Raw genomic sequence first — 57,671 nt, 5'->3', positions numbered from 1 at the left:
AGAGACCATTGGTTACGTTTCTATTAGATTGGTCAAACAGCCCTAAAAGTTTTTAAAACCTGTTAGGGCTGACTTGACTAGTTGCTTTCACCGACTCGTTTGATTTCACCATAGAGCGTTTTGAAGCAATTTGAAGGGGTGTTTTCACCGGCTTCTGAATTTACTTTTACGCCATAAAATTCGTCCAGAAACGGGCCCGCCCCCGACCATACGGTTTGCATCATGCCCTGAAACCGTTCTTTCATCTGTGGGGTAGCCGATTTTCGGAATTTTACCATGTCCTGCGTTTGCAGCACCGCAAAGCCTGGTTTCCGCCAGGGGCAGGTGACAACCTGGAAGCCTTTCATGGCAAAATAAACGGCTGTTTGATCGGGTCGTTCATAATGCCAGTCGCAGATCATAACATCTTTCGGAATCAGGTCAATGGCCCGGTGCGTATTGTTGTAACTGCCTTCCCACATGCCGATGCCCGTTGTTTTGCCATCGATGAGCCGGTCGCCCCAGATCCAGAGCTTACGGTTCTTTTCGGCCAGATGATTGCGGATCGCGGTAACTTCTCCGGCAAACAGTTCGGCTTTGTCGCGACCCGAACAGCGCGGACATTTGTCGTCGCCGATATAAAACACTTCGTCCATACCCGCATGGAACGCATCAGCCTCGAAGGCATCGCAAAGTTCGTCTACAAGGTCGAACACGATCTTGTGTACATCGGGGTGGAGAGGACAATAACTCTTGCAATATAACCCGTCGGAGTTAGGCCAGCTATATTTTTCGGGCATCTTCACGTGGGGTGTTTCGTCGAATTGAGGATATACCCGCAGCAGATTGTAGGTGGTGCTGGCCCACGACTGATGGCCTAGCAGATTAATTTGCGGAATCAGTCGTATATTATGTTTCTGGCAGGCTTTTACCAGTTTCTTAACATCGCGTTTCGACAGGGCAAGACTATCACGAAGCTCGCGATGGCTATCGTATTCATAAGTGAAATCGACCCGAAGAATCAACGTATTGACCTGGCGGGGGGCTAGTTCCTCATTGATAAACGTAAGAAACATGTCGAGCTGTTTGGGTTGCGGAGCCGCAATGCAAAAACCACGAATGGGCAGCAGACTGTCGATTTTTGCCTGAGCAACGACCGATTGGGTCAGGAAATAGAACGAAATAGTGAAGAGAGGAAGTAAAAACCGACTCATTCGGAACGATTTTAGGTGTCAGAACTGTAAAGTAAAGAATACAGCCAGGCTATTCTATTCAATTTTACGGAGAAATATTTCCCATATAGCAGCGATTTCGGGTAAACGATTATGACGTTCGACGAACTGAATCTTAATAAACCACTCCAGAATGCCCTCACAGAACTGGGCTATACAACCCCGACGCCCATTCAGCAGAAGGTATTTTCGGTTGTTATGTCTGGGAAGGATGTATGCGGCATTGCCCAGACCGGAACGGGCAAAACGTTTGCGTATCTGTTGCCGTGCCTGCGTCAATACCAGTTTTCGAAAGAGCACCAGCCGCAGGTAATCATTCTGGTACCCACGCGTGAGCTGGTTGTGCAGGTGGTAGAATCAGTACAGAAGCTGGCAACGTATATGAACCTGATGGTAGTTGGAGTATATGGTGGAGTTAATTTCAAAACGCATCTGGCCGACGTGCAGCAGGGAGCCGATATTCTGGTAGCAACACCCGGTCGGCTGGTCGACTTTCTTTCGACAGGTGCGCTCAAAACAAAATCGCTCAAAAAACTGGTCATCGATGAGGTCGATGAGATGCTGAACCTTGGTTTTCGGGCTCAGTTGAACGTTATTCTGGATTTACTACCGCCGAAACGCCAGAATCTGTTGTTTTCGGCTACGTTGACCGATGACGTTGAGCAACTGATCGATACGTATTTTTCCAGTCCGGTACGGGTAGAAGCGGCTCCCGCCGGAACCCCGCTGGATAATATTGAGCAGGTTGCTTACAGAGTGCCTAATTTTTATACGAAGGTTAATTTGCTGAATCTGTTGCTGGGGCAGGATTCGTCGATGACTAAAGTGCTGGTGTTTGCAGCAACAAAACAACTGGCCGATGACCTATACGATCAGTTGGAAGCCGATTGCCCGGAAAAAATAGGCGTCATTCACTCCAATAAATCGCAGAATTATCGCTTCAACTCGGTAGAGCAGTTCAAGCAGGGTACCTACCGGATTTTGATTGCTACCGACATCATTGCCCGCGGAATCGACGTGGCCGATGTATCGCATGTCATTAATTTCGATCTGCCCGAAGAACCCGAAAGTTATATACACCGCATTGGGCGGACGGGACGCGCCGATCGGAAAGGCATAGCTATCTCGTTTGTAACGGAACCCGACGAGAAACAGCTCATCGCTATTGAGCACCTGATGAACTATCAGGTGCCTGTTATGCCCTTACCCGAAAAACTTGTTATCTCCGACGAACTGACCGATGCCGAAAAACCACAGATTCGGATGAAGACTGTTCCGCTGAAAATACCAGTTGTAGAAGAAGGGGGCGGAGCTTTTCACGAAAAAATCGACAAAAACAAAAAAGTGAATGTTCGGCGGGATTATGCTGCCGAAAAAAGACTGAAATATGGCCGTCCTATTAAGCGGGGCGGTAAAAAATAAAAAACCGGTCCCTTATTATTGGCAGGAGACCGGGTTTGCGCCAGTCGCTATTTCAGCTCGCGCAGGCTATAACGTTCGCCTTTTAGTTTGATCGTCAAAATAAAGTTGACTGTCTGTTTTGGGTGTTTAATCTGGAGTCGATAACTGCCGATCGGTAGTTGATTGATGTCGAAATAGCGCGTATAGTCCATGTCTTTACTACGCTCGTGGTAGTAATCCATCAGCTGCATGTCGTCGGTAAGCGAAACATAGAGCGGTACTCTGGTCGGATTTGTGCAATAAATAACCATCTTCCCGAGGTCCGTTACTGCCGAATTGGCCGTAAATACCAGCTTGTCCGGATTGTGGGGAGCGTTTTCGAGCGAGGTACTGGTTTCCTCCCGAATAGACGATTGTTTGAAACCCATCGTGTTACTGGCCATCAGACTACGGGATTCGATTCGGGTATCGAGCAATCGTCGGTTTGCTAATGCATCCAGCAATTCATCAAATAGCCGGACATTTCGCCGGGTTAGGCGAACATAGCGACCGGGTAATTTTTCTTCGTAAATGAGCTGGTGTTGTGCCGTGAAAAACTGGACGCTGGTTAATCGGGTTTTGTAGTCGGTTCGCAGTTTCCAGTAGGCGCCGGTAGAATCGGGGCGGCCGGAGTCGGCTGTTGAAACAAAAGGCTCATGCTCAGCATGAGCGGGTACATAAATGGTTAGTGTACTTAGAGCCAGTACTGTCAAAAGCCAGAAATTTGTCAGGTTGCATTTCATAGTCGTTGTTGTTAACTGATCTATACAGGTTCATGATAGAGTAGTCAAACGGCTTGCCAAGTCTGAAAAAGGCCTAAATCAGTATGTAGGGGCATATAGTAAAGAAAAGGCCTTGTCCACAAACGGACAGGGTTGTACGTGTCTGGACAGTATACCCATGGTTAAAATAGGTTTAAAACAACTGGTTATACTAAACCAATTAGTTCTATCGTAGTCTTAGAGTAAAACAAGAAAGCTGGAAGCTGGTTGATTTGTAAGAATTATTCAAACAACGTGCTAACCAACTATTCACGGTTATGAAAACGATTCATAAAAAGAGTTCACTCTTATTGATGGTCTTTTTTCTGGGCCATTCTATACATACTCAGGCTCAATCGGGATGGGGGCCTAAAACTACAGGTACTGTGGTTGGGGCTGGTGCCGGTGCAGTTGCCGGAGCTGCTATCAACAAACGTAATCCGGCCGTAGGTGCTGTTATTGGTGGAGTGCTGGGCGGTGGTGCGGGCTATGCCATTGGCAGCAAACAGCAAAAACAGCGGAAACGCTGGAGTCCGCAGGCTAAAGGAACAGCCATTGGAGCGGGCGTTGGTGGTGCCGCCGGGGCTGTTATCAACAAGCGAAATCGGGTGGTTGGCGGAGTTATTGGTGGTGTAGTGGGCGGTGCCGCTGGCTATGCTGTGGGGAAACACATCGATACTAAAAACAAACGCGAAGCCGCTGCCCGCGCGGCTGCCGAACGCGAAGCCATGGCTCGGGCCGAAGCAGAACGGCAGGCTGCCGAGCGAGTAGCCGCCAATTCGGATTTGAAACCGTATGTAGCTACAAACCGAAGTGCAACCGCCAAACCAGCTTCAGCCGCGCGGCCCGCTGCGTTGTATAGTCCGGAGCCTGTGCCATCGTCGTATATTTTACGCGAAGGCTTCCTGCCAAACCAGTCTTATGGTGACCCTAATACGCCCTACGGCGATTCTGAATACCGTCGTAAAAGCTGGTAATACCAATAACCCAAAGAATAAAGTCAATAATCGTTTCGTCTGGCTATTGCTATCAGCGGCTACCAACCCGGATTGGTCGTTAGAAGCAGGTATGGCCGTTGGAAATGCTATAAATTCATAGAACCATGAAAGCGTATATAGGACTATTAATCGCATCGGTTATGCTGGGGGCCTGTTCCCGGTCGAACGATATAGCGGTTGTTCAGGATCTTGACCGTCAGTTTATTGATGCCTGGAATACTAAAAATGCCGATAAACTGGTTGGCTATCTGGCCGAAGATGTCCAGTTTGTGCAGGGCAATACGCATTTCTCCGGAAAATCGGACGTGTCGAAAAAATGGGTGCAGGCAACGCTACCTACGCTGGCCGACCTCAAAACGAATGTGGTTAGTTCGGGCTCGGACTCGAAAACGGCTTACGAAGCGGGCACTTTCTCGGTTGATGTGCTTCCCGATGAACCAACGTTGCCGCGTGGCTATGGTGAAGGGAATTTTATACTGCTCTGGAAAAAAGGCGACGATGGCCTCTGGAAACTGAGCTACGCGCAACTGGAAGATTTACCCGTGCGGGCTAAAAACTAATTTCATCAGGACTATTGCAACAACCCTAAAAGGTCTCGAAGACCGTTTAGGGTTGATTTTTACTATTTTTTTACCGAAGATGCTGGCTTTTTGCTGCCGGTTCGCGGGCCGTTATAGGCAATGCGAAACAAAGTTCCGTTCAGGTCGTCGGTGACGTAGAGCGAACCATCGGGACTCTGAGCCAGTCCGCAGGGGCGGTGCTGAATGGGGCCGGTCGGTTTTTCGAGGTCGGTTCCGGCAAAGTTATCGGCAAAGATCTCCCAGTTGCCCGATGGCTTTCCATTCTTAAAGGGCACAAAAGCCACCAGATATCCTTTATGAATAGGCGTCGACTGACCGTGAAAGGCGATGAAGGCTCCATTGCGGTATTTTTCCGGGAAAGCCGTACCTGTATAAAATAATAGTCCATTAGGGCCCAGGTGAGCCGGGAAAGCGGCTACTGGATTGATGGTATTTTCGCCCCCCGTTTTTTTGCCATCACCGCCATACTCGGGGGCCAGAATTTTCTTTTTCTGAACAGGGTCGTAATAAATATAGGGCCAGCCCGCGTCGTCGCCCTTATGAAGTTCATACATGGTTTCGGCGGGTAGTTCGGCGCTTTGTTTGGGCGTGTAATATTGCGGGTAAAAGTCGTGAAACTGACCCCGACCGTGCTGCATAACGAACAGGGTGTTGGTTTTTGAATTCCAGTCGAGACCTACAACATTTTTAAGTCCGGTAGCATAGCGTGTACCCGTGGCATACGTCTGATTCGGCTGATTGGCTTTAAATTGCCAGATAGCAGCGGCTGAGTCGAGCAGGGGGCAGGGCATCATGCCTTTACCAGTGCCCGGTTCGCGACAGGCGTCGTTGTAGGAAGCAATATTGACGTAGAGATTATCCTTATTGTCGACAACAATGGATTTCGACTGGTCGCGATCGGTTACTAAAAGCCCCCGAACGAGTTGCTCGGGCTGATCAGGATCAATAACTTCTTCCTTTTCATTCAGCTTATATCGGTAAACACCCGTGTTCGACGATGCATACAGATAGCCATTCTTGATATAGATACCGGTTCCTGGGTAATCGCCGAAGCCAAATCGCTCGTCGATAGTGCCATCTTTGTCGGTATCGCGTAACCGGTAAATACCTTTGCCATCTTTGAGCTTCGACAGTTTAACATAAATGTCGCCGGTTTTGCTAATGGCAATGTGCCGCGTTGGGCCTAATTCTTCGGCAACAATTGTGGCCGAAAAGCCTGCCGGTACTTTTATGTTTGCGGCCGAAACCGCTTTTTTGGGCGACTTAGTCGGAGTTACAGATGGATTTTCGCCAGTAGGAGGAGCACTTAGCGGAAGGGCGCTCAGGAAACAGGCAACGAGAAACTGATACATAGAAGAGTAAAACAGAGCCGAAAAAAGAGTTGACTATAACTGTAAGGGCATAATCATGAAAAAATACTACTCATGTCGATTCTTTTCCCCGAAAGTTGCTGATGCTGTTTCTGTTGACGTATGCCTGATGTATTGGGAATTAGCCCTTTAGGTAGTGTAGCTCGACCAGGCCGTTCTCATACGATTTACTGGCTACGAAAGTCCAGTTATGGCGCGTTTGGGTAGGCTGAACCATTGGGATTCCGTTGCCCAGAACGATAGGGTGAATAAAAACCTGTAACTCATCGATCAGACCTGCTTCGAGCAAAACGGCATTGATGTGGCTGCCCCCGATCAGGAAAATATCCTTGCCATCCTGTGCTTTCAGTGACTCGACAAATGCGGCAATGTCGCCCGAAATAAACTCCACATAGGGCTCCGGCGGATGTTCCGTATTTCGGGTGAAAACGTAATTTCGAAGACCTTTATAGGGAAACTCGCCGAAGGTTTTGGTAAGCTTGTAGGTTTCGTTACCCATCAGGGTTGTATCGACGGTTTCCATAAAGGCCGTGTAGCCATACTCGCCTTCGGTAAATAACCAGTCAATTTCACCCTTGGGGCCCGCAATGTAGCCATCCAGGCTGGTGGCAATAAATAATTTTACGTTTCCCATAAAAGTAGCCTTACTGAATTGTCAACAACGGTATTCGGGCTTAAGTTTACGTACACTCATAGGAAAATTCGCGTTCTGGTTCGATGCCGCAACAACCCCTAATTACCCACGATGCCATTATACTTGGCCTTCTGCTGGTATTGCTGGCTCTGATTTTTCAAACCGCCCGCTTGCCGCACAAGGGGTGGCAGCGATTTTACAACTGGGTTCCGGCGTTGTTACTGTGTTATATTTTTCCGGGCGCAATGAATAGTCTGGGTATTATTTCCGGCGAGCAGTCGAGTCTCTATACTGTTGCGTCGCAGTATCTACTGCCTGCCGCGCTGGTTTTATTGACCTCTACTGCCGATTTGCGATCTATTCTTCGGTTGGGAAATAAAGCCTTACTGGTATTTCTGGCCGGAACCTTCGGAATTATTATTGGCGGACCACTGGCGCTGGCTTTGGTGAGTTCGGTATCGCCCGAGTTTCATCGGCAGGCCGTCGACCAGCAACTCTGGAAAGGTTTGGTAACTATTTCGGGAAGCTGGATCGGCGGCAGCAGTAGCCAGATTGCCCTGAAAGAAATTTATGGTTGCAGCGAAGCGCTGTTTGTAATTATTCTGGTCGTTGATGCGGTGGTGTCGAATACCTGGACGGCCTGTCTGATCTACGGTGCCGCCTATTCAGATCGGATCGACAACTTCCTGAAGGCCGATAATGCGAGTATCGAAGAGGTGAAACAGCGTATTTTAAACTACCGCGAAGAACGTGATAAACCAGCCGACCTAACCGATTTGTCGACTATTCTGGCGGTGGGTTTTGGTGGGGCGGCAGTGGCTCACCTGCTGGCATCGGTGTTAACGAACGCATTTTCTCCTCATGCCGACTGGATGCGTGCGCATGGGCTGGAACCATTTCTGTCGAACTTTCTATGGGTTGTGATTAGTGCTACCTCGCTGGGTGTCGGACTGTCGTTTACCCGTATCCGAAAACTGGAAAAACTGGGCACCACCGACATCTCAACCTTATTTATTTACTTTCTGATCATGACCATTGGCATGCGGCTCGACCTGTCGAACATCAGCGGCAACTGGGGGCTGTTTGCCGTAGCAATCGTCTGGATGCTGATTCATGTTGTGGTCATGTTTGCGGCCGCCCGCTTGTTGAAAGCGCCCTATTTTTTCGTGGCAGTGGGGAGCCAGGCCAATATTGGTGGCGTTGCCACGGCCCCTGCCGTAGCCTCGGTTTTTCATCCGGCGCTGGCTCCGGTTGGTGTGCTGCTGGCCGTGCTTAGCCATGTGCTCGGCACTTATGGCGGCATCGCCTGCGCCTGGCTCATGCAACTGGTTCGGTGAGGGTTATCTGTTATTGGGTGCTGGTCATGTGTTGTTAGCCATATACGAATGAACCGTAACAAATGTTGATTTATACAAAATCTGGCTGTATCAGAACGGTTTATAGTTCTTTACATTTTCCTGAAGAGCGGCCAATCGTGCTTTCAACTGCTGGTCGAGGGCTGTATAAATGAGCTGTAAATCTTTTTCGCTGCGTTGGGTGTAGGCTTCGATAGGGGTCAATTTTTCGGCGCTTCCATCTTCTATACCAATGTTGGTGAGCGTTGCCCGGTATTTACGGTTACTGCATTCGACCACAATGCTGTATCGAAACGAAAAAACGCCACCCGAAAAGCTTTCTGAACGGGGGATAGTTAGGGTCAGTTTACCACGACTAACCAGGTCGCCGGTTTCTTTATCGCTTACTAAGAAAAGTTCACTACCTGAGGTCGACGATTGAGCCAACTCTATGCGAGCGCGCCGGAAAAGGTCGGTTTGAGAAACACTACCACAGTCAACAACGTCGGTATAGGTTACTTTTTGGTTAACAATGGGCAGAACATCAAGTAGTTTGGTGTTCATTGCAGATATTTGGTTGGAATTTGTTGTTACTGAGCCTAACAGGCTGGCTGACACGAGGAGGGCGGCAGAAAAGAAGGTCATCGTTACGAATTGAATTTTGATTTTACATTGGTGGTTCTGATTGGTTCAAAACGACTCAAATGTAGACTAGTTGAGTAGCACGAGGCCAGCCCTAGTTAATAGCTGGCTCGTATTAATAAACAGATGACGCGAAAAACCGAATGGTGAGTTAAGTATATCTTACTAATTTGCGTAACTTTTATTCCACTAAACATCAATCACAACTATTTACCTTCGTTGTAAAATTTACTCATTCACTGTGAAATGCTTTTTTCTGCAGAGTCTTTTTCTGCTGTTTGTCTGTTCGTGGGCAACTGGTCAGGCCATTACCCGAGCACCTTACCTGCAAACAGTTACGCCTGCCGGAATAACCATTCGATGGCGTACCGATCAGCCAACCGACAGCCGCGTTCGATTTGGTCTTAGTGCCGATCAGTTGAATCAACAGGTTATCGAGGCTACCTCAACTACCGAACACATTGTTACGCTGACGGGGCTGCAGTCGGCTACCCGCTATTTTTATTCGGTTGGGTCATCGGCGGGCGATCTGATGGCATCCGGCGAACAATATTTTCAGACATCACCGCCAACTGGCTCGGCGGTGCCGGTGCGGATATGGGCTCTGGGCGATTTTGGTAGTGGAACCGACAACCAGTTTGCCGTCGTCGATAAATATCGGCAGGTAGCCCAAACGCATCCGGCCGACATCTGGCTCTGGCTGGGCGACAATGCCTACAATCAGGGCTACGACGCACAGTATCAGCAGATGCTTTTTAATGTATATTCCGATCTGCTCAAACACCTGCCCGTTTGGTCGATACCCGGCAACCACGAATATGCCGATATTCCGACGGCACCGAATATTGATTATTACAAAATTATCAGCGTGCCACAACAGGCCGAAGCGGGTGGGCTGGCCTCGGGTTCAAAAATGAATTATTCGTTCAATTATGCGAATATTCATTTTGTAGCACTCGACTCCGAAGGCGACGATGGTTCCCGGCTGTATGATCCGACGGGCAGGCAGGCACAATGGCTCGATAAGGATTTAGCCGCCAACACATTGCCTTGGACGATCGTCTTTTTCCATCACCCACCCTACACGAAAGGCTCTCATAATTCGGATACCGAACCCGATTTAAGTCTGATTCGTCAGCAACTAGTGCCAATTCTGGATAAGTACCAGGTCGATCTGGTGCTATCGGGGCATAGTCATCTATACGAACGGAGTTATCTCCTGAAAGGACATTATGGTCAATCCAATACGTTCGACCTCAATCAGCATGCTGTTTCAACCAGCAGTGCCCGCTATGATGGCTCGCCAAACTCCTGCCCAATCATTAACAAACAGGCCGGGACGATTTATGTGGTTAGTGGGAGCGGAGGGCAGCTAGGACTCCTGTCGGCTGGCTACCCGCATCCGGCTATGGTGTACTCGACAAATCAGTTGGGTGGGTCAATGCTCATCGATGTAAACGACAATCGACTGGATGCGCAGTGGCTGGCTGCCGATGGGACCGTGAAGGATCAGTTTACGATTTTTAAAAAAGTAAGCCAGCGACGCTATTTTCTAACCTTTCCGGGAAAGCCCGTAACACTGAATGCGTCGTGGCCGGGGGCCTATACATGGAGTTCGGGTCAGAATACGCGCTCCATTAGTGTGTCGCCTGCTACATCGACTACCTACACCGTTGCCGATCAGCAAGGTTGCCTGACCGATGTATTCACCGTCGACGTCGATACGTCGACCGATACAAATCTGTCGTTTGCCGGACAGCTTACCATTAATCCAAACTCTGCTACCGGAACCACGACTATTAAAGTCGCCATTCCCACTCCGCAGACGATCAATTTATATGTTACCGATCCGCAGGGACTGGTTATGTTCGAAAAACAATACGATAACACGGCCGATATAAATGAACAGTTCACCCTGGCCGTTCCCGGCGATTACCTGTTTATTGCCCGAGTTGGCGATAAGATACTGGCCCGAATGAATTTCAGGCTTTAATTGGTTTAGGCATCCATTTTATTCACTTCAAACCACCCGTTTGGCGCTTCATCCTGAAATGGCAGTCAACTATCACCTTCCCTGGTTAGTTTTGGCCAGCTTGCAAAACGAATGGTATGAAATTTCTGTGGAGTGTTTTGAGTCTGATCAGTATAACGCTTTGCCAGGGGCAATATAATCCGGTTGGTGCCATTACGATGTGGACAGATGGCTATGTCGTTACGCTGAAAAATGATACCATACGTGGCAGGATACGGGTGGGTATGCTCGTCAACGATTCCCCCGCCACCGTGATTATCCGTCATACCGACCAAACCAAAACCAAACTAAAAAGCGACGATTTACGGTTAATTGCCCAGCGAATTCCTGATTTTGCTTACTCAACCGGCAGCATTCCCCAAACGCGTACGTTCGTTGTGTTCGAGCGAGTGCCAAATCCCCGACGTAACAACAAGCTGACGCTGCTGGAACGTCTGACACCCTTTGGCGGGAAGATTGCCCTATATTTCGATGCGTCGGGCTGGAAGAAGACCACCGAGTACACCTTTGGGAACTTTGTGTTTGAAACCAATCACGAAGAGATGAGCTACATTGCCCTCAAGAATGGGACCGAGGTGCTAATAGCCAAACGAGGTAATCTGGAAGTCATTCATGATCAGGTTTTCGGCGATTGTCCGGCTTTTATCCATAATTATCCTACCGCGACCCGGCGCGACTGGAAACAGTTTGGCGACATGGTATATGCCTATAACCAGCTTTGCGAGGCTGAGCAGTAGAAAACGGGGCGATAAGGAATACCTACGGATTGGTGTAGGGGCTGATGTCGACAATCCGTAGGTCATTGGTTGGGAGCTTTCGCTTTTTTTAAATAGTCACCGAATCGATTGCATATAATTTCAGATCAATAATCTCGACCGGAATTGGTTGAGTATTCCAGTGATGATGAATAGCCAGTGCGGCTCCCAATGCCGAAGCCTGAGCTACCGAAGCCGCATAGACTTCAGACTGCGGGAAAGCCGCTGCCAGCAGCGACATATAGATTGGGTTTTTGCTGAATCCACCATCCACAAACAGTCGCTTCACCGGCGAGTTTTCCAAAACCAAATCGGTCGATATTAACTGTTGGGCTACCACATCGAGAATCAATTGATGATAAGCTTCCTCGTAGGTCTGAAAATGGTCCAGGTTTCGGTGTCCGAACAACGATTCCTGCATGGGTGGATTTTTTACCTGCTCAAAATTACTACCCGAGTCGGGTCGGCGGGTGCGCAGCGAATGAATTGTTGCCGGATCGTATGATACCGTCTTGTAATAGTCAACAGGTTTATTGAAATGCTCGGCCAGCCGTTTGGTTTGCTGTTCGTGCTCGTAACCGGCAAACAGCCGCGATGCCTTAACCGGTTTTCCCTTAAATTGCAGAAAGCACAGGCAGTCGTATTGTAGTTCTTCGGGGGTGAGCGGACTGGCATTGAACGGATTCATGCTAATCGACCAGGTGCCCGTCGAAATGAGAATAAATGGCTCCTGAAAAGAGGCTAAATAGGGAATCAGGGCGGCCGAACTATCATGGAAACCTACTCCCACGGCATACGATTTATTCTGAATCTGAACATCCAGAACGGCATCAGAGGGGAAAAGTGGAGCCAGAATTTGGTCAATACCTTCGGCTTTCACCCAATGATGGTATTGGTTTTTCTGAAAGTCCCACAGTAGTGTATGGCAACCAATGCTGGTTATGTCGGAAAAGCACTGTCTGGTGACCAGGAAGCTCAGGTACTGGGGCAGGTGGAGAGAATAGGCAATACGCCCGAATAACGCTGGCTTATCGTACTTGATCCGATATAGCATCAGGCCCGAGTTCAGACTGTCGAGAGCAGGTGAGGCTGTCTGGACCGACAGATCGCTTACCGTTCCATAGGTGTCGTAGAACTGACGGCGAATTTCGTCGGGAAAGGGTTTCAGGTAGTTGTAGAGATAGCCCACGGGTTTTCTGTCGGCATCCAGATGAACAAAACTGGCACCGTAGCCCGAAAAATTTATTGCCTTCACCGAAAAATCGGGTATGGCCAATGCTTCGTCCAGCGACAACTGTACCCAATCGGTCAACCGGTTCAACTCCTCGCAGGGGTCGCCATCATCATCGACTGTTTCCGGAAACTGTGCGGTCTTTTCCCAAACAATCGCATACTGCTCATTAAAGAGAAACAGCTTCTTGTTGGTTTTTCCAACATCGAAAATGGCAATAACATCCATAGTGCATTACCGGGTAATTATAAATGATAAATTATAAATGATGAATTATAAATGATGAATAGTCATGAGCTGTTCATCATTTATAATTCATCATTAAATTACAGACCTGTAGCGATGGTTCTGGTGCCGCGTTCGCCGATGAGTTTCTGGCGGACGTTAAGATGGCGGAATAGAGCCAGTGGGTTAAGAGCTGCTCCCGAGCGGAGACGGGCTTCGGCGACCAGCGGACGGACATCGGTGCGGAAGGCATCCTGCAAAATCTCCTGAGCGCGTACGGCGTCGTTAGCGTCGCGGGCTTCTTCCAGTGCAATTCGGTTCACCAGTAGTGCCTGAGCATAGGCAATCTGAATGGCTTCGACCGACTGAAGCAGGTCTTCCAGCGGGTCTTTCACGTTATGCGAAGCATCGATCATCCAGCCAAGTCCCGTAGCATGATTTAGCCCACGGGCATCGAGTCCGTCGACCAGCTCATTGAAGATCAAAAACAGTTGATAAGGCTTGATGCTGCCCACCGTCAGATCGTCGTCGCCGTATTTAGAATCGTTGAAGTGGAACCCGCCCAGTTTCTGTTCGTTCAGCAGGATGGCAACAATTTGTTCGATATTGGCATTGGGCAGATGGTGGCCCAGATCGACCAGTGTGTAAGCTTTCGGGCCAAGTTTGCTGGCCAGCAGAAACGACGAACCCCAGTCGCCAATGGTTGTCGAATAGAAATTTGGCTCGTAGGCTTTGTATTCAACCAGCATTTTCCAGTTGTTGGGAAGTGCCTTATAGATTTCCTGAAGGCTTCCCAGCGTACGTTCAAAGGCTTTTCGGAAGTTAAGCTGCCCCGGAAAACAGGAACCATCGGCGAGCCATACCGTCAGCGAGTCGGAACCCAGCGCCATACCGTGTTTGATCACGTCGATATTATGGTCGATAGCCTGCTGCCGAACGGCCTGATCGACATGGTGCAGTGAGCCGAACTTATAGCTCATTGGCTGGCTGGGCTGATCCTGAAACGTATTGGAATTCATGGCATCGAACCGGATACCATATGCTGCGGCTCGTTGCTTAATGGCTTCGGGGTCGGTTGGGATATCCCAGGGAATATGCAGCGATATGGCCCCGCTCGACCGGTTGAGGGTATGCAGCAAGCCAATATCTTCCAGCTTTTCTTCCAGCGAACGGGGTTCGCCACCACCAGCAAATCGGCCAAAACGTGTACCGCCCGTGCCCAGTGCCCAGCTTGGAATAGCAATCTGAAAATCGATTAGTTTTTCAATAACCGCTTCGGCATTGCTAACTTCTTCGGTCCAATAGGCCAGCTTCCGTCTATGACCTTCCAGCAGGTTATTATTATGGTCGGCAATCTGATACGATTCGAGTTGCATAGGGAATAGGGAGTATGGAGAGAGGAGGAGGCAGAAAGAAGACGTTTTTTGAGCGAACACCTTGTCCTTTTTGCCTCACTCCTTACTCCAGTTTCTTATCGAACAAAGGCCATCGCAACTCCACCGTCCACGTTCAGGACGTTGCCAGTCGATTTGTTCAGTAAACCACCCACAAACGCAAAGCAGGCATTGGCAATGTCGTCGGGCAGAATAATTTCATTCAGTAGTGTTCGTTTAGCGTAGTAGGCAGGCAATTCCTCAACACTAATGCCATAGGCTTTGGCCCGGCCTTCGGCCCAGGCGCCCGCCCAGATTTTGCTATCGGAAATAACGGCATCGGGGTTAACCACATTGACCCGGATATGGTCTTTGCCCAGTTCGGCGGCATTTAGTCGGCTCAGGTGCAGTTGCGCTGCTTTGGCCGAGCCATAGCCTGCGTTGTTGGGGCCCGAAACCAGCCCATTTTTGCTGACAATGTTCAGTACATCGCCCCCAATTTCCTGCTTACGCATGATCTCAACGCCTTGCTGGGTCACCAGGAACTGACCTTTTACGAGTACGTCATACAGCAGATCCCAATCTTTTTCGGTATGGTCTTCAATTGGTTTCGAAATTGACAGACCGGCGCAGTTGACAACAATGTCGACACCGCCAAACGCCAGCGCCGACACCGCAAAGGCGTTCCGAATGCTTTCAGCATCAGTAACGTCGAGCAGAGTTGCAGCATGAGCATCGCGACCATATTGCTGCCTAAACTCATCGTCGGCCCCTTTCAGGCGATCGGCATCGTTGTCGTTGATGACCACTACGGCCCCTTCGGCCTGGAAACGCTTAGCAATGGCTTTGCCGATGCCACCTGCGCTACCCGTAATGAGGGCAATACGACCCGACAATGGTTTGGGTTTGGGCATCCGCTGGAGTTTCGCTTCTTCCAGTAGCCAGTACTCAATATTGAAAGCTTCCTGACGAGGGAGCGACGTATATTCAGAAATGGCCTCAGCACCCCGCATCACGTTGATGGCGTTGATGTAAAATTCGGCTGCAACCCGAGCGGTCTGCTTGTCTTTGGCAAACGTAAACATACCAATGCCCGGATACAGAATTACAACCGGATTTTTGTCGCGAATGGCTGGGCTGTTCGGGTGTTTGCAGGTATTGTAATAGTCTTCATACATGGCGCGGTAGGCTTCAAAAGCGGGCGTTAACTTCGCTTTTACGGCCTTCGCATCCGAAAGGTCTTCAGTTGAGGCCAGTTCGAGTACGAGCGGACTGATTTTGGTACGCAGGAAGTGGTCGGGGCAGGAGGTGCCCATCGGTGCCAGCCGATCCAGATCATTTGAATTGATAAACTGCAGAACGCGGTCGTCGTCGGTGAAATGCCCAACCATGGGTTGCTGGTTCGAGCAGAAGCCACGCAGCACCGGTGCCAGTGTAGCCGCCTGTTTCAGCCGGTCTTCTTTTTCCAGCGATTCGTGTTTGGCACCGCCAAAAACTGGCCCTTTTTTGCCGTAATTTTCTTCCAGATATTCGGCACAACGCTCGATTACTTCGAGCGTGTTCACATAACTTTCGTAGGCTGTGTCGCCCCAGGTAAACAAGCCGTGCGAACCGAGCATAATACCCCGAATGCCAGGATTTTCGTTTACACACTGCTCCAGTTTCAGCCCCAGGTCAAAGCCCGGACGCTGCCAGTCGACCCAGCCGATGGTACCCCCAAACAAATCCTGAACAATCTGTTTGCCATCTTTGGCAGCCGCAATGGCAATAGCTGCGTCGGGGTGAAGATGGTCGATATGTTTGAAGGGAAGAAACCCGTGTAAGGGCGTATCAATAGAGGGGGCTTTTGATGCCAGATCGAAAATGCAGTGATTGAATAGCTCAACCATTTCATCTTCGAACTCAAGCCCCCGATAAATCGTTTTTAAACTGCGCAACCGATCCACGTATAGGGCTGCCAGACCGCTACGTTTTAGCGTTCCTAAATCACCACCTGAGCCTTTTACCCACATTACTTCGGTATCCTGACCGGTAAGTGGATCTTTGGCTGTTGCTTTGCAGGAGGTATTTCCTCCGCCATAGTTTGTCAGTCGCAGGTCGGCACCCAACAGGTTAGACCGATAAATTAACAGCCCTACCTCATCGCCAGCCAGTTCGGCGGCTTTGGCTTCGTCCCACAAATAGCTGACGTGTTGAAATGGTTTTGTCGTCGTAGACATAGTTTAAACGTTATACTGCTGTTGGCAGGTGTGTATTGTTGCGCTCGTAAGATGAACCAAAATTATCAGCTGAAGCACGAATCGCTTTCCTGTACTGTCCTACTTTTTACAGTTTTTGTAAAAAAACAGGACGATGTTGCTATGTGTTTGGACGGCACACCTCCCCATTAATTATCGGATAAAGCACCAATCTACTCAAAACTAATCAACGGGCCCGAGTGGCAACGGGAATCGGCATAACAAACGTGGTGCCAACAGTTCTGGCACGCAGGCGGTGCATCGATTACGGAGGCTGACTCCAGAACGAGTACCTCACTGAGCTGCTAACGGCCCTCTTGTACACCCACAATTCCGGTGGAGAATTTGTCATCGGTTGAGGGCATAGTCAATGTGTCTAAAAGACGCCAGTCGTGACTATTTCTGTTTTTAGCCGTCGAAGAATCTGAAATGTATAACCTACTACTAATGACTGTGCCGGGTTTTATGGTTGGAGCAGCTTCGCTCAATTGGCTACGACGCAGCCAGCCACATTCGCGAATCAATGCGTATGACTACCGAACAACTTGCGAATTGGCGGCTGAACTTTGTCATGAGAGAAAAGTTGAAACCCGCCAGCGGGGCTTCTATTCCGATCTATACTGTCAGCTTTACCCCATGCCTTAGCAGGGAGGGCAGTGATTTGTAAGTAACAATTGTCAGGTCGACCGATGCCTGTGTGGCACCCAAAAAGCGAACTGATTTTTGGGGAAAGATCACACTGACAATTGGGCCAGACTGTGCTATAGCTAAGTAATAAATGGGGTCAATACTACTGAATTTCAGGTAAATGACCGTTTAATAGACTAAGCTGGTAAATTTATTTTTTAATTGATGGTTAAATTTTAATTTTATTTAAAAACTTTGTTTTTTTAAGTAGAGGATCATATTTTTTCGCTTCTAATAACTGAAAAAACTTTGTTTTAAGCGATTAAGCAACTAAATTTTGAGTAGCTTATCGTTTACTTGTCCCCATGTATGCAACCGAGGAAGAGGAACTAGCCCTTACGCAGTCCGTAGTTGATTATAAGAAAAAGCAGAAACAACGAAAGCTATTAGCTCATCTGTATGCCGAAGGAACATCGACGCTGGCTCAACTGGCAAAAGTGCTCCATAACAGTGTGCCGTCGGTAACTGCGCTGGTTGAGGAACTAATTAGCCAGGGGTGGGTTACGGCCACGGGTATGGCTACCGGCAATAATGGTCGCCGTCCGGCTTTGTTTAGTCTGAATACCAAACGACAACTAGTGGCAGTTCTGGACGTAAGCACACACGATACTAAAATTATTTTAATGGATTCGTTGCGCAACGTCGTCTTTCGTTGCGATTATGACCTTCGGTTAGAAGACAATCCGAATTTCCTGACCACGTTGGTTGGGCACTATACTAGTGCGCTGGCCGATTCGGGAATCAATCCTGACCATGTGCTGGGCATTGGCATTTCGATGCCTGGTCTGGTCGATGCCCGCCGGGGTCTGAACCTGACGTATAAGAATATCAGTCAGTCGAACGATTCGCTTCCGTCCTGGTTTTCGGAGCAGTTGAAAAAGCCGGTTTATCTTATTAATGATACCAAAGCCACCGTGCTGGGCGAAAGCCGGTTTGGGGGTGCCCAGGGCAAAAAACAAGTGCTGGCCATCAACATCGACTGGGGGGTGGGACTGGGCATTGTTGTCAATGGCGAAGTGTTTCAGGGAACCAGTGGCTTTGCAGGCGAACTGGGGCATATACAGGCCGATCCGGAAGGCGAATTATGCTATTGTGGAAAAATTGGGTGCCTCAATACCCTTACATCGGCTCTGGCCCTGGTGCGCCGGGTGCAGCGCGATATTGCCGCCGGGCAGGTATCGAAACTGGCCGCTTTTCGAGACAATGTGCCGCAGATCGATATCGACGAGCTGATCAATGCAGCTCTTCAGGGCGATTCTTACGCGATTGATGTGTTACAGCAGACGGGCTTTCAGCTAGGGAAAGGTCTTTCGGTGGCCATCAGCCTGTTCAATCCCGAAATGATTATTGTTGATGGTGTACTGACCAAAGCCGCCGATTTCATTCTCAATACACTGGAACAGGCCATTACGAAGTATTGCCTGAGCGATTTTCGCAACGACCTCACCATTGAATTGACCAAACTCAACGGTACGGCTAAATGGCTGGGGGCTCATGCTTACGTGATGGAGCGCGTTTTTGCCTCCTATTAGCTCTATGGTAGGGAAAACGTATCGGAAAGCACGATACGTTTATACGTAACGGTCGATAAAATCAACTCGCTTCTCAAAAGTAAGAAGCGTAGCTCTATGTGTAGGGTTTCATACTGCGCCGAATCCGTACGAGTTCACCTCATTTTGTGATTCGATATAGCTCGTTATCATCGCCAAAAAAGTAGGTTGGGTATCCTTCTATATCCCATATCCGTTGTACCGGCATCGAGTGAACCTACCGTTTAGTCACTTCAAAAACTCTAATTTGTTATTTTCATAGGCAAGTTATTTATTTGGAACGAACCCTAAGCGTATTTATTGGTTTCAAAAATTAGCGGAACTAAAAATAACTGATAACCTGCTTGTTAGCTGCCAATAGTTCCGCTAATTCGCGTACAATACTATGTTGGGTGCAAAAGACAGATAAAAAAGCGTGAGTGCGGTCATTCGTGTGACACACCGCCCGGCTCGGAAAGGTAGTTTAGGCTTTCATTTCTAGCTTGTTTGCGACAATATAAACGCCCCGACTCGGCGACCTTTGGTTCATTGGTCGGCTTCGGTCGACACCAGAAACGCCCCGGTTTGGTTGGCTTTGGCGCGTGAGTTGGCTGGTGTGCGACAACGCAAACGCCCCAATTAGGCAAGCTAGATGAAACGGGTGGTATGCAGCCGACGTATTAACAAAGCGTCTTTAGCTTAGTATGAATTCTTTGAAAGATAGAAAAGAAAAACTGCATGAGCTTATTGCAGAAGCCCATAACGCAGATTACGCTCAACAGTGTGAAGAATTTGTTTTAAATGATTCTAGACCTGTCGCAGAAGCAGCACAAGCTGTACTCCAAAACACGCCTAGGGCTTTTGGTATATGCGTTGTAATGAGCGCACACTTATGCGCTATTTTAACAGATAGTTATAAACTACCGGCTGTGGTAGTAGCTGGAGATTTAGTTATATCGGGTATCCCCGCTTTTCAAACAGACGTAAAAATACAACAGCCTGAACTTACTGAGATTATCATTGATGATTGGCAAGGTCACAGTTGGGTAGAAATAGGAGGTTTAATAGTTGATATTTCTCTGGGTAGAACCGCCGATCTTGCCCCTGATGGTAGCAACTTAAAAGCATTTGTTCATAAGCAATTTGGAAATGGTAAAGGCTTATTGGCTTTTCCTGTTGAACATGCGTATTCGTTAGATATGATCTATGCACCTAGAGAAGTGCTTGCGGATAATATCATAACAGCAATCATCCAGAGTCATCATTCGTAATATATTTTATTATCTGTTCCGCGTGGGGTCGCTCTCCGTCGACAGGATGCACGTCCCGCAGGAAGCCGGGCAGCCCAACCAAATGAGGGTGTAAAGGTCCAAAGTACGTTTGTTTTTATATCTTGCGTGGCACTCCATCAACCCTCATGGTCGTTGGGTGATGAGCCAAAAAGTAAAAGCGTGTTTGCGGTCATCGGTCGACACGAGAAACGTAGTGATAACCAGTTTGGATGTCCATTTCAGCCTCTCCTGCGACAGCGGAAACGACTCGCTTGGTAGACTTTTTATTCGTCAGGCAGGTTTCGGCTGACAAGCAAACTTTGAATGAGATGAAGCAAGTTTTTTCAGAGCCTTGGATTGCCTCCGACAGTAGCACCGACGTAATGACCGAGCTACAAATAGAAATTAATCGGCACCATCCGCTGTTTGGAAAGGCGGTTGAATTAGTCGGGCGAAGTTTGCAGGCCGATGATTACCTGTTCAAAGTTGCCAATTGTAGCGATGAGTATTGCGTAGTTCATCTAACTTGGACAGGGCGCAAGGTGACTCAATTACTTTCTTTTCAGCGACAGTTTGAACATTATTGATTAAGTGTAATTGAAATAATATTTTAAACACGGGAGAATTTAAACGCATATACTGTTCTTAATAATTTACTTTTTAACCTTAACAAGTAACATTATGAATAAAGCACGGCCGCAGACATGTTTCGTTATATGCCCCATAGGGGGAGATGATAGCGATATCCGAAAAAATTCAGATAGGCTTCTTAAGTTAGTCATTGAACCTGCGATTGAAACATTCGACTTTAAAGTAATTAGAATTGATAAAGAGTCAGGAACATCTTTAATTACAAAAGAAATAATTGAATATGTTCAAACTTCTGAACTATGTATCATTGATCTTACCAATCATAATCCAAATGTTTTTTATGAATGTGGTCGCAGGCATGAAACAGGCAAACCATTCATACAACTTAAGAGTAAGGATACAACAATTCCTTTTGATTTAAAAGACATTAAGACTATTGATTATGATCTGTCTGACGCTGATAAGATTAGAGAGACTGTCCTTATCATTAGAGAGTTTATTAAAAAAGCTTTTGAAAGTGGTTTTACACCATCCACTTCTGGAGTTTCATTATCTGGAGTTTCGGAAACTTTAGAAAGAATAGAAAGGAAAATTGATCGAATGAATGTTCAACCAAACATAAATTCGACTAAAAAGCCAATAAAAATTTCAGGTAACGCTATTGAGGTATTTAACAATTCCCTTGACAATGGTGATCCAGAAACAGCGTTTCAAGTCCTTGTTAGATTAACCAATACTCATAAAGATCTTGATAAAGTACTAGCTATGTCTTTACCTCTTATCGAAAATTATTTGGATGAAAAGACTATAGCATTAGATATAGATATACTTGAAAACAAATTAGATAAGATTAGTATAGATACAGCTACGATAGTGGTCGGTACTATAGTTAATTTTTCAACTATTACGGATCGCGAAGAAGAATACATCAATCAATTTGAAAAAATTATTGAAAGCCTGATAAGTCGTGAAGGTATTTCAGACAAACAAAAAGCTGCTTTGCTGAACCAGCTCCAGAAATTAAATTACTCCATAGGAGATTTGAAGAAAGCGATAAAATACGGAGAAGAAGTTATTAAGTTAGATCCTGATGAAATAGCATTCAGGTATAACCTTATGAAAGATTATTTCGATTATGGAAATAATAATAAAGCAGTGAAAGAAGCTGATAATATAGTAGGCTTTTATCAGACGTTATCTATCGAAAAATATAATAGACATCATTTAAGTATGGCATTTGAGGTTTATAAAAAAGCGGGTAACGATGAAGGTATGGAATCTATCAGGCAACTTGTTGCTAAATTGGTTTAGATCTAATAGGTGAAAGAAGTCGGGTTGAGCGTTGTTGATCTGCTCCGCGCGGGATAGCTGTCTGGCGACAGGACGCTCGTCCCGAAGGAAGCTGAGCAGCCCAACAGACTGAGTGTGTAAAGGTTGGGAGTTGTTCGAGTTTAGGATGTAGCGTTATTATCCATCAACACTCAGAGGTGTTGGGTGGTGCCAAATAGCGAAAGCGTGAGTGCCAGCTTTCTGTCGACAGGGGGCACGTCTCGACAGACCAGCTTTAGGTTCGTTAAGCAGCTTCGGTCGACACGAGAAGCGCCCCGATTAGGACATTCTGATAAGTAAGGTAGGTTGCGTGTGACACAGGAAACGCCATATTAGGTAGAGTTTAATATTTACTTTAGAATGTCTCGTCGCTAATAAACAAAAATCCATAACCAATAATCTCTGTGAATAAAAAATCTATAATAGCATCCTCTCATCTGGATAGGCACAATCATCGTATTATGCCCTCCGCACTGGAGCAGATGAGAGACATAATAAATGGTGAAAAAGCTGTTCAACTTTCATTTGAGCATAACACCACCATGCCACCTCTGGGCCAGATTAAAAATGCAGAAACGTATATTGCAGATGACGGTGAGACAATGCTCATTGTCGAGCAAAGTTACTTTGATGAAAGTTTCATCATTCAGTCTGAAGAAGGTGAAGACTTATATGTAGAACGGTTAAAAGAAGGAGGCAGACCGTTTAATTCAATCGAATATGAGGAGTTAGGAAGTATAGAAGTTTCTGTTGATATTACCAATCTCGGTAATCAACCAGACAGTGTGGAAAAATTTAAAAACAGTATAGAATCAGAAGTAGATTATGATTTTGATTTGTCTGAATTTGGAAGAAAGTCAGAAATACCTGATCCGCAGATCTTAATAAAGTTAACCCCAGAAATTGTAGCCTATTTACTTGGGTTAACTTTCTTGTTTAAGTTTAGTGAAAAACTAGGCGAAAAATTTGGCGAACTATCTTCCAATGACATTTCTAAGTTTTATAAGTTTGTTAGTGTTACAGCTAGGAAAACAGCGGCAGTCGTAATACCGAAACTTAGGCCTGTGACTTATGTCATACAAATTTTGGGAGAAATAAATATTGAACTTGTCATTGTTACAAGAAATCCAGATGATGTAGCGAAAGCAATTCAAAAAGATTCCTTACGTAGCGTCAGCGATAAAATTAAATCATTAATGAAGCTGGCTGATGCTCAAAAGATTCAGTTCCTTTTCAATGAGAAGGGGGAATGGGAGTTTAATTACATGCTAACGGGAAATGGTGAGGTTATTGGGACGCCTAAAGCATTTGACAACAGAACAAAGTTCATAAATAGTACAATTTCTTCTGCTCGTTTAGAAAATCCTGAATAGCTTACTCGGCGTAGGGCATCTGTCGGGTGACAGGAAGCGCGTCCCGAGGGCGGGTTTGCAGCCCAACCAAATGAGGGTGTAAAGGTTGGGGCTCTGTTCGTAATTTTACGTAGCATTATCATCCATCAACCCTCATTGGTACTGTCTTCAAATCCAAGAAATGCCCTATAATTTTTTCAAGATTCGACCAATTCGCTTATGTTCGCACTCTCAAGCACGTTCACTTGTGGTCGATGCAGCGTAGCCCCCTCAGTTGGGGCTACTTTTTTTTGCCTTTCGTTTGCAAAATCACCGTCATATTTCTCGTCTTTTTTCCAAAGGGCGTAGATTAGCGTCAGCAGCTTTCGCTGTACGGCCACATACCCTTTCATCTTGATTTTAGTGCGCTCAATGACTCGTTCATACAAGCCCACAAAGGGCCGTTGTTCGTAGCGCACAACCATCAGAGCCGCCATGTGTAAGCTGTGCCGAATCCGTGAATTGCCTCGCTTACTGATCCGCGTCTTACCTACTCGTTTACCGCTCTGGTTTTCGACTACATCGTAGCCCGCATAGCTTACCAACTGTCGTTGATTTTCGAACAAAGCAAATTCATTAGTTTCAGTGATGAGATGCGCTATGGTCAGCAAGCCTACCCCTTTAATTACACCAATCTGCTCGGCTTTTCGCTTCCACTCGGTATTGTCAGCAATCGCTTTAGCAATCAGCTTCTCACACTCAGCAATCTGTTGGTCAATCTCAGCTAACAGCTTGGTCATCTGCTTTTTGACAGCTTTAGCTTGATACATACCCTGCTCCAAACTCATCAGGTGATTGCTTACTTTCGTCTTAAAAACTTGTAGATCAGCTTGTTGTCTTGTGAGCTGCCGAAGCTCATACATAGCCTGGCTAATCGGTCGCCAGGCTTCAAGTCGTTGCTGACACACCATCATAGCCAGGGCCTGCGCATCCACTCCATCAGTTTTGGTTTTGATGCCTAGGGCTTTAACGTAGTACTTTGCCTTCTGAGGTAAGACGACGCACACATAAGCCCCTTTTTGATGCAGTGCCAGGGCTAAGTGTTCGTAGTAGACCCCCGTAGCTTCCATCAAATAGTGAACTGGCAGGTCTTTGTCCTTCTGATGATGAGCACACCAGCGGTCAAACTCGGTACGACCTTTAGGGGAGTTAGCGAAGTGATGAGTGGCTCTAATTTTAATCTGGCCACAGGCATCAATTGCACTCAGGCAGGCATGAAACTTATCCTTGCCCATGTCGATACCGACACCATACTTCAGGGGGGTGAATACTGTTTCCATCGGATTAGTTTTTAAGTATAAAGAGTTGCGAGTACCATTAACTTTCCCGACTTTGCACATGATGCTGGATCATGGCAAGGCCATGTCCTTAGGTACTGTTCAGGCTGCTGGAAAGGGTGGTGAGCAGGGCAGCACCACACAGTCAATGTCGTTCGTTCGGAAACGCATTTGCGTTGGGTTCGGGCTTTTTCTGCTCACCAATGGCTTAGCTTAAAATTGCATATTTTCAAGGAGAATTCCTGAAAAGCGAAGATATGGGCGTTGGGTGGCCCAAGCAAGTAAAAAAAGTGTGTGTATGCCGTCGTTCCGGCGACAGGGCGCACGGCTCGACAGGCAAGCGGTTTGGTTCGTTAGGCGACTCCCGTTGACAAGCTAACTGCCCCTGACAGTCCGGTTTTAGCTGGTTAAGCAGGTTGCTGGCGACAGGGCAAACGCCCCGTTGTGAGGTCTGACAGAAACGGATTTAGGGCGTTTGGTAGGCTTCGCGCTAGTCTGAAAAATCGGTTACGTGCGTTAGTGATTCGCTCCGCGTGGGTGGGCTTCCTGCGACAGGACTCGCGTCCCGTCGGCAGGCTGACAGCCCAACCAAACAGGGGTGTAAAGGTTGCAAGTAACTGTTGTTCAGTTAACTTGTGTGCTCATCCATCAACCCCTGTTGGCGTTGGGTGGCGCGAACAGCAGATAACGTAGTTGTGGGCCCGTGTGCGACAGTGGGCACATCCCAACAGGGCAGCTTTAGGCTTCCATTTCCGCGTCTCCTGCGACAGAGGAAACGTCCCAGTTCGGTAACCTTTGGCTCGCTAGGCGGCTATGTTTGACACTAGAAATGCCCCACTTTCAATACAAAAAGCGAAGTGCGTATTTTGTATTGAAAGTGGGGCAATCGGCGAGTTATGTACAACTTTAGGAGACGTATACTACAAATTTTCAGAATGACGGAAGGTAAGAAATATACAACAGGAATTTTGGCATTCGGGTCTTTAATAGATAATCCAGGGCAAGAGATTTCAGAAATTGAAGTAGCTCGACTTGATTGTGAAACGCCATTTAGTATTGAATTTGCAAGAACAAGTTCGACAAGAAGTAACGCACCAACGTTAATTCCTGTTAAGATTGGTGGACGAAAAGTAAAAGCAAAAATTATCATACTGAGACCTGAGACAAATATTGACGAGGCAAAGTCTATATTGTGGAGACGTGAATTACACAAGACCGACCGGGCTGAAAACTATGTAGAACCGAATAATCCCGGAGCAAATAGAGTTGTTGTTAAAGTATTAGAAGACTTTATGAATGTAGAGAGAGTGCTTTACACATCAATTAGAAGCAATATTAATCAATCATTAACTGGTGGATTACTCGCAGACTTTTCCATAGCATCAATTCTTGCTCAAGCTGGACAACAGGAAAAAGACGGTTTGAGGTATTTACTTTCAGCGAAAAGAAACGGAGTTGTTACGGAATTGAGCGATGATTACGAAAATCAAATACTCATTAAGACAGGCTCTAAAAGTTTAGAGGAAGCTATCGAAAAGCTGGACCGTAAAAGAATGATGTATCCTATTGGACAATAAAGCTGCACATAACAAGGCATTGCCAAAAGCGGGGCTAAACGGCTTCGATTAGACAATGTAGCTAAGTTCAACTTCTGTTTGCGGAAAGTGCATTATTGTCCGCTCCGCGCGGGGTAGCTGCCGTGTGACAGGGAGCAGGTCCCGAGGTACGCTTTGCAGCCCAACCCAATGAGGGTGTAAAGGTTGGCGTTCTGCTTGTTGTCTTGAGTAGCGTTCTCATCCATCAACCCTCATTGGTACTGTCTTTATATCCAAGAAAAACGCTATAATTTTTTCAAGATTCGACTAACTCGCCTATATTTACCCCTTCAAGCACGTCCGCTTGCGGTCGATGCAGCGTAGCCCCCTTGGTTGGGGCTACTTTTTTTTGCCCTGCACTCACAAAATTACCGTCATATTTCTCGTCCTTTTTCCACAATGCATAGATGAGGGTGAGCAATTTTCGTTGCACCGCCACATAGCCTTTCATCTTCACTTTGGTGCGCTCAAAGACCCGCTCGTATAACCCCACAAACGGTCGTTGCTCGTAGCGAACAACCATCAGCGAAGCCATGTGTAACCCGCGTCGAATCCGGGCATTACCCCGCTTACTAATCCGTGTTTTGCCCACTCGTTTGCCGCTCTGGTTTTCTACTACGTCGTAGCCCGCATAACTGACTAACTGCCGTTGATTCTCAAACAAAGCAAATTCGTTCGTCTCGGTGATCAGGTGAGCCACCGTCAGTAGGCCTACCCCTTTGATGGCGCATATTTGCTCGACCTTACGCTTCCACTCCGCGTTCTGAGCAATGGCTTTGGCAATCAGTTTTTCGCACTCATCGATCTGTTTCTCAATCTCGGCTAGCAACTTAGCCATTTGCCTCTTCACTTCTTTCGCCTGATAGATTCCCTGTTCCAAGCTCATAAGGTGATTACTCACCTTCGTCTTAAAAACCTGTAAGTCAGCCTGCTGACGGGTTAGTTGCCGCAACTCATACATAGCTTGACTGATGGGACGCCAAACCTCCAGCCGTTGCTGACAGACCATCGTCGCCAGGGCCTGAGCATCTACTCCATCGGTTTTAGTTTTGATACCTAGTGCTTTAACATAGTACTTGGCTTTCTGAGGCAGTATCACGCATACATGCGCTCCTTTTTGGTGCAACGCCAACGCTAAGTGCTCGTAATATACTCCAGTCGCTTCCATGAGGTAGTGGGTTGGCACATGCGGGTGTTTGCCATGATGCGTACACCAGCGGTCGAAATCAGCATGGCCTTTAGGAGAATTAGCGAAACTATGAGTGGCTTTGATTTTGATGCGTCCGGTCGTATCAATAGCACTAAGGCAGGCGGCAAACTTTTCTTTGCCCATGTCGATACCGACACCATACTTGAGGGGAGTAAAAACGGTTTCCATTGGAATAATTTTTAAGAGATCAGGGGTTGGTTTTGCCATTAACTTTCCCGACTTTGCACATGATGCTGAATCGTAGTACAACCACGTTCTTAGGTACTGTGAGGTGGGCCGGTTTAGCCGGACACTTTGTCATTTAGAGTTTGAGTGAAATTAGCTTGGTAATACTGCTTCTCAAAATTAATCGGTGATTGATAGCCTAAGGCCGAATGCAAACGTCGGAGGTTATAATACCCTTCAATATAATTAAATAGCTCATCGTGAGCGTCTTGAAGATTATCAAAGCAACCATCTTCTAACAATTCAGCTTTCAGACGGCTCCACAAGGATTCCGCATGAGCATTCTGATAAGGGTTATCTTTCTCGGCCATGCTCTGGCGGCAAGCCCATTTGTCGAGCCGTTTCTGAAAAACTTTACCGAAATACTGGCCACCTTGGTCCGAATGCACAATTAAGCCCGATTTGGGCCGCCGTAAGGCAGTAGCTTGATCGAAGGCCCTAATAATCAAGCTCTCTTCCATCGTTAAATCGACACACCAACCGACAATCCGGCGCGAGAACAAGTCTAACCAACTCGCTAAATATACCCAATCTCCACCAGTAAGCGGTAGGTATGTTATATCCCCCACCCAAGCCTGATCAGGCCGAACAGGTATGCCCAGTTCCAGCAATAAATTGGGGCAGGGACGCAAGCCGTGACTTGAATCGGTAGTGCGGGGAACAAAACTGCGGGGCTGAATCGCTTGCCAATTGTGTTGTTCCATAAGCCGTCTGATTCGATGACGCCCCAATGCTATCCCCTCTTCAAGCAGCGCTTTCTGCACTCGACGACTACCATATCGTCGACGGTTTTCCCAGAAAATTTCCTGAATGTGAGTTGTCATCTGTTGATCGTTCTGGGAGACTTGAAAGGTTTGGCCGGATCGGTAAGCATAGTAACTACTTTTGCTGACTTCCAACGTGTTACACAACAATCTTATTGGAAAGTTGGGCTCTTCCTGCTGGATGAATTGGTAAATCAATCTCAGGTCTGTCGGCTGAAAATGGCGACAGCTTTTTTTAAAATCTCTCGCTCCATTTCGGTTTGACGGAGTTGTCGTTTGAGCGACTCCACTTCATCTTCCAAAGCGGATGATTGTTCTTTTCCCCCTTTGTTCTTTTTTTCAGCCGCCCGCTAGGCATGGATGATGCTATCGCTGATGCCCATTTTACGAGCTACGGCAAGGATGGGTTCGCCGTTGGCAACCAGGCGCAGCACATCGGCTTTGAATTCAGCGGTGTACTTTCGTTTGGGAACGGTCCGCCGTGGCGGTTGAATGTTTGGCCATTTGACACGAAGTTAAAAAAGTTTCGTGTCCGGATTTTTAGGACCATCTCACTGTTCAGGCTACTGGAAAGGGTGGTGAGCAGGGCAAAACCAATGAGCCAATGTCGTTCTAGTCAGGACGCATTTTCGTTGGGTTCAGGCTTTTTCTACTCACCAATGGCTTTATTCAAAATTGCATATTTTTAAGGGTAATTCCTGAAAAGCGAAGATATGGGTCGTTGGGTGTTCCTAACAGTGATAAAAAAAGCGTGTTCGGCGGGTTGCGTGCGACAGGCCGCATGTCCCGTGACAAAACGGTTTTGGCTCGTTCGGCAGTTTCGGTTGACACGAGAAACGCCCCGGCTGGGGTAATCAAAAAAGCGTATTTGGTACGTAGCGCCGACACGAGAAACGCCCAGTTAAGTGAGTTAAGTTTGTAGAGCACGTTGCGGTTGACAAGATCATTTCTTCATGCGTAAACCATATCAACAGCTTTTCGGCCATCAGGAAGACTTCAAAGTCAAATATCGTTTTTACAGTCAAGAAGAAGGAGGACGTTACACCCTGCCCCATCAAGGCATTCGTTCCGATTTCTGTTATGAGAGTGCCGACCATGAAATTAATTGGCTATTTATGATTTATCCTGAGTTTGAAGATGAGCAGGGTAATCTAATTGAGGAAGGAGAAGTATTAAAGGAGGGCGTTGCCCGGATGTGGATTTTAAATGCGAAAAATAGAGCGTATCATCGTTCTCGAATTAAAATTGGAACAGTCGGTTATTTTAGGGAAGGCAGTCGCAGTACAGGAATTTGTGAAGTGGTGGAGATAATAGGGCTATTGCAAAATCCGACTGAGTAGGGCAGCTTCCCGTCGACAGGGAGCACGTCCCGAGGGAGAGCGAGGCAGCCCAACCACCATCGTGTCCGCACACGAACAAACCCCCAGGAACGCATGAAAGTAAAGCGGGAGTGCCTAACTTTCGTAGCTATCAGTAGCCCCTCTGTGGGAAGATCGTCCTTTCATTCCTGGTGTCATTCAATCCGACCAACCACCCGATTTGGCTATTTGTAATCCCGGTGAGCTTGCTCATGGGATTCCTCGAAAACCCCACTGGTGGAGTCACTTACCCTGACTACCCCGCACATCCGACTCTCTGTTCTCTATGGTGCTCCCAATTAGTTGGACAGTTTTTGTGCTAATTTAAGCTTGAGAAAGCCAGGTCTTAAATTGTACTTTTTCTTTTCCCTTTGTTGCTTTGACGTACCACTGGGCAGGCGTCTGGTAGCCTAACGACTGATGCTTACGCTGGTAATTGTAAAAGTAAAAATTGGACTTGCAACAGTATAGTGGAGATTTTTTCTAAGCTGCCATTGAGGAAGTGAAAAAATATGATTCCTGTTCACAGGGGGTGCGGTAGCCCAGTACCGAATGTTTCCGTCGGCGCAGGGCGGCCTGTGCCGTTGTACCAACCTTCAATATACCGCTCCGATTTCCATGGTCTATGCAAGCGTTGGCACATACATTTTATCATATTCCTGCTGACGTTGCACCACCGAACAGACACGATGGATAAGCGGCTTCGGCCGTCCGATTGTTACGAACAGCATTGAGCACCAGCCGCATCGGCGGTCCGAATTTTGTTCTTGTCCCGGCGGGGAACCGCTTCAGCTAGTTTCCGCTGGTAATAATCTCGCAACTCACCTTTCACTTGGATAGCAGACATGGCGGCTAGATGAAATAATGATTTTAAACGCTTACGAGCGTGGTGGCTAACGCTAGTTCGTCCTCGCACACTACTGCCTGATCGGTATTCAAACGGAGCTACTCCAGCGTGACAATCGGACGACCGAAGCCGCTAGCTTTTTAGCCTCGTTGATCGCATTAAACTCCTCCGTAGCAACTAACAGTTCAGTAGCATGGCCGATACCAGGGATCGACGTAACCCAGTCAAACAATTCCTTTAAGCGGTTATCTTCTGTAATTAGAACATGTATCTGTTTTTCAACCGATTCAAGATCAGCATGGATACCTCTTAAGGCCGTTTGACAAGTTTTACTCACCTGTTTATGCAACGAAGACTTCCAAAAGGTTTTCTGTTCGGCTAAAGGCCGATGCGGCTCATTCACCGAGTTTGTGCAGTAGTTCGGCGAGGTAAAAAATATTCGGACCGCCGATGCGGACAAAAATTATACGCTAGCCCTTGCTTAATCCATAGAAATTGGAGCGATGAAAGATAAGTTTACCGTCTATGGCCCTGTTTGTAAGAGCCATACGCCAAGCCGCTACACTCGTATCAGTTGCTTTTAAACTGTCACTCAAGGCCCAGTCAATCACTTTCCGATCCGCTAAATCCAAAATTGCCCGCTCCGGCGTACCGGTCAGGTACAGCCAACCTTCTGCTGTGGCAATATAGCGGGGCGGCCCGTGCCGTGATGTCAGACACCCATCGCTTCGGCGCTCCGATTTTCCCTGGCTTATCAGTAGTAAACTCTCTGTTTAGCAGATTTTTAGCTACTGGATAATCATGATTCGAGTCGGTCGTCTGCACCCGATACTTTTTTTTTGTAGACAATGCTACGGATACCTATTTTCCGCATGAGCCTGGCAATACGGTTGCGCGAGGCCTTCACGCCCTGCTCACGGAGTTCATCCGCAATCCGGGCCACCGTGGCGCGGGACTGCCGTAGCGACCTTGGCTCTGGGTATGCACGCGCCGGATATGACTCACTAGTTCTTCCTGGTTTCGTTGTCGGGTGCCAATTGGATGCTTACGCCAGTAATAATAGCCACTACTGCTCACTTTCAATACTTTACACATCCGCTTCGGCGGTCCGATTCTCAACCGCTTCGGCGGACCGTGGAAAATACATGAGCGTTTTCCTTTATAAATCGGAATACTTCCGCCCGGCGGCCCGGCCGTCGGTCCTGGAGAAGATGCTGACTGCCTTCTTTAATATATCGCGTGGCTTCGGCCGGCCGATCCATCTGAGCTTCTCTAAGCTCCCGCTGTAACCTTCTAATCTGTTGCTGCTCGTCAGAAAGTGTAGCATTAGCAGGCTGGATTTGATCATTTTTTTGATGTCGTTGCCTCCATTTGCGGATTCGGCCAGGATCAATCCCCAATTCGCGGGCGGCCTCTTGAATTGATCCCTTAGCGTAAGACAATTCGACCGGTACGCCGGAGCGGGCCATTTCCTTGAAGGCTTCGTCATACATACATGGTCCGCCATTGCGGTCGTTTAACCATCTTCAAATTGGATCGGACTGCCGAAGCAGTTAGTCCCCCAAATCTGCCTAAAAAAAGTCTCCAGTCAAATGTAGCAAGTCCAACTGGATGTGATCTTTAGTGAGGATGACTCGCAGGTCCGCCATCCCTTAGCCGCCCAGAATCTGGCCCTCTTACGGAAGATGGCCTTATCGGCCTTACGGCGGGAGCCTACACCGATGAGCATGAACCGTAAGCGAAAAAAAGCTGCTCGTGACGAGAATTACCCTTTACAAGTCATTCAACACCTTTAGATGCGTTTGCCCTAAATTGTAGTGATACTATAAGTATTTCTAATGAATAATATTAGAATTTCGAGTTTTTCTAATATTAGATTATCTAATACTTTTGAGTGTCAAATCAAGGATAGCTTATAAAATTATATTGAAATGATTTTTTTTTCTCTTGATGGGCTCTCTTATGTAGATAGCTTATCCATCTTTATGATAGCGCTGGACGCTTTTGCTTACCGTTATCTGAACGGGAATAAGTGCTGGCGTATCTATTTTATCCAGCTTAGCTTCCTGATTGGTTCCGTCATGCTGATGGTTAGTGCGGATCATCATCTGCTGCTACTAGTAAGTTGGGGTATTAGCAATTGGCTAATGGTTCGATTAATGGTCCATAAATCAGGCTATACGACCCTTATACTACTTATAGTAGCTTTTCTGGCAGGTACTCAGTTCACCCTGCCACTGCTTCAGGCTAACTTGCTAAGTACTCTGCCCATAGCCCTCATCAGTACAACCTTCGTAAGTCTGGTCTACGGGAACAGTGTGCAACTCATCGCAGGGTTTCTGGTCCCTTTGAGGTTGATAAAGCCTCGGGCTCTTACGAGCGTTCATATCGCTGGTCTAGGAGTAATTACGCTGGCTTGTTTAGACAGGCTATTGGTTCGACGCCCTTGGTCTATACCTGCCTAGATACCGAAAGGCTACCTATGGGGCCTAAATGCGAGCCAACCTCATCCGAAGATCATTACCACACACCACAACCACTATCATTATAAATAAACAATCCGCATGAAAACCACTAGTGTTGCCCAACCCATCCATTCGATCGTTGACTCTACAAACTTTCTGGCTACCGATCAATTAATGGAACGGGTGGTGACCAGTTTCAAAAAAATAGCCCCTTACTGGCCTCTAAAAAACCTGGTTGCTGTCAATCCGCTTCAAGGGTTTGAAGAATTACCCATTGAAGAAGCTCTCTCTCTGGGTAGTACCTTTTTCCAGCGGGCAACTATACCTGAGCCAATAGCGGCCATTAACCAACAAACGCTCAAATGGATGTCGGTCTATGCTGATGATGGACAGGCCACTCTACACATGCCACTTCGCCATCTGGGACTGTTTGCCGCCTGGCGAAAACTGGCCCTTTATGATGATGACTTACATGGACAGGATGCGCTAAAGCTGCAATGGCTTACCTCGCTGCCTGAAAATGCTATTCAGGCTTTACTGGAGTCGCTCCATCAATTAGGCATTGCGCCTGGCGATCATGAACTATTTCTAACACTGATGCTTACTACCCTTCCAGGCTGGGCTTCCTATATTCGCTACCGAACCGACTGGGCCGGACTGGATACAAACCATCCCCATCGAATAACGCAGGTAGAGTATCTGACCTTACGGGTAATTATAACCCATTTGCTTTGGCCAGAAGCAAAAGCATTATTGGCCTGGCATCGACAAGAATTGAAAAAAAACCATTCTACTCCTCACATTTTGGACCAATTACAGCAGGCTGAGCGCAGATTTCGATTGCCATTGCTGGAGCAACTCGCGTCTCAACCGCTAACCGAACCACCTCCAGCGGAAGCTCAGTTTGTGTTTTGTATCGATATCCGTTCGGAATCCTTTCGCCGGGCTCTCGAAGCAACGGGGCCATATCAAACGCTGGGCTTTGCTGGCTTCTTTGGTTTGCCGATTCAACTGACTGATACAATAACGGGGGAGTCATATGCTTCCTGTCCGGTTCTGCTTTCGCCAAATCATACGGTTTACGAAACACCTTGCGGTAACTCAGACCAACAGGAGCAGTTCCTTCGCGGTTATAAACGGCGTTCTAAACTCAAGCAACTCTACCAATCCCTAAAATATACCTTTACCACTCCCTTTGCCCTAGTTGAGAGCCTAGGACTAGTCAGTGGAAGCTGGATGGGGTTATGTAGTCTAGCGCCTGCAACAGCTTCCCGGCTTCAGCACCAGTTTAATGAGTGGCTTCCAAAGCCTAGGGCGGTAAGTTCATCCTGGGAAATTATTCCCTGGGCAGACCAATGTCGCTACGCCGAAGGTGCCTTACGAAGCATGGGACTTACCGAGAAGTTTGCTCCGCTGGTTATCCTGTGTGGGCATGGTAGTAGTACCCAGAATAATGCCTATGCTTCCGCCCTTGATTGTGGCGCCTGTGGGGGGCGACATGGTGGGGGCAACGCACGAGTCCTAACAGGAATTCTAAATGATGGGGCAATTCGAACGTATCTTGGCCAACAAGGCATCAGGATTCCTCCTGCAACTCAGTTCATTGCGGCCGAACACAATACGACCACGGATGAAGTTACTTTGTCTGGTGATATTCCGGCTCAGATACGTCAATTGCTAAACAAAAATTTGACTAAAGCCAAGCAGATTAACGCCAGTCATCGATTTAAACAACTCCAGCCAAAATCATCGACTGATAATCAGGTGCACCAAGTCTGGCTACGGTCAGTAGACTGGGCCCAGGTTCGTCCGGAGTGGGGGCTTGCCCGTAATGCAGCCTTTATCGTAGCTCCACGTGTGCTTACCCAATCGCTTGATTTAGGGGGCCGTTGTTTTTTGCACTCCTACGATTACACTAATGATGCACAGGGCTCTGTCCTAAGCATGATTCTGACCGCCCCCATGGTAGTTGCTCAATGGATTAATAGCCAATATCTGTTTTCTACCCTGGATAATGTCGCTTACGGGGGAGGTAGCAAAATCACTCAGAACATTACCGGTAAAATCGGTATTATACAGGGCAATGCCAGCGATCTAATGACAGGTTTCCCTCTGCAATCGGTCTATGCGACGGACGAACTGGCCTATCATGAACCTCAACGACTGATGACGGTCGTATATGCCCCCCGTCCACGACTAACCGCTATTATTCGGGCTCAGCCAATCTTACAAAAACTGTTTGGCAACGGGTGGGTTCAACTGGCTTGTCTAGACCCGGAAACGGGTCAGCCCTACATTTTAACTCGTGAATTCGAATGGCAGGGCTTACAATAAATTCTTTATCCCTCTATGCCGGGAGTTTTATTATCCTACTCGCTAAGCAGGCTAATTCTATGGCTATAGTTCCTGCTTTTGGAGCAAAGCTGGCAGCAATTATGCTGGAGTATTATTTTGATACGGATCTGTTAGAGACCTTTTTCCGGCAAAGTAGACGTGCCCTGCAATGGACTGCGAGTGGGGCTGGAACAACTTGGTCATAAGTTTGATTTGCCTTAGCCAGCGAAGGGCGTGTTGGCTCATTACAATGAGGAGATACTTTATTTTATATATCGTAGGCCAGGGGTTCATTTAGACCTTGCGTATCCAATCAAATTGAAAATAAATGGTGCCAGCATAAATAAATCCAGGGACGCTTAGACAGACATACAACTGCTAGGGTATTGAAATGATTGTAATCTGTAAAAAGTAGGGTCTCCAACAGAATGAGGAGCACTCTCATCGGAGAAATCTACGGTATTAATCGTCATGAAAGTCGCACTGATCTATCCACATTGTCTGGACCAGAAGTCTTACGTTCTTCCTTAAATACAACCCAACTTTGGGCTTTACATAAATGTAAATTAATAATTTCCCTTTTAGAATATGTCATTAGATTATCAGCGTATTGTCCTGATCACAGGAACCGGGCAGCAAAAAGGAATTGGTTTTGGGCTTGCCAAGGCCCTGCTGGCCCAAGAGCATACCGTCATATTAACGGCACGTAATGAATCTATTGCCCATAAATTGGCTAGTCAACTAGCGCCCGACAAAAACCCTATATTTGGCAAATCCGTCGATACCACTAATCAGACAAGTGTTGATCGATTAGCCGACTGGGTACGAGAACATTTTGGACGACTCGATATTCTCATCAATGCTGTCGGGAGTGGTTTTGATTATGGAATCTCTCCTCTTCACACCGACTTTGCACTCACCCAGATAGCTCTGGAGACGAACTTGTTCGGTACCTGGCGCATGATTAAAGCGTTCTATCCACTCCTTCGGCAAAGCCCCTCAGCCCGAATTGTGAACGTATCGAGTGGGGCTGGCTCTTTTAGTGATGCTCGATTCGGGCTTTCTGCCAATCCAGTACTAATGACGTCCTATGGATTATCCAAATTAGCCCTAAATGGATTAACCGTTCAATTAGCCCGAGAATTAAAACCAGATGGAATTCTAGTCAATGCCGTCAATCCTGGTTTTATGACTACAATTTCTGGGGCGGAAGCCGCGGGAACACATACAGTCTCAGCCTCTATTGAGGGAGTCATGTGGGCAGCCACGCTACCCGATGATGGTCCGACGGGGGGCTTTTTCGAGGATTGCCAACTAATAAACTGGTAATCAGGGAGCTAGCTTTTGGGGCGCTGACTGGCTAGAGTAGCCAAATTACAGAGAAAGAAGGCAATACCCCCTTTAGAACTTTTGCTCGAAAAGCATTTGCAAGTAAATGACCTATGCGGCTTGTATCTGGTCCTGTAGAAAAAAACTCTACTGAAAAAATCCTGATTACAGGTGCAATTATCCGGTAGTTTATAATCTAATGCTCCGGCTTGGCTATGCTTTTGTCAAAACGATTAAACATGGTGATTGCTTCATAAAAACGACCCTTCTAACCTTCCCAAAACACTGTACCTACTAGATAATGCTTCTCCACATTGCACTCAATCGGATTGAGTTTATATGAAAACCCACACACCGACTCAGAAAGTCTACACGTACCGGACACGGTACGTGGCACAGGCACAGATGACGTTAGGTAAGCCTAACCTAGCCGACCGTAAGGTCTATCTTGTTGCCTACGACGAATTATTGATTGGCCTCGGGCGCAACATGGCCAAAAATGAGTTTGATCAAAACCGGTTGGGATTACCCATAGGTTACCGCTTTGGCAAAGTGGTACGGATTGAAGAGGGATTTTTCAGCAGCTTCTCTAACTACCCTACGAAAATCAAACCCAGATGGTGTTCTGGATTAAACAGAGCGCTATTGTCATTAGGCGCTATAGATGTGCATTGGAAACAACAGTAGTAGTCCTCTGTGCTACCTTAATTTTTTTCTATCAAACGGGATCGAATCACCGTAGTACAGCCAAGATAGGCTGGTAGAGTTAAATATTCTTACCCGAACTAGTCCAGTACCATCAAGGACAGATGGGGAATCAAAAGGTATTGTTATAAAAGGTAGAAACAAAGATGCAAGTACAGATAAGATGCGTCGGGTTACTAATTTGTGGGATATTATTGGTAGGGCGAACAACCGCGCAGTCACTATTAGTAGGTATTCCAAGTGCCGATGTGGCCAAAAAAGGCCATCTAGAATATACCCACGAAAGCCAGTGGGGAAGGGGGAAAGATGGATACTTTAAGTGGAATAGCTTTAATTTCTTTACATACGGTTTTAGCGAACGTACTGAATTGGCTCTGTCTCTGGTTAATGTTGGTTGGCCCGAGACACGAAATGTAGCGCTAGGGGCAGGCTATAAAACAATTATTCCTTTAGGCAATAAGCCAGGTTTATTTAGTGAACGTAAACTGGCTATTGGGCAGATGGTGTATGTGGCGACTGGTAAAACGCCATCTGTGGCCCGTGACCGCCTGGGTGGATGGGTATACACCCATTTGAGTACTCGTCTGGCACCATCCCGTACGCGACTGACAGCCGGACTGAGTTATGGTTCCTCGCACGTCTTTGGGTTTCGCTATGGTTCTATAGCCGGAATGGATGGGATTGCAGAGTCTTCCCCTCCACTGGTTGCCAATACTCCATTCTGTTTTATAGGTGGTCTTGAACAGCCGCTGTCTAGGCACATCAGTCTAATTGTAGACTGGTTTTCGGGTCGTCATGATCTAGCCGCTGTAATCCCGGCCGTGCAATTGAATCTAGGTAAGCAGGTATTAATTCTGGGATACAAACGGGCAAACGATCAGCACCATGACACTAATGCTTTAGTCACTGAACTGATGATCCATTTTTAAGAACATAAATCAGTGGCTATACAACAAGCAAAAGAAACGCCCCCATCAGCGCCCCAACGATTAGTTAGGCTATTGACGAACGAAAAACGGGATATTGGGGTATTTTGTAAAAGTAGTACAAAAGTTTCAGACTACTGGACAAAACGCCATTTGACCCTAGGCCGAGAGTCAAACCAGGCTTTAACTTGTTTCAAGAATCAACCAAAGTCCAAGAGCTTCGCACTGATTTGCTGGATGCCTCGTTTGAAAAACGATTGAGCTGGCCCTATAACTCCAGAACAGTAGCGCTTAGTTATGATTTGCTTACGCTGCTTCAGCCCTTCCAATAAGCAAAGCACATAGGCAAAGACAACAACAGCCATCAGCTACTCATGCATTGGGGAGAATGACTTTCACCTTCTCGCTTATTAAGTTGTCAAGGTATTGCCCTCTTTTTGACTGTGTATCAACGAAGTGATTTTAGGCAAACGAGTCACACCGGAACGATACCTGAATTAGCCAATGTTGTGCAAGCTAAAAAGGTTGTAAACAAGATTTAAGTTACATAGGGTTTAGTGTTATATATTAAAATATTTACATTAATTAAATATATCATGTGCTTATTGAGAGATCTCTTATTATTTACACTCCAATTGCCCATTTTTATTCGAGCATGCCCACCTCCAATAAAAATTTCCTTCAAACACTTGTTTAATTGATTTTCGTGGTGTTACATTTGCATTGTGTTTTCAAGAATATGAACAACGAAGCCATCGATACGGAAGCGAAGATAAAAGAAGCTGCTAGGAAAGTGTTTTTAGTGGAAGGGTACGACGGTGCTAAAATCAGACGAATAGCTGATGAGGCTGGTGTTAACTTAGCTATGGTTAATTACTATTTCCGTAGCAAGGAACAACTTTTTATGAGCATTTATAAAGAAACATTTCGGGAGTTTCTTGGGCGATTAGTCCAAATGCTTAATGAACAAACGCCCTTAGAGGTCAAAATATGGAAAATAGTGGATCGTTACACTGATTTTATCGTCGAAAACCCGTTAGTTCCTGTTTTTTTGCTCTCAGAGTTACGGAACGAAAACAATACTTTCTTTAAAGAATTAGGAATCAAGAGCATCCTTGAAGAGTCCTACTTTCGCAAACAATTGCTAGAAGAGTCTAAGAAAGGGACAATCAGACCCATCGAGCCTTTACATATCATACTGAGTATTATAAGCAATATTGTCTTTCCGGTCATGGCAAAGCCAATGGTATCGTTTATTGGCGGGATGGACGATGCCGGTTTTCGCGAGTTTATTAAAGCCCGTAAACAGATCATTCCGGAAATGATTATGACTTACCTGCGGCAAGTTTAAATTTTTTTATCTATTTATTAAACGAATGTTTAGATCGTATGTTTAGAACACATGTTTGCCGATTCATGAAAACGTATCTACTCGGCTGGGCATGGGTACTGGGTATACCGGCGCTTGCGCAGTCCTCGGTAACCCTAGAAGAGTGCTATGCAGCCGCCCGCGCCCATTACCCACAGCTACGGCAGGAAGCTATCCTACAGCAAACCAATGAATTGGCCATCGCTAATTTGAATGCCAGTCGACGTTTGCCCCAGCTAACCGTGAATGGACAGGCAACCTGGCAGTCGGAAGTAACAAAGTTGCCTATCGAGTTGCCGAACTTGTCTGTCCCCGTGCTGAACAAAGACCAGTACAAACTGACCCTGGATGCCAGTTATACCCTTTACGACGGCCAGTTGACCCAGTTACAGACGGCCGCTCAGCAGGCGGGTACAGCTACCGCCATTCGTCAGGTAGAAGTAGAGCTAAACCGGCTGAAAGATCAGGTAAACAGCCTGTTCCTGAATGCCCTGCTGACCGACGAGAACATTCGCCTGACCCGGATTCTCCTGGATGACCTGCGGAACCGGGCAGAAAAAACTCGGGCGTCGGTACGGTTTGGTACGTCGGCTCAGATCAATCTCGACGGACTATTGGCAGAAGCCCTGCGCACCGAACAACGACTGGCCGACCTCAACGCTAGTCGCCAGGGGCTGCGGGCAAGCCTGCAACTGCTGACTGGGCTCCCCGTCATTGATAGTACCCGATTGGTAGTGGTTGAGCCAACGCGTCTGACCGGCTTGTCGCTTAACCGGCCTGAACTGGCCCTTTACCAAGCCCAGCGTAGCCAGTACGACGCTCAGGCGGGCCTGATCAATAATCGAACCAAGCCCCGCATCAGCTTATTTGCCCAACCAGGGGTAGGTCGTCCGGGGTTAAACCTGCTTAGCAATGATTTCAAGCCGTTTTTCATCGGTGGCTTACGACTAAACTGGAACCTGTCAGCGGCCTATAATCTCGAAAGGGACCGCCAACTAGTGGCCTTAAATCGCCAACAGGTAGATGTTCAGCAGGCTACCTTTGAACAGAATATAGCCCTGCAACTGCGGCAGCAGCAAACCGAGATTGACCGACTCGAAGCCCAATTGAGCCGCGATGCAGAGATTGTGGCCCTTCGTACTAAGGTACGTCAGGCAGCAGCTGTACAGCTTGATAATGGCGTACTGGCTGCCCGAGACTATACCATTGAACTCAACAACGAAAACCAGGCGCTGCTCAACCAGAAACTCCACCAGCTACAACGGCTGCTAGCCATCATTCAATATCGTACTATTTCCGGCAACTAACATCATGAAAACCTTTAATATCACCCTGGCTGCCAGTGTATTGCTTTTTACAATGGCTTGCCATCAAGACGACGAAAAAGCAGATGCCTATGGCAACTTTGAAGCCGTAGAGACGATTGTATCGGCTGAAGCCACGGGCACTTTGCAACTGTTTACAGTTGAAGAAGGGCAGCAACTGAAAGTTGGGCAACCGGTTGGCAAGGTCGACACCGAGCAGCTTACACTTCGAAGGGCGCAGCTTGTGGCCAGCCAGCGCGCTGTTGGGAGCCGCACCCCCAACGTAACGGCTCAGCTTTCGGCTTATGAGCAGCAGATTGCCGTGCAGCAGCAACAACTCACTACCCTGCAACGGGAAAAAGAGCGCACCAGGAATTTGATTGAAGCAGGGGCTGCACCGACTAAACAACTCGATGATATTCAGGCACAGATCGACGCGGTTGACCGGCAGATAGCGCTCATTCGTCAGCAGCGGGCGGTGCAGGCATCGGCCCTGGGAACTCAGCGGAGCGGCACAGCTGCTGAGGCCGCCCCCATAGCCGAACAGATTCGGCAGGTGGATGATCAGATTGCAAAATCGACCATAGTCAACCCGGTTGCGGGGGTTGTCACGGTAAAGTACGCCGAACCGGGCGAGGTAGTTAGCTACGGCAAGCCCCTCTACAAGGTAGCCCCCCTGACTGAGATCACCCTGCGGGCCTATGTAATGGGGGATCAGTTGGTGAATGTAAAACCGGGCCAGTCGGTGCAGGTTCAGGTCGATGCTCCCGGTGGTCAGCTTAAATCCTACGCTGGAACGGTGACGTGGATATCGAGTAAAGCCGAGTTTACGCCCAAGGTGATTCAGACCCGTGATGAACGGGTAAACTTAGTCTACGCGGTGAAAATCAACGTCAAGAATGACGGCGGTCTAAAAATCGGCATGCCAGGCGAGGTTCGGTTTGCTGCTAATTCAGACAAGAATACAACGTCAAAGGCAGAACAATAATACAAAACAGACACGCTCTAAAACGAACCTTATTTATGAACAAATTATGGTTGATAAGCCTGCTTGTTAGTCTCGTTCAGATTGATAAATCTCCGGTACCAACTGAACACTACCGGCTGCGGTGGATCGACACCGGTGAAGTAACCGTAGACGTATCCAGCATTAAAGGCACGGCTGGCAAAGTCGTCGTCTGTGTATTTAAAACATTGGAAGGATTTCCTAACGAAGTAGAGCGAGCCACTCAAATACAGTCATCGGCCATTTCGGGTAATTCGGTGAAAGTAACGTTCCGTAATCTCGAGCCGGGCGACTATTACATCAGCGCGTTCCATGATACCAACAACAACGGCAAACCCGACCGCAACTTCGTCGGTATTCCGAAAGAAGGCGTAGGAGCTTCGAATAATGTCGTAAAAAATGCCCGGCTTAAACCCGATTTCGGTAGAGCAAAGATACATATCCATCCAGGAAGCCAGCAGATCAGTTTTGACCTCCGCTATTTTTGAACCAGTATGGGTGCAGCTATTGTAATCAACGATATTTCCAGGAACTACGGCGACGTGAAGGCGTTGCAGGCCGTTTCTTTTGAGGTGAACCACGGTGAGCTCTTCGGGCTGATTGGGCCAGATGGGGCCGGAAAAACGACGCTCTTTAAAATTCTGGTTACGCTGCTCCTGCCCGATGGGGGTAAAGCGACCGTGATGGGCCATGACGTGGTGACCGACTTTCGCTACCTGCGCCAGACAGTAGGCTACATGCCGGGCCGATTCTCACTTTATCCAGATCTAACCGTTCGGGAAAATATAGAGTTTTTTGCCACCGTTTTTGGTACGACTATCGAAGCGAATTATGATCTGGTCCGGGATATTTACGTGCAGTTGGAACCCTTCAAAAACCGCCGGGCGGGAGCGCTGTCGGGTGGTATGAAGCAAAAGCTCGCCCTCTGCTGCGCCCTGATCCACAAACCGGACGTACTATTCCTCGACGAGCCAACCACCGGAGTGGATGCCGTGTCGCGCAAGGAGTTCTGGGAGATGCTGGGCAACCTGAAAAAACAGGGACTGACCATCCTGGTATCGACTCCTTACATGGACGAAGCCGATCTCTGCGACCGGGTGGCGTTCATCCAGAACGGTACCATTTTGGGAGTCGATACGCCAGTTGGAATTACGAAACGGTTCACGAAGCCGCTGTTCGCCGTCAAAGCCGACAATACCTACCAGTTGATTCAGGATCTGCGCCTGGCTGACTTTACCCATACCTGTTATGCCTTTGGCGAGTCCATCCATCTAACGGTCCATCCAGGGACAAAAGCAGACCGGGTGAAGACGTATCTGCTAGGTTGTAACCTGAAAAACGTGGAGGTACAGGCCATTTCGGCTGGCATTGAAGACACCTTCATGGAACTCATGCAGGGGGCTTCATCTTCCTCCTTACCCACAAACCAGCTACATCCATGAAAACACCAGCGGTCGTAACAAACAAACTGACTAAACGATTCGGCGATTTTGTCGCCACTAACGAAATTACGTTTGAGGTAGCACAGGGCGAAATTTTTGGGTTTCTGGGGGCAAATGGAGCCGGTAAAACAACGGCTATCCGAATGCTCTGCGGGCTGTTGGCCCCTTCGTCGGGCTCGGCCACGATAGCAGGCTTCGATGTGTATAAACAGACCGAACGGATTAAGCAGACTATTGGCTACATGAGCCAGAAGTTTTCGCTCTACGAGGACCTCACCGTGAGGGAAAATATTCGGTTTTACGGCGGTATCTACGGGCTGACTAATGCCCAGATCAGGAGTAAAACTGCCGACATTCTCCGACAACTTCAACTTGAATCAGTAGGTGACTCGCTGGTTGTTTCCCTGCCGCTGGGCTGGAAACAACGGCTGGCGTTCTCGGTGGCACTGGTGCACGACCCCAAAGTGGTTTTCCTCGACGAGCCAACTGGTGGGGTTGACCCCATTACCCGCCGACAATTCTGGGACATGATCTACGAAGCGGCCTACCGGGGTACAACCATTTTTGTGACGACGCACTACATGGACGAAGCCGAGTATTGCAATCGGGTTTCGATTATGGTTGATGGCCGCATCAAGGCCCTCGATACCCCCGCTGGTCTAAAGAGATCGTACAATGTCGATTCAATGGATGGTGTCTTTCAGATATTAGCGCGGGGAACTTCAACGAAATAGCAGCCGGATAAACTAACGCACTTATGGACCGCTTACTCGCTTTCGTCAAAAAGGAATTTCTGCACATCTTCCGCGATCAGCGCACCCTACTGATTCTGTTCGGTATGCCGCTTGTGATGGTTACCTTGTTCGGGTTTGCCCTCACCAACGAAATCAAAAATGCCCGTGTAGCCATTCTGGACAATGATCACGGCATACATAGTCGGCAGATTACCGATAAACTGTTATCGTCGGGTTACTTCCAACTGGATCGGAATCTGTATTCGTACCGGGAAATCGAAACCGCTTTCCGGCAGGGGAAGCTCAAACTGGCCTTGGTGTTCCCGGCCAATTTCACCGATGATTACGAACACGGCCGCTCGGCGCAGGTGCAACTGGTTAGCGATGCCTCCGAGCAGAACACGGCCCTGAGCCTGGTTAATTATGCTACGGCCATTATCCGCGACTATTCGGCAGGTCTAACCCCCACGGCCCACCCACCTATGCAGGTTAATATCATCTCGCGTATGGTTTACAACCCCGAGCTGAAAGGCGTGTTTGTCTTTGTACCTGGAGTCATGACGCTGGTACTGTTGCTGATTTCGGCCATGATGACCTCCATTACGATTGCCCGCGAAAAGGAAGTTGGAACAATGGAGGTGTTGCTGGTATCGCCACTAAGCCAATTTCAGATCCTTCTGGGCAAGATGGTGCCCTATATGCTGCTCTCTTTTATCAACGGCTGTGTCATTATGGGGCTAGGTGTCTGGCTGCTCGGCATGCCGCTCAATGGTAGTCTGGGACTATTATTGGCAGAAACGCTGCTCTACATCGTCCTGTCGCTATCGCTGGGACTACTCATCTCGTCGATGGTCAACACGCAGTTACTGGCCATGTTTGGCTCAATGATTGTGTTGCTGATGCCCAGTCTGTTTTTATCGGGCTTTCTGTTCCCGATTGCCAGTATGCCCCGCCTGTTGCAGGTGATTTCCAACATCATTCCGGCCAAATATTTCATCGAGGTGATCAAAGGTATCATGATTAAGGGAGTGGGTTTATCGGTTTTGTGGCGGGAAACAACCGTCCTGGCGGGTATGACGGCCCTGTTTATCGTATTGACGCTGCGCAATTTAAAACCCCGGTTGGCTTAACCTGTCTTTCCGCTCAATGCAATGAGACAAATCAGATTCTTAATTGAAAAGGAGTTCAAGCAGCTATTTCGAAACACGATTCTGCTGCGAATGATGATCGGTACGCCCGTGCTGCAACTGATTCTGCTGTCGTACGCTGCCAATTACGAAGTCAAAAATCTGAACATCAGTATTCTGGATCAGGACCATACTACGTTCTCGCAGCGGTTGGCAGGTAAGTTCCGACACATCGACAATTTCAGGTTTCTGGGGTATGTGCCCAGTCTTAAACAGGCGCAGAACGACCTATTAGTGGGTCGGGCAGATCTGGTGCTGGTGATACCGCCCCGGTTCGAGCGCGACCTCTACCGCGAAGATCAGGCGCCGGTGCAGTTACTGGTGAACGCGGTGGATGGTTCCAAAGCGGGCATTGCCAACGGCTACGCCAGCAGTATTGTGCAGGATTTTAACCAGGAAGTCCGGATCGAAAACGTACCCGTAGCGCCGGGTCTTAGCCAGCAACTGGCCATTGAGCCGCAGTACTGGTATAACCCCCGGCTCGAATATCGGACGTTTATGGTGCCAGGTGTGTTGTTCGAACTGCTGATTCTGATCGGGATGCTCATCGCGGCTTTAAACATCGTGCGGGAAAAAGAGATTGGGACGCAGGAGCAGTTGAATGTGACCCCTATCAAAAAATATCAGTTTATTCTGGGGAAACTTATTCCATTCGTGCTAATCGGCCTGCTACAACTTACGATGGGCCTTTTGGTTGCTGTCTTTCTCTTTAACATACCCATCGAAGGCAGTCTGGCATTGTTATATGGTTTCGCTTTTCTGTTTTTACTGTTGTGCGTAGGAATGGGATTGCTCATTTCCGCGGTTTCCGAAACGCAGCAACAGGCCATGTATGCCGCCTTCTTTTTCATCATGTTTTTTATTCTTTTGAGTGGCCTGTTTTCCTCCATCGAGGATATGCCGCGCTGGGCCCAGATTATTAACATCATCAATCCGCTCCAGTATATTATTGCCGTAGGTCGGAACGTGATGCTTAAAGGCAGCGGCTTCCGTGATATGCAGTCACAGTTTGTTGCCCTGTTGATCCTGACAGTGGTAGTGCTTTCGCTAGCCACATGGCGGTATCGTAAAACGGTTTAAAACCTTAGATATATCAAGGGAGATACTATAAAATGATTCCTGGTGCCAGACTAGTGTGTCTTACTCGGGGAAATTTATAACACCAACAAGGGAGCCTCTATAAAATGATTGACTGATGCCTGTGCCCCTTTCTAGAGTCGCCGAAAGAAAAGGCTCACATCCAATCGGAACAATGCGTGTCTGTTTTTAATGATAAAAACTTAGAGTAGCTATGTCTATAATGAGCTCACTGATCGTGTCTTTGTTTAGCATTGGCACTACAATTTTCTACGTGCTCTCCTGTATCGAACGTCGGGTTCTTCAACTGGCGTTTGCCCCTGGTAAGCCAGTTGAAGAACCCGACGTTCGGTTCGTGCATCAATCACTAAAGCGGCTTATTCCGGTTATGCCCCCTTCCAATGGATTGGTACTGCTGGGCGGAACTGCCCTCCTTATTTACCAGGCCATCACTCTTCACGGAGATTGGTCGTCTATTGTACTAATCGTTTATTACTGGGGTATTCAGCTTTTTATTTTTCTGGGTCTGAACGTGTCCGGTGCCATTCAGGATGTACTTAACACCCCCAGTGACAGCAGCATTCTGGAAGTTAGTCGCGGAGTAAAGCAACTGGTGTTAGCCCACCATGCAGGCCTGGTCCAGAATTTCGGTACCGTTTTACTGCAATTCCTACTCATTATCGACTGAGGATCATACTCGCTTATCAATCTCATTGTTAAAAATAGTTTTATCGTCAACATGAATAAGACCGTAAAAACCGATGTACTCATTGTGGGAGCTGGCCCTACAGGCCTCACTCTAGCCGCTCAACTTATTCGTTATGGCATCAACTTTATCATTATTGATCAGAAAGATGGTGTTACAAACCTCTCGAAAGCGTTGGTAGTTCATGCCAGAACGCTCGAAATATTCGATGAATTAGGGTTGGCCCAGCAAGCGGTAGTTAATGGTGAAATTGCTCAGGAAGCCGATTTTTTGATTAATGGTCGGGTAGGGGGTAAGATCGATTTCGGTAATATGGGGCAGGGATTGAGTCCGTTTCCCTACATGTTGATTTATGAACAAAGTAAAACCGAACAACTGCTGTATGACTACCTACAGAAACATGGACATGAGGTTCAGTGGGGTACGAAGTTAACAACACTGAAACAGGATCAGCATGGTGTTGTAGCTATGGTTATGCCGGTTTCTGAACAGGAGCAAACACAGGCTTCTTCCGCAGCCTGGACAGAGGAAAATGGACAGGCTATTGAGGCAAAATTTGTTGTCGGCGCAGATGGTGCCAGCAGTCCGGTACGCCATCTGCTCAATATCGGTTTTGAAGGTACAACCAATGCCCGTATGTTTTTTGTGGCGGATGTAGAGATGAAGTTTGCCGGTGACGCCGGTACGCTTTATGTAGCCTTCCACGATAACTTTTTCATTTTGCTGGTACCAATGGAAGGTACACAACACTGGCGGTTGATTGGTAATCTACCTGACTACGACGGTCAGTCAGAACCGCAGGTTAACTACGAAGAAATTGAGCAGAAGGTTAAGGACGTAATTCAGCAGCCGCTCGATGTAACGAAAGTGCGCTGGTTCTCCACCTACAGGGTGCATACCCGTTCAGCCGAAACCTTTTCGCTGGGGCGTTGCTTTCTCGCTGGCGACGCAGCACATATTCACACGCCAGCGGGTGGGCAGGGTATGAATACGGGTATTCAGGACGCCTATAACCTGGCCTGGAAAGTAGCCTTCGTGTTGAAGGAAATGGCTGCGGATACCCTGTTGGCTACGTATAATGAAGAGCGGTTGGAGAACGCCAAAAAACTATTGGCCTCAACCGATAAATTCTTCGATTTGATGGTTAATGGGAATCGGCTTACCCGGTTTCTGCGGGACAATTTTGTGCCGGGTCTGGTTGGTTTTCTGGCTCAGTTCGGGGTAACCCGCGAAGCGATCTTTCCCAGCATTTCGCAGATTGGAATCAACTACCGTCAGCAATCACTGAGTCAGCATGTAGATGATACCGACTTTCGGGTCAAGGCAGGCGATAGGATGCCGTATTTTCGAGTGGAGGGCGGCAATGTCTATACGCATTTTCATAACCCTAAATTTCATGTAATTCTTTTTTCCGATGGAGAGCAGGATTTTGCTAATCTGACCAATAGCCTAACAAATCAATATAGTGATCGGCTCGATACAACAGTGTTGCCCTTGTTGCCTCGCGTGGTACATCTATTTGGTATCGACGAGCCATTTATGGTGCTCCTGCGTCCGGATGGACACATTGCACTGATCAGCCAAACAATAAATGAATTTACCGTTATCAATTACCTGATGAACACAATAGGTAAGGGCTAAAAACAGGCCGCATAGGTCTAACAGGGGCCCATTCAGGTGTAGTCAGTGTTTACGAGATTGTTGGTTTGTGCAATGATCACTACAGCATAGAGCCGACGCTCCACACGAGATCAGGTTTTTGAAAAGTCCGTGCATTCGTTCATGAACGATTCGAGGCTGACTTGTAACCTTAAAGCTACCATCTATTCCTCGGTATAGAAGCTGACGTTTTTGAGAAGTACCTATACGCCAGTACCTATTTACCAAACTACCTTGAGATAATACCTTCCTGACAATGGGACTTCGCAAAAAGCTGTATCACATAGTAGAAAACAGGCAAGGCAAACGCTGGTGGCCAAATCTTGTATTTACCAATATTTTGTTCACAGCCATTTTATTGAATGCTGTCACTTATGTGCTGAGTACTATACCCGGCTCACAACGACAGCATCAGGGGTTGTGGACCTCGTTTGCCCGGTTTTCTCTGGTCTTCTTTATACTGGAGTATATGCTCAGGCTGTGGGTATGTGTTGAGGATAACCAGTATAAACATAAGATATGGGGCCGACTAAAGTTCGTACTGTCTCCTACGGCCATAATTGACCTACTTACTATCCTATCCTTCGTTTTAGCGTCCCTGTCGCCCAAATTAGCCGTTATTCGCATCTTACAGCTATTTCGGCTGCTGCGTATTCCGCGCTACGCCCGTTCGCTACGCCTGATCGTTCAGGTACTGGGCCACAAAAAAGATGAGTTAGTACTGAGCACTACGCTTGTTCTATTTATGCTTCTGCTACTATCGAGCATCATGTATTACATAGAGAATCGCTTCCAGCCCCATCAGTTTTCAAGCATTCCGGCTACTATGTGGTGGGGTATTAATGCAATGACTACGGTTGGCTACGGTGATATTTACCCTATCACGTCAGTAGGTAAATTCATTGGAGGCCTGACGGCCATGTTGGGCGTCGGCTTGTTTGCCCTGCCTACCGGCATTATCGTATCTGGCTTTATTGAACACGTTCGGGGGCAGAAAGAACCGGTACGACAACGCTGTCCGCATTGCCATCAGGAGATTTATCCGTAACAAATTCGCTATGAATCCACTTTACCGACAGCTTTGGTTATTGATACTAGTTTGCTTGGCACCAGTCAATAGCCGGGGCCAGATGCTTATACCGGGCCAGCCATTGATCACGCCTGACAGCACTGCCCGGCTAAATGAGCGGATCGGCAAAGAACCGTATTTCACAATCTTCCGAGACAATTACTTTCTGGTTGGTACGGCGCTCAATGAACGTCCGCGTTCTACCAACTCCGACGCTAAATTTCAGATCAGTTTTCGCATCCGCACCGCCAGTTTACCATGGCTACTTAACACGCATCTATATCTGATGTACACCCAGCGATCGTTCTGGGATATTTTTCGCCCATCGCTCCCGTTTCGAGAAACTAACTACAACCCGGGCTTAGGCATCGGCCGGTTCTTTTATATCAACCATCGAGCCATTCATGCCATTTTTTGTCAGGTGGAACACGAATCCAATGGCCGAGACAGTGTCATGAGCCGAAGCTGGAACCGGGTATCCTTTATTTACTTAGCCAAAACTCCACGGTTGACGATGGGGCTGAAGGTTTGGGTTCCCTTTGGTCAGGAACCCGTAGGTGACGATAAGGAATTGCTGACGCGCTATTACGGCTATGGTGAAATATCCGGCTATTACCGATTATTTCCCAACCAGTATTTTATTCTTGACTGGACGGTACGCAAAGGCACTCATAACTGGAAGGGCCAGGTGCAGACGGGCTTACGCTGGAAACCCAGAGCCGACTGGAATCAGTACCTCTATCTTCAATTCTTTGGCGGTTATGGCGAATCGCTGCTTGAGGTTCAGCAGCGGGTCTTTAAGGCCCGCTTAGGCGTGGTTTTCTCGCCCGGCAGCCCGGTGCCGCTTTGACCAGGCCCTTAGTTTTTGATTTCTCTAAATCTCATTCACCAATGAAACGATTGTTAAAATGGCTTCTGTACGGCATCGGTGGGTTGATTGCTGTACTTTTACTGACGTACATATTTTTTTTCTTCAAATGGCAGGTGGTCTCCTCCCGGAACAGAAGTTTACTCGGCCCGGAAGTATCCACGCTAACTGTAGCCGGGTATACGTTTCGGGACTTGAACAAAAATGGCAAACTGGATGGCTACGAAGATAGTCGGTTGCCTACGGAGCAGCGAGTGGAGAATTTGCTGAGTCAGATGACACTTGACGAAAAAGCCGGACTATTGTTCATTACCATGATTCCGCTTGGAACTGATGGGGCGGTCAGCGATATCCCAGGTTTCAGCAACCCATTCTCCTTGATCATGGAAACGCCATCGACCATGCTGGTGCGGAAAAAGATGAACCACTTCAACTTTGTTCAATCCCTGGAGCCTGACCAAATGCTCACCTGGCATAACGGCATCCAGAAAATGGCCGAACGTACCCGGCTGGGCATTCCTGTCACGCTGGCTTCTGATCCGCGTCATGTAGCAACTAATAAACCAGGAATTGGCATAAAAACGCCCGGTTTTTCGAACTGGTGCGGCCCGTTAGGGTTTGCAGCCATCGGCGATACGACCCTGATGCGTGAGTTTGGGGATATTGCCCGGCAGGAATATCGGGCCATGGGCATTCGCCTGGCGTTGTCACCCCAGATTGACCTTGCCACCGAACCCCGCTGGGCACGCTTCAACGGCACGTTTGGCGAAGACGCTACCCTCACGGCCAGCCTAACCAAAGCGTTCATTTTAGGCTTTCAGGGCGATAGCATTGGAACGCAGAGCGTAGCGTGCATGGCAAAGCACTTTCCCGGCGGGGGGGCACAAAAGGACGGGGAAGATTCGCATTTTGCTGCCGGTCGGGCGCAGGCGTTTCCGGGTCGAAACTTCCCGTACCACCTCATCCCCTATGAGCAGGGGGCATTTCCGGCCCACGTTGCCCAAATTATGCCCAACTATAGCATTCCCGTTGGGCAAACCAGCGAGGACGTAGCAGCTGCCTTTAATAAGGATCTTATTACGGGTTTGCTACGAAAGAAATACCACTTCGACGGCGTAGTGTGTACCGATTGGGCTGTCGTTAACGGTATTCCGTACTTCAAAGAAGCCTCGGCTTGGGGCGTAGAAAACCTCACACCCGAACAGCGCGTCGAAAAAATCCTGAACGCCGGCTGCGATATGTTCGGAGGAGAGGCCGCTCCTGAGTTAGTCATTTCGCTGGTTAAACGTGGTAAAATCAGTGAGGATCGGATCAATACGTCGGTTCGACGGGTACTGCGCGACAAGTTCCGACTAGGTCTATTCGACCAACCCTACCTGACCAAAGCGGATCAGCGGATACTCGGTAATCCAGTATTTATCCGCAAAGGCCGTGAAGCCCAACGGCGTTCGTTGGTACTGTTAAAGAACGAAAACCTGTTACCTCTGAAAAAACGGGTAAAGCTATACATCCAGGGCTTTGACGAAACGGTCGTAAAGCAGTTTGCCGAGGTGGTGGCAAGGCCCGAAGAAGCCGACTATGTGCTGTTGAAACTCAACACCCCCTATACTCCCCGCCATGGTAATCTGATGGACCTGTTTATCCACCAGGGAAGACTTGACTTTCCGGCTGACGAGAAAGAAAAGCTGCTTGCACTCATGAAAATCAAGCCCACCATTACTATACTGTCGGTCGACCGGCCAATGGTCATTCCGGAACTGAACGCACAAAGCCGGGCGGTCATTGCCGATTTTGACTGCGAAGACCGGATTGTACTCGAACTTATTATGGGGCGATTCAAGCCCACTGGCAAGTTGCCCTTCGAATTTCCTTCCTCGGTTCAGTCGGTCGAACAGCAGAAAGAAGACCTGCCTTACGATTCATCCCATCCACTTTATGCGTTTGGCGCTGGATTAAGCTACCGCTGAAAAGTAGGAGTCCATACCGTCAACTGCTTTCGCTTATGGAAACAAAATTGTATACGCCAACACTACCCGATCAGCCACTACTGTTCCGGTTGTCGTTCCGGCCGTTTGTTAGCTATCTGAAAAGCCAACAACAGCAGGCGTTTTCGGGAGCGTTGGATCAATTTTATAGCTATCTCATCAAACAGTTTGAGCAGGCGGTAATCCTAACGGAACAACCAGAGAACGATCAATTAGTCCCTCGATTGAAGGCGTATTTTGAACTGGCCACGGTAGTCGTATTGCCTCTAATCAGTAACGACGCTACGGTTCCCTATGCATTCGGCCTGCCCGTACCGCTCCGGTTGTATCATTATTCGGCTGCTTTTGCACATCTTACCCGGCTGTTTCCTCTGATGCTTACCGAGGATAAAGTGCAGGAAAGTGGTGTTGACCGTGCCCGGTTTCTCTACCGCTTAATCCTCGAAAAATGCTACAGGATAACCGTGCCAGGTTATTCAGGGCCAACTGTCCGGTTTGAGCAGGCACTGGATGGGCTGACCAGGTATTACCAGATGGACATTAACATTTCATTTGTTGAACCGCACCCCAACGGCCCCCTGCCGCCGTTAGAACCGGCCTGGATCGACTTTGTGCGATATGGCCATCCGATTCCGGCAGGTATCAATCCGTTACCCCTCCATCAGTTCAGTTTCGAAGGCTTTTCATTTTTCAAAATTGAAGACGTTTCGGAAGCCGAATCGATTAAACAACTCCGGGAGGTGTTCGTGCATTTAGCCTCAACGCCCGAACCGGTCATATTCCAGACATTCGAAACCGCCCTGCGTAACTTCTGCGGGCAACCCGGTCTGGAGGTAGGTGTCATGCCGTTGACGCAGATCAACGGGCGTCCCTTTTTTACACCCAGTAGTCAGCAGCGAAGCGTTTTTCTCCGGCTGTCGGGTTTTCAAATGGATGCTGATATAGATCCGGCGACGCAGCGAATGCTGGATGAACTGATTCACAATCCTCAACCCCGCCGATTCGCCGGTTTGGATGCCCTGCCTGAATTTGCCCGTAAGGTGCTTGAGCAAAAAGGCATTCAGAGCTTTTTGATTTATCCGGTTACCGACGGCCCAATGTTGTTGGGCCTACTGGAAATGGGCAGCCCCCGGCCCGATGCCTTCCATGATGAGATTTTTACGTACATCGGCCGGATCCTGCCGCTAATTCAGGAGCTGCTACGGTTTCAGTTGCAGCAGTTTACTAACCAGTTGGAGCAACTTATCAAGCTCCGTTATACTTCCTTACAACCGGCCGTTGAATGGAAATTTTACGAAGCCGCCGGGTTGGAACTCAGTCTGCAGCAGGCGGGCACGGTCGGTAAAGCTGTACCGATACGGTTTTCGAAGGTGTATCCGTTCTACGGCGCGGTGGATATTCGCAACTCTTCAGTCGAGCGCCAGAAAGCCATCAGACAGGACCTTACCGACCAGCTCGCTATGATTGACGAATTACTGAAAACGGTGCAATTCCCAGACGACCCGGTTCGACTGGCTCATCTCCGGCTGGCCACAACTGGCTGGCAGGCCAAGGTAATGGCTGGTCTGACACCTGACAATGAGCTAAGCATTGGACGGTTTCTGAATAGCGAAGTTACGCCGTTCATTCGCTTGCTGGAATCGATTCCGGATGTTCCGACTATACTTCTTCAAGAGTATTTTAATCGGATGGATGGAGAAACCGGTCGATTTTGCCAGGCGCAGACTAATTTTGACCACAGTATTGATCGGATCAACGTGCTGATTAACACCTACATCAACCAACAGCAAAAGCAGTTACAAACCCGGTTTCCGCACTATTTTGAACGCTTTCGTACCGACGGCACCGAATACACGCTGTATGTAGGCCAATCCATCGCACCCAACCATCCGTTCAGCATCGAAATTTGCCAGTACTTGTACGAATGGCAGTTGGACTCGATGATTGAGCTCGCCTGGCTTACCCACCGGCTGCGTCTCCAATTGCCACTGCCACTCCAGACCACCCAATTGATTTTAGCGCACGAACAACCGGTGGATATAGGATTTCGGCACGACGAGCGCCGATTCGATGTCGAAGGGTCGTACAGCATCCGGTACGAGGTGATCAAGAAACGTATCGATAAGGCACTGATTGCGGGTACGCATGAACGCCTGACCCAGCCCGACACGATTGCTCTTATCTACAGCCACGCAACGGAATTAGTTCAATACCTGCCGTTTATCAATCGACTACAGGCCGAAGGTAAACTTAAGCCCAGTACTGAGCAATTTGATCTGGAACCCCTGAAGGGTGTGGCGAATTTGAAAGCCCTGCGGCTAACGATCAACTATCCTGGCCCAAAATCACCTTCTGAAGTATGAACCGATTGCGTGAAACTCGACAGTGGTTTGGGCTGGTCATCGGGTACTCTCTGCCGTTGCTTGGCCTAGCCCAATCCCTCCCGCCCGATTCAGTAAGGCACCGTATCATCCTGATTGGCGACGCGGGTCGGCTACAACAAGGGCGAAATCCGGTAATTGATGCCGTATTGGCTCGCCATGATATGCACAATACCCAGACCACGCTGGTTTACCTAGGTGACAACTTATATCCCCGCGGCCTGCCCACCGAAACCGATGTCGACTACCCGGCCCTGACCGATGTACTGCATTATCTTGTAACACCCGGACTTGCCAACTCAAACTCGGGCAAGCCAAGTAAAGTGCTGTTCATTCCGGGTAATAACGACTGGGCGCAGGGTCGTTACGACGGCAGGGAGCGTGTACAACGGCAGGGCCGCTGGCTCGACAGCCTTCATGCGCCTACCATCCGGATGCTGCCCGCTAACGGGTGTCCCGGCCCTGAAGAAATTCACCTGAGCGACCGGCTCGTGCTGGTCCTGCTCGATTCGCAGTGGTGGCTCCATCCCTACGACAAGCCGGGAGCAGAATCCGACTGTGCCTGTAAAACTGAGAGTGAAGTGCTGGCCCGACTCTCGGACATCGCTCACCGAAACCACGATAAAGTCATCGTAGTCGCCACCCACCATCCATTTCGCAGCTACGGCATACACGGTGGATTTTTCAGGCTCCGCGAGCATCTGTTTCCCCTCACCGACTTGTCGCCGAAGCTTTACGTACCGCTGCCGGGCATTGGGTCGCTTTACCCATTGGTTCGGGGGTTATTTGGCAACGTGCAGGACCTGGCTCACCCCATCTACCACCAGATGGTGCGGGCTATTGAAACCACCCTGGCCCCAGCTCCCAATGTCATGTTTGTGTCAGGCCACGATCATTCTCTGCAATACATCCTGGACGGCAACCGGCCTTACATCGTGAGTGGAACTGGCATCAACCGGGAGCGCGTTAAGGCTGGAAAAAAGGCTCAGTTTGTCAGCTCAAACTGGGGTTACGTAGTGCTTGACGAACAAATCGATGGCCGGTTAACAGTTACATTCTATACAGTTAACGAAACCGATTCAGTAACCGAAGCCCACTCCGCCACGCTCTTCCATCTGCCCAGTGGACCCAAGCCGATCACTAACCAGCCCCCGACGAGCCGGAAAGAAAACCCCGACAGTGTGCAGGTAGCCATTGCCCCGGCCTATGACCGGGCAGGCCGGCTCCAGCGCTGGCTGCTTGGCAACAATTACCGCCGGGAGTGGGCCACCCCCGTCAGCCTGCCGGTATTCGATCTGACCCGCACCCTTGGTGGTTTCACCATTCTTCAGCGCGGGGGCGGAATGCAAACCAAATCGCTGCGGCTGGAAGATCAAACCGGGCGTGAGTGGGTGTTAAGGTCAGTACAGAAGGACCCGGTAAACGCCCTGCCGCCAGCCCTTCGCCAGACTATCGCCAAAGATATTTTACAGGACGAAATTTCGGCCAGCTTTCCGTTTGCCCCGCTGACGGTGCCGACGCTGGCCAACGCGGCAGGGGTGCCGCACGCCAACCCGACTCTGGTGTTTATACCCGATGACCCGACATTAGGCATCTACCGGGCCGACTTTGCCAATACGGTCGGGCTCCTGGAGGAACGAAGCCCGGTTGAAGGCAAAACGATTAGCACAGCGAAGGTCATTGATGCACTGGCCGACGACAACGATAACCGGGTTGACCAACGGGCCTTGCTGCGGGCGAGGCTGCTAGATCTGCTCATTGGCGACTGGGACCGTCACGAAGACCAGTGGCGTTGGGGCATTCGGAAAACGGATACAGGTCGCGAATACTATCCAATCCCGCGAGACCGCGATCAAGTATTTTTTCGAGCGGATGGCCTGCTTCCTACCCTGGCCGCACTGCCCTGGATCCAACCCAAATTTCAGGGATTTGGTCCAAAACTGGCCAATGTAAAGGGCGCGATGTTCAACGCCCGTTATGTTGACCGGTTGTTTCTGAGCGAGTTAAGCGCCGAAGACTGGCTAACCGAAATTACTGATCTGCAAACTGTATTGACTGACAGCGTCTTGCAAAGGGCCATTGATCAGCTCCCCCCGCCCGTGCGGTCGATAACCGGTGAACGGCTATTGAAAACACTTAAAATTCGACGGGGCTGGCTCCTGCGGGAAGCAATGACCTATTATCGATTTTTAGCCAAAAAGGTGGATATCCCCGGCTCTGACAAAAC

General features: G+C 48.1%; 51 protein-coding genes (2 of these 51 running past the window's edge). 35 read left to right on the top strand and 16 right to left on the bottom strand.

The window, feature by feature from the left end; all coding sequences use genetic code 11:
- Positions 1-9: the beginning of a DUF5009 domain-containing protein gene (locus tag WBJ53_RS19750; RefSeq protein WP_338869291.1), read on the bottom strand. 1,218 nt of this gene lie to the left of the window's left edge; the window shows 9 of its 1,227 coding nt (coding positions 1-9); the start codon lies at positions 7-9; its stop codon lies off the left edge, out of view.
- 68 nt (positions 10-77) lie between these two features.
- Positions 78-1,193, bottom strand: coding sequence for a family 20 glycosylhydrolase (locus WBJ53_RS19745; protein ID WP_338869288.1), 1,116 nt, complete (start codon positions 1,191-1,193; stop codon positions 78-80).
- Between the two features lie 111 nt (positions 1,194-1,304).
- Here WBJ53_RS19745 and WBJ53_RS19740 point away from each other — a divergent pair, with 111 nt between their 5' ends.
- Positions 1,305-2,633, top strand: a complete 1,329-nt coding sequence (locus tag WBJ53_RS19740; RefSeq protein WP_338869287.1) for a DEAD/DEAH box helicase — start codon at positions 1,305-1,307, stop codon at positions 2,631-2,633.
- 47 nt (positions 2,634-2,680) lie between these two features.
- Here the strand turns inward: WBJ53_RS19740 and WBJ53_RS19735 are convergent, their stop codons facing one another.
- Positions 2,681-3,394 (bottom strand): hypothetical protein, encoded by a 714-nt coding sequence (locus tag WBJ53_RS19735; protein WP_338869285.1) that lies wholly within the window; start codon positions 3,392-3,394, stop codon positions 2,681-2,683.
- 296 nt (positions 3,395-3,690) lie between these two features.
- On the opposite strand from WBJ53_RS19735, the gene WBJ53_RS19730 reads away from it, so the two are divergent.
- Together WBJ53_RS19730 and WBJ53_RS19725 are read left to right on the top strand one after the other, a co-directional pair.
- Positions 3,691-4,389 carry a YMGG-like glycine zipper-containing protein gene (locus WBJ53_RS19730; protein ID WP_338869283.1) on the top strand — a complete coding sequence of 233 codons (699 nt, stop codon included), beginning with the start codon at positions 3,691-3,693 and terminating at the stop codon, positions 4,387-4,389.
- A gap of 125 nt (positions 4,390-4,514) precedes the next feature.
- On the top strand, positions 4,515-4,970 hold the full coding sequence (locus WBJ53_RS19725) for a nuclear transport factor 2 family protein (RefSeq protein ID WP_338869281.1): 456 nt from the start codon (positions 4,515-4,517) through the stop codon (positions 4,968-4,970).
- A gap of 62 nt (positions 4,971-5,032) precedes the next feature.
- On the opposite strand, the gene WBJ53_RS19720 is transcribed toward WBJ53_RS19725, so the two are convergent.
- Together WBJ53_RS19720 and WBJ53_RS19715 are read right to left on the bottom strand one after the other, a co-directional pair.
- Positions 5,033-6,343: a PQQ-dependent sugar dehydrogenase gene (locus WBJ53_RS19720; protein WP_338869279.1), complete on the bottom strand. Its 1,311-nt coding sequence runs from the start codon at positions 6,341-6,343 to the stop codon at positions 5,033-5,035.
- A gap of 139 nt (positions 6,344-6,482) precedes the next feature.
- Positions 6,483-6,995 carry a dihydrofolate reductase family protein gene (locus tag WBJ53_RS19715; RefSeq protein WP_338869278.1) on the bottom strand — a complete coding sequence of 171 codons (513 nt, stop codon included), beginning with the start codon at positions 6,993-6,995 and terminating at the stop codon, positions 6,483-6,485.
- An 83-nt stretch (positions 6,996-7,078) separates the two neighbouring features.
- Between WBJ53_RS19715 and WBJ53_RS19710 the strand changes: the two genes are divergently transcribed.
- Positions 7,079-8,332, top strand: coding sequence for a DUF819 family protein (locus WBJ53_RS19710; RefSeq protein WP_338869276.1), 1,254 nt, complete (start codon positions 7,079-7,081; stop codon positions 8,330-8,332).
- Positions 8,333-8,422: 90 nt separating this feature from the next.
- On the opposite strand, the gene WBJ53_RS19705 is transcribed toward WBJ53_RS19710, so the two are convergent.
- Positions 8,423-8,893: a DUF4468 domain-containing protein gene (locus WBJ53_RS19705; protein WP_338869274.1), complete on the bottom strand. Its 471-nt coding sequence runs from the start codon at positions 8,891-8,893 to the stop codon at positions 8,423-8,425.
- A 319-nt stretch (positions 8,894-9,212) separates the two neighbouring features.
- Between WBJ53_RS19705 and WBJ53_RS19700 the strand changes: the two genes are divergently transcribed.
- Together WBJ53_RS19700 and WBJ53_RS19695 are read left to right on the top strand one after the other, a co-directional pair.
- Complete coding sequence (locus WBJ53_RS19700) at positions 9,213-10,964, top strand: metallophosphoesterase family protein (protein WP_338869272.1); 1,752 nt, start codon at positions 9,213-9,215, stop codon at positions 10,962-10,964.
- Between the two features lie 116 nt (positions 10,965-11,080).
- Positions 11,081-11,740: a hypothetical protein gene (locus tag WBJ53_RS19695; RefSeq protein WP_338869270.1), complete on the top strand. Its 660-nt coding sequence runs from the start codon at positions 11,081-11,083 to the stop codon at positions 11,738-11,740.
- An 88-nt stretch (positions 11,741-11,828) separates the two neighbouring features.
- Here the strand turns inward: WBJ53_RS19695 and WBJ53_RS19690 are convergent, their stop codons facing one another.
- The 3 genes from WBJ53_RS19690 to WBJ53_RS19680 all read right to left on the bottom strand — a co-directional run bounded on the left by WBJ53_RS19690 (position 11,829) and on the right by WBJ53_RS19680 (position 16,806).
- On the bottom strand, positions 11,829-13,217 hold the full coding sequence (locus WBJ53_RS19690; protein ID WP_338869268.1) for an FGGY family carbohydrate kinase: 1,389 nt from the start codon (positions 13,215-13,217) through the stop codon (positions 11,829-11,831).
- Positions 13,218-13,315: 98 nt separating this feature from the next.
- Complete coding sequence (locus WBJ53_RS19685; protein WP_338869266.1) at positions 13,316-14,590, bottom strand: sugar isomerase; 1,275 nt, start codon at positions 14,588-14,590, stop codon at positions 13,316-13,318.
- 95 nt (positions 14,591-14,685) lie between these two features.
- Entirely contained in the window at positions 14,686-16,806 is a 2,121-nt protein-coding gene (locus WBJ53_RS19680) for a bifunctional aldolase/short-chain dehydrogenase (RefSeq protein WP_338869264.1), read from the bottom strand.
- Positions 16,807-17,816: 1,010 nt separating this feature from the next.
- Between WBJ53_RS19680 and WBJ53_RS19675 the strand changes: the two genes are divergently transcribed.
- The 5 genes from WBJ53_RS19675 to WBJ53_RS19655 all read left to right on the top strand — a co-directional run bounded on the left by WBJ53_RS19675 (position 17,817) and on the right by WBJ53_RS19655 (position 23,604).
- Entirely contained in the window at positions 17,817-19,043 is a 1,227-nt protein-coding gene (locus WBJ53_RS19675) for an ROK family protein (protein ID WP_338869262.1), read from the top strand.
- A 701-nt stretch (positions 19,044-19,744) separates the two neighbouring features.
- On the top strand, positions 19,745-20,311 hold the full coding sequence (locus WBJ53_RS19670; RefSeq protein ID WP_338869260.1) for a hypothetical protein: 567 nt from the start codon (positions 19,745-19,747) through the stop codon (positions 20,309-20,311).
- 230 nt (positions 20,312-20,541) lie between these two features.
- Positions 20,542-20,898, top strand: coding sequence for a hypothetical protein (locus WBJ53_RS19665; RefSeq protein ID WP_338869258.1), 357 nt, complete (start codon positions 20,542-20,544; stop codon positions 20,896-20,898).
- 94 nt (positions 20,899-20,992) lie between these two features.
- Positions 20,993-22,213 (top strand): hypothetical protein, encoded by a 1,221-nt coding sequence (locus WBJ53_RS19660; RefSeq protein ID WP_338869256.1) that lies wholly within the window; start codon positions 20,993-20,995, stop codon positions 22,211-22,213.
- 422 nt (positions 22,214-22,635) lie between these two features.
- Positions 22,636-23,604 (top strand): hypothetical protein, encoded by a 969-nt coding sequence (locus WBJ53_RS19655; protein WP_338869254.1) that lies wholly within the window; start codon positions 22,636-22,638, stop codon positions 23,602-23,604.
- Positions 23,605-23,780: 176 nt separating this feature from the next.
- Here WBJ53_RS19655 and WBJ53_RS19650 read toward each other — a convergent pair whose 3' ends face one another.
- Positions 23,781-24,902: an IS110 family transposase gene (locus tag WBJ53_RS19650; RefSeq protein WP_338869252.1), complete on the bottom strand. Its 1,122-nt coding sequence runs from the start codon at positions 24,900-24,902 to the stop codon at positions 23,781-23,783.
- Positions 24,903-24,960: 58 nt separating this feature from the next.
- Here WBJ53_RS19650 and WBJ53_RS19645 point away from each other — a divergent pair, with 58 nt between their 5' ends.
- Together WBJ53_RS19645 and WBJ53_RS19640 are read left to right on the top strand one after the other, a co-directional pair.
- Positions 24,961-25,116 (top strand): hypothetical protein, encoded by a 156-nt coding sequence (locus tag WBJ53_RS19645; protein ID WP_338869250.1) that lies wholly within the window; start codon positions 24,961-24,963, stop codon positions 25,114-25,116.
- A gap of 718 nt (positions 25,117-25,834) precedes the next feature.
- Positions 25,835-26,476, top strand: coding sequence for a hypothetical protein (locus WBJ53_RS19640; RefSeq protein ID WP_338869247.1), 642 nt, complete (start codon positions 25,835-25,837; stop codon positions 26,474-26,476).
- Between the two features lie 274 nt (positions 26,477-26,750).
- On the opposite strand, the gene WBJ53_RS19635 is transcribed toward WBJ53_RS19640, so the two are convergent.
- Positions 26,751-27,872 (bottom strand): IS110 family transposase, encoded by a 1,122-nt coding sequence (locus tag WBJ53_RS19635; RefSeq protein ID WP_338869245.1) that lies wholly within the window; start codon positions 27,870-27,872, stop codon positions 26,751-26,753.
- 113 nt (positions 27,873-27,985) lie between these two features.
- Positions 27,986-28,891 (bottom strand): IS3 family transposase, encoded by a 906-nt coding sequence (locus WBJ53_RS19630; protein WP_338869243.1) that lies wholly within the window; start codon positions 28,889-28,891, stop codon positions 27,986-27,988.
- 158 nt (positions 28,892-29,049) lie between these two features.
- On the opposite strand from WBJ53_RS19630, the gene WBJ53_RS19625 reads away from it, so the two are divergent.
- Together WBJ53_RS19625 and WBJ53_RS19620 are read left to right on the top strand one after the other, a co-directional pair.
- Positions 29,050-29,382 (top strand): hypothetical protein, encoded by a 333-nt coding sequence (locus WBJ53_RS19625; RefSeq protein WP_338869241.1) that lies wholly within the window; start codon positions 29,050-29,052, stop codon positions 29,380-29,382.
- A gap of 264 nt (positions 29,383-29,646) precedes the next feature.
- A complete protein-coding gene (locus WBJ53_RS19620; RefSeq protein WP_338869239.1) occupies positions 29,647-30,033 on the top strand; it encodes a hypothetical protein in 387 nt (128 codons plus the stop codon).
- A 736-nt stretch (positions 30,034-30,769) separates the two neighbouring features.
- On the opposite strand, the gene WBJ53_RS19615 is transcribed toward WBJ53_RS19620, so the two are convergent.
- The 4 genes from WBJ53_RS19615 to WBJ53_RS19600 all read right to left on the bottom strand — a co-directional run bounded on the left by WBJ53_RS19615 (position 30,770) and on the right by WBJ53_RS19600 (position 33,006).
- On the bottom strand, positions 30,770-30,898 hold the full coding sequence (locus WBJ53_RS19615; protein WP_338869237.1) for a hypothetical protein: 129 nt from the start codon (positions 30,896-30,898) through the stop codon (positions 30,770-30,772).
- 799 nt (positions 30,899-31,697) lie between these two features.
- Positions 31,698-31,841: an IS3 family transposase gene (locus tag WBJ53_RS19610; protein WP_338869235.1), complete on the bottom strand. Its 144-nt coding sequence runs from the start codon at positions 31,839-31,841 to the stop codon at positions 31,698-31,700.
- 172 nt (positions 31,842-32,013) lie between these two features.
- Complete coding sequence (locus WBJ53_RS19605; protein ID WP_338869233.1) at positions 32,014-32,391, bottom strand: transposase; 378 nt, start codon at positions 32,389-32,391, stop codon at positions 32,014-32,016.
- Between the two features lie 480 nt (positions 32,392-32,871).
- A complete protein-coding gene (locus WBJ53_RS19600; RefSeq protein ID WP_338869231.1) occupies positions 32,872-33,006 on the bottom strand; it encodes a hypothetical protein in 135 nt (44 codons plus the stop codon).
- Between the two features lie 456 nt (positions 33,007-33,462).
- Here WBJ53_RS19600 and WBJ53_RS19595 point away from each other — a divergent pair, with 456 nt between their 5' ends.
- From WBJ53_RS19595 to WBJ53_RS19500, 20 genes are all read left to right on the top strand, one after another.
- Positions 33,463-35,697: a putative inorganic carbon transporter subunit DabA gene (locus WBJ53_RS19595; RefSeq protein ID WP_338869229.1), complete on the top strand. Its 2,235-nt coding sequence runs from the start codon at positions 33,463-33,465 to the stop codon at positions 35,695-35,697.
- Complete coding sequence (locus WBJ53_RS19590; protein WP_338869227.1) at positions 35,679-35,903, top strand: hypothetical protein; 225 nt, start codon at positions 35,679-35,681, stop codon at positions 35,901-35,903. Before WBJ53_RS19595 ends, WBJ53_RS19590 begins: the two co-directional genes overlap by 19 nt.
- A 382-nt stretch (positions 35,904-36,285) precedes the next feature.
- A complete protein-coding gene (locus WBJ53_RS19585; protein ID WP_338869225.1) occupies positions 36,286-37,026 on the top strand; it encodes an SDR family NAD(P)-dependent oxidoreductase in 741 nt (246 codons plus the stop codon).
- A gap of 339 nt (positions 37,027-37,365) precedes the next feature.
- Positions 37,366-37,713: a DUF2490 domain-containing protein gene (locus tag WBJ53_RS19580; RefSeq protein ID WP_338869223.1), complete on the top strand. Its 348-nt coding sequence runs from the start codon at positions 37,366-37,368 to the stop codon at positions 37,711-37,713.
- A gap of 164 nt (positions 37,714-37,877) precedes the next feature.
- Positions 37,878-38,660 carry a hypothetical protein gene (locus WBJ53_RS19575; RefSeq protein WP_338869221.1) on the top strand — a complete coding sequence of 261 codons (783 nt, stop codon included), beginning with the start codon at positions 37,878-37,880 and terminating at the stop codon, positions 38,658-38,660.
- Positions 38,661-39,396: 736 nt separating this feature from the next.
- Positions 39,397-40,008: a TetR/AcrR family transcriptional regulator gene (locus tag WBJ53_RS19570; RefSeq protein WP_338869219.1), complete on the top strand. Its 612-nt coding sequence runs from the start codon at positions 39,397-39,399 to the stop codon at positions 40,006-40,008.
- Between the two features lie 65 nt (positions 40,009-40,073).
- Positions 40,074-41,333, top strand: a complete 1,260-nt coding sequence (locus tag WBJ53_RS19565; protein WP_338869217.1) for a TolC family protein — start codon at positions 40,074-40,076, stop codon at positions 41,331-41,333.
- 4 nt (positions 41,334-41,337) lie between these two features.
- Positions 41,338-42,318, top strand: a complete 981-nt coding sequence (locus WBJ53_RS19560) for an HlyD family efflux transporter periplasmic adaptor subunit (RefSeq protein WP_338869215.1) — start codon at positions 41,338-41,340, stop codon at positions 42,316-42,318.
- A 35-nt stretch (positions 42,319-42,353) separates the two neighbouring features.
- Positions 42,354-42,824 carry a DUF2141 domain-containing protein gene (locus tag WBJ53_RS19555; protein ID WP_338869213.1) on the top strand — a complete coding sequence of 157 codons (471 nt, stop codon included), beginning with the start codon at positions 42,354-42,356 and terminating at the stop codon, positions 42,822-42,824.
- A gap of 6 nt (positions 42,825-42,830) precedes the next feature.
- Positions 42,831-43,778 (top strand): ABC transporter ATP-binding protein, encoded by a 948-nt coding sequence (locus WBJ53_RS19550; RefSeq protein ID WP_338869211.1) that lies wholly within the window; start codon positions 42,831-42,833, stop codon positions 43,776-43,778.
- The gene (locus WBJ53_RS19545) at positions 43,775-44,512 is read left to right on the top strand and encodes an ABC transporter ATP-binding protein (protein WP_338869209.1); all 738 of its coding nucleotides are present in this window, start codon (positions 43,775-43,777) and stop codon (positions 44,510-44,512) included. The genes WBJ53_RS19550 and WBJ53_RS19545 overlap by 4 nt, the downstream gene beginning before the upstream one ends.
- A 23-nt stretch (positions 44,513-44,535) precedes the next feature.
- On the top strand, positions 44,536-45,642 hold the full coding sequence (locus WBJ53_RS19540) for an ABC transporter permease (RefSeq protein WP_338869207.1): 1,107 nt from the start codon (positions 44,536-44,538) through the stop codon (positions 45,640-45,642).
- A 21-nt stretch (positions 45,643-45,663) separates the two neighbouring features.
- Positions 45,664-46,779: an ABC transporter permease gene (locus WBJ53_RS19535; RefSeq protein WP_338869204.1), complete on the top strand. Its 1,116-nt coding sequence runs from the start codon at positions 45,664-45,666 to the stop codon at positions 46,777-46,779.
- 220 nt (positions 46,780-46,999) lie between these two features.
- Positions 47,000-47,464, top strand: coding sequence for a hypothetical protein (locus tag WBJ53_RS19530; RefSeq protein WP_338869202.1), 465 nt, complete (start codon positions 47,000-47,002; stop codon positions 47,462-47,464).
- A gap of 51 nt (positions 47,465-47,515) precedes the next feature.
- Entirely contained in the window at positions 47,516-49,123 is a 1,608-nt protein-coding gene (locus WBJ53_RS19525; protein ID WP_338869200.1) for an FAD-dependent monooxygenase, read from the top strand.
- A gap of 274 nt (positions 49,124-49,397) precedes the next feature.
- On the top strand, positions 49,398-50,189 hold the full coding sequence (locus WBJ53_RS19520) for an ion transporter (RefSeq protein ID WP_338869198.1): 792 nt from the start codon (positions 49,398-49,400) through the stop codon (positions 50,187-50,189).
- A 10-nt stretch (positions 50,190-50,199) separates the two neighbouring features.
- Positions 50,200-51,060, top strand: coding sequence for a phospholipase A (locus WBJ53_RS19515; protein WP_338869196.1), 861 nt, complete (start codon positions 50,200-50,202; stop codon positions 51,058-51,060).
- 41 nt (positions 51,061-51,101) lie between these two features.
- A complete protein-coding gene (locus tag WBJ53_RS19510; RefSeq protein ID WP_338869194.1) occupies positions 51,102-53,045 on the top strand; it encodes a glycoside hydrolase family 3 N-terminal domain-containing protein in 1,944 nt (647 codons plus the stop codon).
- 35 nt (positions 53,046-53,080) lie between these two features.
- Positions 53,081-55,426 carry a GAF domain-containing protein gene (locus WBJ53_RS19505; RefSeq protein ID WP_338869192.1) on the top strand — a complete coding sequence of 782 codons (2,346 nt, stop codon included), beginning with the start codon at positions 53,081-53,083 and terminating at the stop codon, positions 55,424-55,426.
- On the top strand, positions 55,423-57,671 hold the 5' portion of the coding sequence (locus tag WBJ53_RS19500) for a BamA/TamA family outer membrane protein (protein WP_338869190.1). It continues 1,420 nt past the right edge of the window; the window shows 2,249 of its 3,669 coding nt (coding positions 1-2,249); it begins with the start codon at positions 55,423-55,425; the stop codon falls past the right edge of the window. The genes WBJ53_RS19505 and WBJ53_RS19500 overlap by 4 nt, the downstream gene beginning before the upstream one ends.

Source organism: Spirosoma sp. SC4-14 (assembly GCF_037201965.1).
Classification (GTDB): domain Bacteria; phylum Bacteroidota; class Bacteroidia; order Cytophagales; family Spirosomataceae; genus Spirosoma.
The sequence above is the reverse complement of the archived record's forward strand: the minus strand, read 5'-3'. Positions and strand labels throughout refer to the sequence as shown.

What these genes read in the sequence shown, in the direction of transcription:
- WBJ53_RS19745 (WP_338869288.1), bottom strand. Translation starts at nt 1,193, where the DNA reads ATGAGTCGGTTTTTACTTCCTCTCTTCACTATTTCGTTCTATTTCCTG.
- WBJ53_RS19740 (WP_338869287.1), top strand. Translation starts at nt 1,305, where the DNA reads ATGACGTTCGACGAACTGAATCTTAATAAACCACTCCAGAATGCCCTC.
- WBJ53_RS19735 (WP_338869285.1), bottom strand. Translation starts at nt 3,394, where the DNA reads ATGAAATGCAACCTGACAAATTTCTGGCTTTTGACAGTACTGGCTCTA.
- WBJ53_RS19730 (WP_338869283.1), top strand. Translation starts at nt 3,691, where the DNA reads ATGAAAACGATTCATAAAAAGAGTTCACTCTTATTGATGGTCTTTTTT.
- WBJ53_RS19725 (WP_338869281.1), top strand. Translation starts at nt 4,515, where the DNA reads ATGAAAGCGTATATAGGACTATTAATCGCATCGGTTATGCTGGGGGCC.
- WBJ53_RS19720 (WP_338869279.1), bottom strand. Translation starts at nt 6,343, where the DNA reads ATGTATCAGTTTCTCGTTGCCTGTTTCCTGAGCGCCCTTCCGCTAAGT.
- WBJ53_RS19715 (WP_338869278.1), bottom strand. Translation starts at nt 6,995, where the DNA reads ATGGGAAACGTAAAATTATTTATTGCCACCAGCCTGGATGGCTACATT.
- WBJ53_RS19710 (WP_338869276.1), top strand. Translation starts at nt 7,079, where the DNA reads ATGCCGCAACAACCCCTAATTACCCACGATGCCATTATACTTGGCCTT.
- WBJ53_RS19705 (WP_338869274.1), bottom strand. Translation starts at nt 8,893, where the DNA reads ATGAACACCAAACTACTTGATGTTCTGCCCATTGTTAACCAAAAAGTA.
- WBJ53_RS19695 (WP_338869270.1), top strand. Translation starts at nt 11,081, where the DNA reads ATGAAATTTCTGTGGAGTGTTTTGAGTCTGATCAGTATAACGCTTTGC.
- WBJ53_RS19690 (WP_338869268.1), bottom strand. Translation starts at nt 13,217, where the DNA reads ATGGATGTTATTGCCATTTTCGATGTTGGAAAAACCAACAAGAAGCTG.
- WBJ53_RS19685 (WP_338869266.1), bottom strand. Translation starts at nt 14,590, where the DNA reads ATGCAACTCGAATCGTATCAGATTGCCGACCATAATAATAACCTGCTG.
- WBJ53_RS19680 (WP_338869264.1), bottom strand. Translation starts at nt 16,806, where the DNA reads ATGTCTACGACGACAAAACCATTTCAACACGTCAGCTATTTGTGGGAC.
- WBJ53_RS19675 (WP_338869262.1), top strand. Translation starts at nt 17,817, where the DNA reads ATGTATGCAACCGAGGAAGAGGAACTAGCCCTTACGCAGTCCGTAGTT.
- WBJ53_RS19670 (WP_338869260.1), top strand. Translation starts at nt 19,745, where the DNA reads ATGAATTCTTTGAAAGATAGAAAAGAAAAACTGCATGAGCTTATTGCA.
- WBJ53_RS19665 (WP_338869258.1), top strand. Translation starts at nt 20,542, where the DNA reads ATGTCCATTTCAGCCTCTCCTGCGACAGCGGAAACGACTCGCTTGGTA.
- WBJ53_RS19660 (WP_338869256.1), top strand. Translation starts at nt 20,993, where the DNA reads ATGAATAAAGCACGGCCGCAGACATGTTTCGTTATATGCCCCATAGGG.
- WBJ53_RS19650 (WP_338869252.1), bottom strand. Translation starts at nt 24,902, where the DNA reads ATGGAAACAGTATTCACCCCCCTGAAGTATGGTGTCGGTATCGACATG.
- WBJ53_RS19645 (WP_338869250.1), top strand. Translation starts at nt 24,961, where the DNA reads ATGATGCTGGATCATGGCAAGGCCATGTCCTTAGGTACTGTTCAGGCT.
- WBJ53_RS19640 (WP_338869247.1), top strand. Translation starts at nt 25,835, where the DNA reads ATGACGGAAGGTAAGAAATATACAACAGGAATTTTGGCATTCGGGTCT.
- WBJ53_RS19635 (WP_338869245.1), bottom strand. Translation starts at nt 27,872, where the DNA reads ATGGAAACCGTTTTTACTCCCCTCAAGTATGGTGTCGGTATCGACATG.
- WBJ53_RS19625 (WP_338869241.1), top strand. Translation starts at nt 29,050, where the DNA reads ATGGATGATGCTATCGCTGATGCCCATTTTACGAGCTACGGCAAGGAT.
- WBJ53_RS19620 (WP_338869239.1), top strand. Translation starts at nt 29,647, where the DNA reads ATGCGTAAACCATATCAACAGCTTTTCGGCCATCAGGAAGACTTCAAA.
- WBJ53_RS19615 (WP_338869237.1), bottom strand. Translation starts at nt 30,898, where the DNA reads ATGTCTGCTATCCAAGTGAAAGGTGAGTTGCGAGATTATTACCAGCGG.
- WBJ53_RS19605 (WP_338869233.1), bottom strand. Translation starts at nt 32,391, where the DNA reads ATGTATGACGAAGCCTTCAAGGAAATGGCCCGCTCCGGCGTACCGGTC.
- WBJ53_RS19600 (WP_338869231.1), bottom strand. Translation starts at nt 33,006, where the DNA reads ATGATGATCCGCACTAACCATCAGCATGACGGAACCAATCAGGAAGCT.
- WBJ53_RS19595 (WP_338869229.1), top strand. Translation starts at nt 33,463, where the DNA reads ATGAAAACCACTAGTGTTGCCCAACCCATCCATTCGATCGTTGACTCT.
- WBJ53_RS19590 (WP_338869227.1), top strand. Translation starts at nt 35,679, where the DNA reads ATGGCAGGGCTTACAATAAATTCTTTATCCCTCTATGCCGGGAGTTTT.
- WBJ53_RS19585 (WP_338869225.1), top strand. Translation starts at nt 36,286, where the DNA reads ATGTCATTAGATTATCAGCGTATTGTCCTGATCACAGGAACCGGGCAG.
- WBJ53_RS19580 (WP_338869223.1), top strand. Translation starts at nt 37,366, where the DNA reads ATGAAAACCCACACACCGACTCAGAAAGTCTACACGTACCGGACACGG.
- WBJ53_RS19575 (WP_338869221.1), top strand. Translation starts at nt 37,878, where the DNA reads ATGCAAGTACAGATAAGATGCGTCGGGTTACTAATTTGTGGGATATTA.
- WBJ53_RS19570 (WP_338869219.1), top strand. Translation starts at nt 39,397, where the DNA reads ATGAACAACGAAGCCATCGATACGGAAGCGAAGATAAAAGAAGCTGCT.
- WBJ53_RS19565 (WP_338869217.1), top strand. Translation starts at nt 40,074, where the DNA reads ATGAAAACGTATCTACTCGGCTGGGCATGGGTACTGGGTATACCGGCG.
- WBJ53_RS19560 (WP_338869215.1), top strand. Translation starts at nt 41,338, where the DNA reads ATGAAAACCTTTAATATCACCCTGGCTGCCAGTGTATTGCTTTTTACA.
- WBJ53_RS19555 (WP_338869213.1), top strand. Translation starts at nt 42,354, where the DNA reads ATGAACAAATTATGGTTGATAAGCCTGCTTGTTAGTCTCGTTCAGATT.
- WBJ53_RS19550 (WP_338869211.1), top strand. Translation starts at nt 42,831, where the DNA reads ATGGGTGCAGCTATTGTAATCAACGATATTTCCAGGAACTACGGCGAC.
- WBJ53_RS19545 (WP_338869209.1), top strand. Translation starts at nt 43,775, where the DNA reads ATGAAAACACCAGCGGTCGTAACAAACAAACTGACTAAACGATTCGGC.
- WBJ53_RS19540 (WP_338869207.1), top strand. Translation starts at nt 44,536, where the DNA reads ATGGACCGCTTACTCGCTTTCGTCAAAAAGGAATTTCTGCACATCTTC.
- WBJ53_RS19535 (WP_338869204.1), top strand. Translation starts at nt 45,664, where the DNA reads ATGAGACAAATCAGATTCTTAATTGAAAAGGAGTTCAAGCAGCTATTT.
- WBJ53_RS19530 (WP_338869202.1), top strand. Translation starts at nt 47,000, where the DNA reads ATGAGCTCACTGATCGTGTCTTTGTTTAGCATTGGCACTACAATTTTC.
- WBJ53_RS19525 (WP_338869200.1), top strand. Translation starts at nt 47,516, where the DNA reads ATGAATAAGACCGTAAAAACCGATGTACTCATTGTGGGAGCTGGCCCT.
- WBJ53_RS19520 (WP_338869198.1), top strand. Translation starts at nt 49,398, where the DNA reads ATGGGACTTCGCAAAAAGCTGTATCACATAGTAGAAAACAGGCAAGGC.
- WBJ53_RS19515 (WP_338869196.1), top strand. Translation starts at nt 50,200, where the DNA reads ATGAATCCACTTTACCGACAGCTTTGGTTATTGATACTAGTTTGCTTG.
- WBJ53_RS19510 (WP_338869194.1), top strand. Translation starts at nt 51,102, where the DNA reads ATGAAACGATTGTTAAAATGGCTTCTGTACGGCATCGGTGGGTTGATT.
- WBJ53_RS19505 (WP_338869192.1), top strand. Translation starts at nt 53,081, where the DNA reads ATGGAAACAAAATTGTATACGCCAACACTACCCGATCAGCCACTACTG.